Origin of the sequence: Colwellia chukchiensis (assembly GCF_002104455.1) — a bacterium.
Taxonomy (GTDB): domain Bacteria; phylum Pseudomonadota; class Gammaproteobacteria; order Enterobacterales; family Alteromonadaceae; genus Cognaticolwellia; species Cognaticolwellia chukchiensis.
In genome coordinates, this window is record NZ_NBOC01000016.1 from 1 (window position 1) to 57,671 (window position 57,671).

The 57,671-nt window shown below is 45.8% G+C and carries 57 protein-coding genes (1 of these 57 running past the window's edge); 15 read left to right on the plus strand and 42 right to left on the minus strand.

The window, feature by feature from the left end; genetic code table 11:
- Positions 1-531: 531 nt before the first annotated feature.
- From gmhB to B6K83_RS14755, 6 genes are all read right to left on the minus strand, one after another.
- Entirely contained in the window at positions 532-1,080 is a 549-nt protein-coding gene (gene gmhB / locus B6K83_RS14730) for a D-glycero-beta-D-manno-heptose 1,7-bisphosphate 7-phosphatase (RefSeq protein WP_085285692.1), read from the minus strand.
- A gap of 88 nt (positions 1,081-1,168) precedes the next feature.
- Positions 1,169-1,930 (minus strand): SDR family oxidoreductase, encoded by a 762-nt coding sequence (locus B6K83_RS14735; RefSeq protein ID WP_085285693.1) that lies wholly within the window; start codon positions 1,928-1,930, stop codon positions 1,169-1,171.
- On the minus strand, positions 1,927-3,108 hold the full coding sequence (locus B6K83_RS14740) for an enoyl-CoA hydratase/isomerase family protein (RefSeq protein ID WP_085285694.1): 1,182 nt from the start codon (positions 3,106-3,108) through the stop codon (positions 1,927-1,929). The genes B6K83_RS14735 and B6K83_RS14740 overlap by 4 nt, the downstream gene beginning before the upstream one ends.
- A 62-nt stretch (positions 3,109-3,170) precedes the next feature.
- Positions 3,171-4,187: an oxidoreductase gene (locus B6K83_RS14745; RefSeq protein WP_085285695.1), complete on the minus strand. Its 1,017-nt coding sequence runs from the start codon at positions 4,185-4,187 to the stop codon at positions 3,171-3,173.
- Between the two features lie 157 nt (positions 4,188-4,344).
- The gene (locus B6K83_RS14750) at positions 4,345-5,169 is read right to left on the minus strand and encodes an acyl-CoA dehydrogenase C-terminal domain-containing protein (RefSeq protein ID WP_085285696.1); all 825 of its coding nucleotides are present in this window, start codon (positions 5,167-5,169) and stop codon (positions 4,345-4,347) included.
- Positions 5,170-5,425: 256 nt separating this feature from the next.
- A complete protein-coding gene (locus B6K83_RS14755; RefSeq protein ID WP_000854920.1) occupies positions 5,426-6,073 on the minus strand; it encodes a LexA family protein in 648 nt (215 codons plus the stop codon).
- A gap of 117 nt (positions 6,074-6,190) precedes the next feature.
- Between B6K83_RS14755 and B6K83_RS14760 the strand changes: the two genes are divergently transcribed.
- Genes B6K83_RS14760 through eexS form a run of 7 tightly spaced genes read left to right on the plus strand, consistent with a single transcriptional unit; the run spans position 6,191 to position 9,866 of the window.
- Positions 6,191-6,442 carry a helix-turn-helix domain-containing protein gene (locus tag B6K83_RS14760; RefSeq protein WP_024015942.1) on the plus strand — a complete coding sequence of 84 codons (252 nt, stop codon included), beginning with the start codon at positions 6,191-6,193 and terminating at the stop codon, positions 6,440-6,442.
- Positions 6,443-6,497: 55 nt separating this feature from the next.
- Positions 6,498-7,367, plus strand: a complete 870-nt coding sequence (locus B6K83_RS14765; protein WP_024015941.1) for a hypothetical protein — start codon at positions 6,498-6,500, stop codon at positions 7,365-7,367.
- Positions 7,354-8,016 carry a DUF6475 domain-containing protein gene (locus B6K83_RS14770; RefSeq protein WP_024015940.1) on the plus strand — a complete coding sequence of 221 codons (663 nt, stop codon included), beginning with the start codon at positions 7,354-7,356 and terminating at the stop codon, positions 8,014-8,016. The genes B6K83_RS14765 and B6K83_RS14770 overlap by 14 nt, the downstream gene beginning before the upstream one ends.
- The gene (locus tag B6K83_RS14775; protein WP_024015939.1) at positions 8,003-8,551 is read left to right on the plus strand and encodes a lytic transglycosylase domain-containing protein; all 549 of its coding nucleotides are present in this window, start codon (positions 8,003-8,005) and stop codon (positions 8,549-8,551) included. Before B6K83_RS14770 ends, B6K83_RS14775 begins: the two co-directional genes overlap by 14 nt.
- On the plus strand, positions 8,548-8,847 hold the full coding sequence (locus B6K83_RS14780; protein ID WP_000210563.1) for a flagellar transcriptional regulator FlhD: 300 nt from the start codon (positions 8,548-8,550) through the stop codon (positions 8,845-8,847). Before B6K83_RS14775 ends, B6K83_RS14780 begins: the two co-directional genes overlap by 4 nt.
- Positions 8,844-9,377 (plus strand): FlhC family transcriptional regulator, encoded by a 534-nt coding sequence (locus tag B6K83_RS14785; RefSeq protein WP_000566755.1) that lies wholly within the window; start codon positions 8,844-8,846, stop codon positions 9,375-9,377. Before B6K83_RS14780 ends, B6K83_RS14785 begins: the two co-directional genes overlap by 4 nt.
- A gap of 57 nt (positions 9,378-9,434) precedes the next feature.
- Positions 9,435-9,866 (plus strand): entry exclusion protein EexS, encoded by a 432-nt coding sequence (gene eexS / locus B6K83_RS14790; RefSeq protein WP_024015938.1) that lies wholly within the window; start codon positions 9,435-9,437, stop codon positions 9,864-9,866.
- Between the two features lie 32 nt (positions 9,867-9,898).
- On the opposite strand, the gene B6K83_RS14795 is transcribed toward eexS, so the two are convergent.
- The 8 genes from B6K83_RS14795 to B6K83_RS14835 all read right to left on the minus strand — a co-directional run bounded on the left by B6K83_RS14795 (position 9,899) and on the right by B6K83_RS14835 (position 21,491).
- Positions 9,899-13,468 (minus strand): conjugal transfer protein TraG N-terminal domain-containing protein, encoded by a 3,570-nt coding sequence (locus B6K83_RS14795; protein WP_085285697.1) that lies wholly within the window; start codon positions 13,466-13,468, stop codon positions 9,899-9,901.
- Between the two features lie 3 nt (positions 13,469-13,471).
- Positions 13,472-14,860, minus strand: coding sequence for a conjugal transfer protein TraH (locus tag B6K83_RS14800; RefSeq protein WP_085285698.1), 1,389 nt, complete (start codon positions 14,858-14,860; stop codon positions 13,472-13,474).
- Between the two features lie 2 nt (positions 14,861-14,862).
- A complete protein-coding gene (locus tag B6K83_RS14805; RefSeq protein ID WP_021734301.1) occupies positions 14,863-15,807 on the minus strand; it encodes a thioredoxin family protein in 945 nt (314 codons plus the stop codon).
- Positions 15,808-16,594: 787 nt separating this feature from the next.
- Positions 16,595-18,886: an AAA family ATPase gene (locus tag B6K83_RS14815; protein WP_085285700.1), complete on the minus strand. Its 2,292-nt coding sequence runs from the start codon at positions 18,884-18,886 to the stop codon at positions 16,595-16,597.
- Between the two features lie 129 nt (positions 18,887-19,015).
- Positions 19,016-19,831, minus strand: coding sequence for a hypothetical protein (locus B6K83_RS14820; RefSeq protein WP_085285701.1), 816 nt, complete (start codon positions 19,829-19,831; stop codon positions 19,016-19,018).
- A gap of 10 nt (positions 19,832-19,841) precedes the next feature.
- Entirely contained in the window at positions 19,842-20,318 is a 477-nt protein-coding gene (locus B6K83_RS14825; RefSeq protein ID WP_139175595.1) for a hypothetical protein, read from the minus strand.
- A gap of 127 nt (positions 20,319-20,445) precedes the next feature.
- Entirely contained in the window at positions 20,446-20,817 is a 372-nt protein-coding gene (locus tag B6K83_RS14830) for a hypothetical protein (RefSeq protein ID WP_085285703.1), read from the minus strand.
- A 98-nt stretch (positions 20,818-20,915) separates the two neighbouring features.
- A complete protein-coding gene (locus B6K83_RS14835; RefSeq protein WP_085285704.1) occupies positions 20,916-21,491 on the minus strand; it encodes a hypothetical protein in 576 nt (191 codons plus the stop codon).
- A gap of 234 nt (positions 21,492-21,725) precedes the next feature.
- Here B6K83_RS14835 and B6K83_RS14845 point away from each other — a divergent pair, with 234 nt between their 5' ends.
- Positions 21,726-22,613: a tyrosine-type recombinase/integrase gene (locus B6K83_RS14845; RefSeq protein WP_085285706.1), complete on the plus strand. Its 888-nt coding sequence runs from the start codon at positions 21,726-21,728 to the stop codon at positions 22,611-22,613.
- Complete coding sequence (locus tag B6K83_RS14850; RefSeq protein WP_085285707.1) at positions 22,610-23,662, plus strand: IS91 family transposase; 1,053 nt, start codon at positions 22,610-22,612, stop codon at positions 23,660-23,662. The genes B6K83_RS14845 and B6K83_RS14850 overlap by 4 nt, the downstream gene beginning before the upstream one ends.
- A 252-nt stretch (positions 23,663-23,914) precedes the next feature.
- Here the strand turns inward: B6K83_RS14850 and dfrA31 are convergent, their stop codons facing one another.
- The 5 genes from dfrA31 to B6K83_RS14875 form a co-directional block, all read right to left on the minus strand.
- The gene (dfrA31, locus tag B6K83_RS14855; protein WP_085285708.1) at positions 23,915-24,388 is read right to left on the minus strand and encodes a trimethoprim-resistant dihydrofolate reductase DfrA31; all 474 of its coding nucleotides are present in this window, start codon (positions 24,386-24,388) and stop codon (positions 23,915-23,917) included.
- A gap of 23 nt (positions 24,389-24,411) precedes the next feature.
- Positions 24,412-25,290 (minus strand): alpha/beta hydrolase family protein, encoded by an 879-nt coding sequence (locus B6K83_RS14860; protein WP_085285709.1) that lies wholly within the window; start codon positions 25,288-25,290, stop codon positions 24,412-24,414.
- A gap of 99 nt (positions 25,291-25,389) precedes the next feature.
- Positions 25,390-25,749, minus strand: coding sequence for a VOC family protein (locus B6K83_RS14865; protein WP_085285710.1), 360 nt, complete (start codon positions 25,747-25,749; stop codon positions 25,390-25,392).
- A 120-nt stretch (positions 25,750-25,869) separates the two neighbouring features.
- On the minus strand, positions 25,870-26,325 hold the full coding sequence (locus B6K83_RS14870) for a hypothetical protein (protein ID WP_085285711.1): 456 nt from the start codon (positions 26,323-26,325) through the stop codon (positions 25,870-25,872).
- Positions 26,326-26,446: 121 nt separating this feature from the next.
- On the minus strand, positions 26,447-27,022 hold the full coding sequence (locus tag B6K83_RS14875; RefSeq protein WP_085285704.1) for a hypothetical protein: 576 nt from the start codon (positions 27,020-27,022) through the stop codon (positions 26,447-26,449).
- A 369-nt stretch (positions 27,023-27,391) separates the two neighbouring features.
- Between B6K83_RS14875 and B6K83_RS14880 the strand changes: the two genes are divergently transcribed.
- Complete coding sequence (locus tag B6K83_RS14880; RefSeq protein ID WP_071171154.1) at positions 27,392-28,354, plus strand: integron integrase; 963 nt, start codon at positions 27,392-27,394, stop codon at positions 28,352-28,354.
- Positions 28,355-28,560: 206 nt separating this feature from the next.
- Here B6K83_RS14880 and B6K83_RS14885 read toward each other — a convergent pair whose 3' ends face one another.
- From B6K83_RS14885 to B6K83_RS14945, 14 genes are all read right to left on the minus strand, one after another.
- Entirely contained in the window at positions 28,561-29,268 is a 708-nt protein-coding gene (locus B6K83_RS14885; RefSeq protein ID WP_085285712.1) for a hypothetical protein, read from the minus strand.
- An 89-nt stretch (positions 29,269-29,357) separates the two neighbouring features.
- Complete coding sequence (locus tag B6K83_RS14890; protein ID WP_437438163.1) at positions 29,358-30,398, minus strand: DUF7146 domain-containing protein; 1,041 nt, start codon at positions 30,396-30,398, stop codon at positions 29,358-29,360.
- Between the two features lie 118 nt (positions 30,399-30,516).
- A complete protein-coding gene (locus B6K83_RS14895) occupies positions 30,517-30,858 on the minus strand; it encodes a plasmid-related protein (protein ID WP_085285714.1) in 342 nt (113 codons plus the stop codon).
- The gene (gene radC, locus B6K83_RS14900; RefSeq protein ID WP_000791199.1) at positions 30,858-31,355 is read right to left on the minus strand and encodes a RadC family protein; all 498 of its coding nucleotides are present in this window, start codon (positions 31,353-31,355) and stop codon (positions 30,858-30,860) included. Before radC ends, B6K83_RS14895 begins: the two co-directional genes overlap by 1 nt.
- 85 nt (positions 31,356-31,440) lie before the next feature.
- Positions 31,441-33,096, minus strand: a complete 1,656-nt coding sequence (locus B6K83_RS14905; RefSeq protein WP_085285715.1) for a VWA domain-containing protein — start codon at positions 33,094-33,096, stop codon at positions 31,441-31,443.
- 69 nt (positions 33,097-33,165) lie between these two features.
- Positions 33,166-33,606 carry a hypothetical protein gene (locus B6K83_RS14910; RefSeq protein ID WP_024015929.1) on the minus strand — a complete coding sequence of 147 codons (441 nt, stop codon included), beginning with the start codon at positions 33,604-33,606 and terminating at the stop codon, positions 33,166-33,168.
- Positions 33,607-33,667: 61 nt separating this feature from the next.
- A complete protein-coding gene (locus B6K83_RS14915) occupies positions 33,668-34,621 on the minus strand; it encodes a DUF3150 domain-containing protein (protein WP_000027441.1) in 954 nt (317 codons plus the stop codon).
- A gap of 98 nt (positions 34,622-34,719) precedes the next feature.
- The gene (locus B6K83_RS14920; protein WP_437438165.1) at positions 34,720-35,484 is read right to left on the minus strand and encodes a hypothetical protein; all 765 of its coding nucleotides are present in this window, start codon (positions 35,482-35,484) and stop codon (positions 34,720-34,722) included.
- Positions 35,485-35,486: 2 nt separating this feature from the next.
- Entirely contained in the window at positions 35,487-36,446 is a 960-nt protein-coding gene (locus B6K83_RS14925) for an AAA family ATPase (protein WP_024015927.1), read from the minus strand.
- A gap of 209 nt (positions 36,447-36,655) precedes the next feature.
- Positions 36,656-37,672: a YqaJ viral recombinase family nuclease gene (locus tag B6K83_RS14930; RefSeq protein ID WP_085285716.1), complete on the minus strand. Its 1,017-nt coding sequence runs from the start codon at positions 37,670-37,672 to the stop codon at positions 36,656-36,658.
- Between the two features lie 60 nt (positions 37,673-37,732).
- Entirely contained in the window at positions 37,733-37,876 is a 144-nt protein-coding gene (locus tag B6K83_RS18455) for a hypothetical protein (RefSeq protein ID WP_015066581.1), read from the minus strand.
- A gap of 82 nt (positions 37,877-37,958) precedes the next feature.
- A complete protein-coding gene (bet, locus tag B6K83_RS14935; protein WP_000414662.1) occupies positions 37,959-38,777 on the minus strand; it encodes a phage recombination protein Bet in 819 nt (272 codons plus the stop codon).
- A 79-nt stretch (positions 38,778-38,856) separates the two neighbouring features.
- Positions 38,857-39,276, minus strand: a complete 420-nt coding sequence (locus B6K83_RS14940) for a single-stranded DNA-binding protein (protein ID WP_012368368.1) — start codon at positions 39,274-39,276, stop codon at positions 38,857-38,859.
- 15 nt (positions 39,277-39,291) lie between these two features.
- The gene (locus tag B6K83_RS14945) at positions 39,292-39,618 is read right to left on the minus strand and encodes a hypothetical protein (protein ID WP_048608521.1); all 327 of its coding nucleotides are present in this window, start codon (positions 39,616-39,618) and stop codon (positions 39,292-39,294) included.
- A gap of 366 nt (positions 39,619-39,984) precedes the next feature.
- On the opposite strand from B6K83_RS14945, the gene B6K83_RS14950 reads away from it, so the two are divergent.
- On the plus strand, positions 39,985-40,587 hold the full coding sequence (locus B6K83_RS14950; RefSeq protein WP_048608523.1) for a hypothetical protein: 603 nt from the start codon (positions 39,985-39,987) through the stop codon (positions 40,585-40,587).
- Positions 40,588-40,816: 229 nt separating this feature from the next.
- On the opposite strand, the gene cadR is transcribed toward B6K83_RS14950, so the two are convergent.
- Entirely contained in the window at positions 40,817-41,224 is a 408-nt protein-coding gene (gene cadR / locus B6K83_RS14955; RefSeq protein ID WP_048608525.1) for a Cd(II)/Pb(II)-responsive transcriptional regulator, read from the minus strand.
- A 95-nt stretch (positions 41,225-41,319) separates the two neighbouring features.
- Here cadR and B6K83_RS14960 point away from each other — a divergent pair, with 95 nt between their 5' ends.
- From B6K83_RS14960 to B6K83_RS14980, 4 genes are read left to right on the plus strand one after another with little or no spacing between them, the layout of a single operon-like run.
- Complete coding sequence (locus B6K83_RS14960) at positions 41,320-42,216, plus strand: cation transporter (protein WP_048608527.1); 897 nt, start codon at positions 41,320-41,322, stop codon at positions 42,214-42,216.
- A 9-nt stretch (positions 42,217-42,225) separates the two neighbouring features.
- Positions 42,226-42,732, plus strand: a complete 507-nt coding sequence (gene lspA / locus B6K83_RS14965; RefSeq protein WP_007146113.1) for a signal peptidase II — start codon at positions 42,226-42,228, stop codon at positions 42,730-42,732.
- A gap of 21 nt (positions 42,733-42,753) precedes the next feature.
- The gene (locus B6K83_RS14970) at positions 42,754-44,043 is read left to right on the plus strand and encodes an ISL3 family transposase (RefSeq protein ID WP_048608532.1); all 1,290 of its coding nucleotides are present in this window, start codon (positions 42,754-42,756) and stop codon (positions 44,041-44,043) included.
- Positions 44,044-44,045: 2 nt separating this feature from the next.
- Positions 44,046-44,759, plus strand: a complete 714-nt coding sequence (locus B6K83_RS14980; RefSeq protein WP_232015275.1) for an endonuclease — start codon at positions 44,046-44,048, stop codon at positions 44,757-44,759.
- Positions 44,760-45,167: 408 nt separating this feature from the next.
- On the opposite strand, the gene B6K83_RS14985 is transcribed toward B6K83_RS14980, so the two are convergent.
- The 8 genes from B6K83_RS14985 to traC all read right to left on the minus strand — a co-directional run.
- A complete protein-coding gene (locus tag B6K83_RS14985; protein WP_085285717.1) occupies positions 45,168-47,207 on the minus strand; it encodes an ATP-binding protein in 2,040 nt (679 codons plus the stop codon).
- The gene (locus tag B6K83_RS14990; protein WP_004249371.1) at positions 47,204-48,622 is read right to left on the minus strand and encodes an SIR2 family protein; all 1,419 of its coding nucleotides are present in this window, start codon (positions 48,620-48,622) and stop codon (positions 47,204-47,206) included. Before B6K83_RS14990 ends, B6K83_RS14985 begins: the two co-directional genes overlap by 4 nt.
- Positions 48,623-49,080: 458 nt before the next feature.
- Positions 49,081-52,773 carry a conjugal transfer protein TraN gene (gene traN / locus B6K83_RS14995; protein ID WP_004249370.1) on the minus strand — a complete coding sequence of 1,231 codons (3,693 nt, stop codon included), beginning with the start codon at positions 52,771-52,773 and terminating at the stop codon, positions 49,081-49,083.
- A gap of 2 nt (positions 52,774-52,775) precedes the next feature.
- Positions 52,776-53,756, minus strand: a complete 981-nt coding sequence (locus tag B6K83_RS15000; protein ID WP_431311575.1) for a TraU family protein — start codon at positions 53,754-53,756, stop codon at positions 52,776-52,778.
- A 31-nt stretch (positions 53,757-53,787) separates the two neighbouring features.
- Positions 53,788-54,912: a TrbC family F-type conjugative pilus assembly protein gene (locus B6K83_RS15005; protein ID WP_048608537.1), complete on the minus strand. Its 1,125-nt coding sequence runs from the start codon at positions 54,910-54,912 to the stop codon at positions 53,788-53,790.
- 10 nt (positions 54,913-54,922) lie between these two features.
- Entirely contained in the window at positions 54,923-55,435 is a 513-nt protein-coding gene (locus tag B6K83_RS15010; RefSeq protein ID WP_172689549.1) for a S26 family signal peptidase, read from the minus strand.
- Complete coding sequence (locus B6K83_RS15015) at positions 55,419-55,766, minus strand: hypothetical protein (protein ID WP_048608540.1); 348 nt, start codon at positions 55,764-55,766, stop codon at positions 55,419-55,421. The genes B6K83_RS15010 and B6K83_RS15015 overlap by 17 nt, the downstream gene beginning before the upstream one ends.
- On the minus strand, positions 55,759-57,671 hold the 3' portion of the coding sequence (gene traC / locus B6K83_RS15020) for a type IV secretion system protein TraC (protein WP_048608542.1). The gene runs 487 nt beyond the window's last position; only the last 1,913 of its 2,400 coding nucleotides appear in the window; its start codon lies off the right edge, out of view — the gene reads right to left on this strand; its stop codon occupies positions 55,759-55,761. Before traC ends, B6K83_RS15015 begins: the two co-directional genes overlap by 8 nt.

Here is a 57,671-nt window from a genome sequence, read left to right on the forward strand (position 1 = left end):
CATATTTTTGTGTGACATCATATTAAGCTGTTTTTTTGTTATGCACTTTCCGAAGAAAGGATAACTAGGTAAAATCAACATTAATGTGAGTGTCCACACAAATTGCATGATAACTAATTGTTAAAGATGCCTACTGACGTAGGTATGCCGATGCGTTCATGGATGAACGTTTTATTCGGCGCGAGCCAACAATCTCATTCGTTGTTAGACCGCTTGTTGCTTGAAGCTGGCTAATAGCCTTGCCTGAAGCGAGATGCGCATTCTACGCAACTCAGCTTTAATGTCAACGCTTTTTTTTAAACTTTTTAAACATTCTTTTCAGAACATTTAAAACCCTTACTTTAAAACGTTAAGTTAACTAAATCAGCCGAAACCGTGCTAGATAACCTATTAAAACTGCCTCTTCGACTTGTCCCGAAGAAGTGGAGCGCATTTTAGAGATTTATTGCCCCGCGTCAACCGCTAAATGCAATTAAATTGCAAAAATGTGTTTGTTTGCTTTTTATTTATACAACTTGTTGGCTAAACCTACTATTTTAGCAAGCTAATTGCTTGCTTAAGTGTATTGATCTTACAAACCCCTGCAAGTTCTTCATCGGCTGACTCTTCAGTATAGCGACTATTTAATAATATTCTACATTCGACACCAGCATTTTTAGCTGCTTGCATATCGGATATCTTATCACCAATAAAAACGCTATGTTCAAGGTTAATTGAGAACTCTTTTTCTGCTTTTAGTAGCATGCCAGGGGCGGGCTTGCGACACTCACACTTCATGACAAACTCATTCACCCCTTTTGAAGGATGATGTGGACAGTAATAAACTTTAGTGATCATGATATTTTGCTCAGCAAAAACACTAATCATCCACTGTGTTAAGCGCTCAAATGCTGCTTGATCATAATAACCTCTTGCTATTCCTGCTTGATTGGTAATAACAAAAATTTGATAGCCTTTATTTATCGCCAATAAACATAACTCAAAAATGCCGTCAACAAAGTCAAAGTCTTCTTTTTTATGCACATAGCCATGATCAATATTAATTATGCCATCTCTATCTAGAAATAGTGCTTTACTCATTTGCTTCTACTTATTTATAACTATGAAAAAGACGAGCTAGACTCGCCTTTATTATTACGCGTTTGCTGTTTTGAGCAGCGCGATGCAATTACATGCAAAGACCACCGTCAATTTCTACCACACGTCCGGTAAAAAATTCATTTTCAAAGATATAGTTTACGGTATGGGCAATCTCATCTGCCTCACCTAAGCGCCCTATCGGTTTCATCTTCTCGAGGCGTTCACGCATTTCTGGTTTCATGGCATCAGTCATGGCGGTGCGAATTACGCCAGGTGCAATTGCACCAACGCGAATACCATGACGACCAAGCTCCCTGGCCCAAGTTACTGTCATCGCCACCACACCAGCTTTCGACGCCGCATAGTTAGTTTGCCCCATATTACCACCACGAGCAATTGACGACATGTTAATAATAACGCCTTTGCGCTTACCTTCAATCATATGCACCGCAGCTTCCCGGCCACAAAGGAAAACACCGGTTAAGTTAACATCAATCACCGATTGAAATTGATCTAATGACATTTTTTTACTAACAACACCGTCTTTAGCTTTGACAAACATGCCATCGCGCAAGATACCGGCATTGTTAATTAGCCCATCAATGCCTGAAAAATCTTCATTAATGTTAGCAAAAGTAGTTTCTACTTCGCTTTCATTGGTGACATTAGCTAAATAATATTTCGCCTTTGAGCCTGCTTTTTCGATCAAGTCAACCGTAGTTCGTAATTGTTCTTCGTTTAAGTCGATTAAGGCTAAGTTTGCACCTGACTTTGCCAAGTTAACGGCCATTGCACGACCTAACCCTTGGCCACCACCGGTAACGACGATAGTTTTATCGTTTAAATTCATTGTGATTCCTCTATGTTATTTTTCGCTAATTCATTTGAGCTTGGCTTGGCAAGCGATGTAAAAAACCATTGCACTACCTCGGTTGGGACATGGTCAATGGTTTTATAAGCCCAATCTGGCGTTTTATCTTTATCAACTAGCAGGGCACGCACGCCTTCGCTAAATTCGCGAAACTGGCAACAACGCAGACTAAGATTTAATTCAGCAACAAAACACTCAGCTAAGCTAAGGTTTTGACACTTTTTAAGTTGTTGATAGCTGATAGCTGCCGACAGCGCGCTACCGCGCTTCAATTTATCTTGTGCTGCCTGCAACCATCTATGCTCTGTTTCTAATGCTAAAATAGCGTGATAAATATCGCTAATATTATCAAAGGCAGTTAATTGCAAAATAGTATTTGTATGTTGCTCAACTTGCGCAGGTAATGCGTTAAATACTGCTGAGCTTTGTTGCTGAAAACCGTTTAGGAGCTGACTGAGCAAACTAAAATTCTCTTTAGCGCCAAGCCAAGCAACATCCGTTAAATCTGCTAAAAGTAAATCTTTGAGATCACGCTTTATTGCATAATTCGCTAGCCCTAACGTTAAGGCATCACGTGCATTAACCATTGCACCAGTAAGCGCTAAAAATAAGCCAATGTTATTTGGCATTTTATTTAAAAACCAACTGCCGCCAACATCGGGATATAAACCTATGCTTATTTCAGGCATCGCTAATAAGCTGGTTTCAGTTACTACCTTGTGACTTGCACCAGCAAATAAGCCAATACCACCGCCCATTACATACCCATCCCCCCAAACTAACAATGGTTTAGTGTATTGATGAATAAGCTGATCTAATTGATATTCTTTAGAAAAGAATTCATGAGCGAGACTAGCAACAACCGTTTGCTCGTCAATAATATTTTCTGCCCCAAGCACTGCTTGAGCATTTTCATGACTCGGCTTTAAGGCATGATATAAGCTCACCACATCGCCCCCGGCACAAAACGCTTTCTCACCTGCGCCATCAATCAAAACCATGGCAATCTCTTCATCGGCTTGCCAAGCCAATAGCTGCTCAAGTAACAACTCAATCATAGTTAAACTCAAAGCATTGAGTGTTTTAGGACTATTAAGCGTAGCTAGTGCTATTTTTTTGTTACTTGCTTGAAGTTCACTAAATATAACTGGCGACATTGTTATCCTTGCTCGTTAGGGCATTTATGTTTGCTTATGTTTGTGTAACGCTTATCGCACTATTAATCTAAGCTGGCATCAATTTCCACAACCGTTCGCCCCGTTACCCTGCCTTCAACATAGGCATCGAAGGCCTGAGGTAAATCAGCAAACTTAATGGTTGTGGGGGCAATAAGGGCTAATTTACTCGGCTTTAAATCGCTGGCTAATCTTTTCCAGCCTTGAGCTCTAACAGATAAAGGCATTTCCACCGAGTTAATCCCTAGCAAGCTAACGCCGCGCAGTATAAACGGCATGACCGTTGATTCAAGCTTAATACCGCCTGCTAAACCTATGGAAGCAATATTGCCCCAAACGTGCGTGGTGCGCGTTAGCCAAGCTAAAGTTTCGCCACCAACGTTATCAATGGCGCCACCCCATTGTGCATTTTCTAATGGTTTAGTGCCGATTTCAATATCGTGGCGATTAAGCAGTTTACTCGCGCCTAGCGCTTGCAAGTATGGTGCTTGCTCAGTTTTGCCGGTAAACGCTATCACTTCATAACCAATATTAGACAACATATTAATCGCAAAGCTGCCAACTCCGCCAGTTGCACCCGTTACCACTATTGGTCCGCGCTCAGGCACTTGGCCATTATCTTCCATACGTTGAATCGCCAGCGCCGCGGTATAACCGGCGGTACCCAATGCCATAGCATCTCGCAAGCTTATGCCTTGAGGCAAGTTCACGACTGAATCGGCCTTTACCCGAGCAAACTCGCTATAACCGCCATCGTAGAGCTCAGATAATTGCGCGCCACAAACCAGTACTTTATCTCCGCTTTGAAAGCGTGGGTCTTCTGAACGAATAACCACACCCGATAAGTCAATGCCACCGACTAACGGGTAGGTTCTTAATATGCGTCCTTTACCCGTTGCGGCCAACGCGTCTTTGTAGTTGATATCAGAATAAGCAACTTTAATGACCACCTCGCCAGCGGTTAGCTGCTCAAGGCTGAGCTGTTCAAAGCCACTACTGATCTTGTTATTGTCATCTTTATGAATGCGAAATGCGGTAAATTTTTCAGAAACTGTCAACATGTAAATCCCTAATCTCATCAAGTTTTAAAGCCTGAGCGAACACAAATTAATCCGTTAGCTAAGGCGCGTGCTTTATTATCAATGACTTATTTTAGTTGTACCATTAGACATTAGTTTGCTATGGCCAATCTCTTAATATTCACGTTACTCGCTTATCTTAATGATTGTTGCTAAATAGTGCTGCGGGCATGGCCATTAAGCTTTTACTACCGGCTTCAATCGCAGCAATATGACCATCAATTCTAGGCAAGAGACGAGCATTAAAAAATTCGCCTACATATAATTTTGCTTGATAAAAGTCTTGGCTAATATTTGCGCTAGCTTTTTCTGCCATTAGGGCCCACATATAGCTATAACTGACTAAGCCGAAGGCAGCTAAATAGTCTGTTGCCGAAGCGCCGATCATATTTTTATCGCTACCTTGCTCAATAAGAATTAGCTCTGTCACGGCTTTTAATTTTACTAACGCGTTAGCTAAGGGGGTTGTAAATTTATTTAGTGCGTCATTGCCGATATGTTTATCAATAAAGGCGGTGATCTCATCAAAGTACAACTGAGAAAACTGGCCTTTATTAGCCACAACTTTTCGACCGAGTAAATCTAGCGCCTGAATACCGTTGGTGCCTTCATAAATTTGTGCAATGCGAACATCGCGCACCAATTGCTCTTGGCCCCATTCACGAATGTAGCCATGGCCACCAAACACCATTTGCCCTAATCCGCAGCTTTCAAAAGCCATATCTGTCATAAAGGCTTTCGCAACCGGTGTTAATAATGCCACTAATTGCTCAGCGTTTTGTTTTGCTTGGCCATCACCTGAAAATTTAACTATGTCGAGTTGCTTGGCAACATAAGTTGAAAAGCAACGCCCGCCTTCGTTAAGCGCGCGCATGGTTAATAGCATTTTACGCACATCAGGATGGAAGATGATAGCAAAGGTCCTTCGCTTATTGATTTCATTAAGAAAATCTTGGTTTGCCATGTATAAATTCTTTTAGTTTGTACACGGATTTGTACACACTTTTGGAAGTACTCTCTTTTCAGTTCTTCGCTTGTCAAATCCGTCGTGTTAATCGTAATTGGCCGCTATTTTCGCTGATCTTGACTTTATAAACAATCAATGGTTATCTAATCGGTTACCATTTACTCTCAGCGTGCACCAATGCTCAGTTGTAGCTGTTTGCAATCGTTGCTTCTTCAGCTAATGAACAACTGTGGCTAAACCACAAATTCCTTCGCTACCAGAAATCGATGATAGCTTGTCGTACTACACCGATGATGGTGCAGTTGCCGTTGATCGGTATTGCAGGGTATTGCGGGTTCAAAGGTTTTAGATACTTCTGTTCACCATCAATAACCAACTGCTTAAAGGTTGCTTCTTTCGAATCATCCAAACGCGCAACAACCAATGAACCTGAAGAGTAAGGTAACTCAGGATCAACAACGATCACTGCCCCCTCAGGTATGGATTTTTTTCCGCTTGGATTTTCCATACTGTCGCCTTTTACGCGAAGTGCGAAACAACCCTCATGTGCTTTCCCAGTGACTTCACGCCACTCCTCAGCATCTTCATGGGCAAATCCCTCCGCTATTTCAGTCCAATCACCGGCCTGAACCCAGTTAATGAGAGGAATTCTTCCCTTAATATCAGGCCCGACTTCTACATTACCGACCCCCAAGCCAATCTCGCCATCACCTGTGGCGAGCCAATGAGCATTCACGCGAAGCGCCTCCGCGATCTGCATGGTGTAACGAGACCTAGCCGATTTACCAGAGCAAATCTGGCTGATCGACTGCTGTTTGATACCAATGCGACGAGCCAACTCAGACTGAGTTACCCCAGTAAGCTGCAAGGCATGGTTTAGTCGTTCGGATAAAGTTTTCATAAGCCCGCATTCTACAAATAAAACTGTAGTCTTTCAACAATTTTAACTGTTGACTTATCTACAGTTTAAACTGTAACATTCAATCTTGTAACAGTTATTATTGTAATAGGAGACGGTATGGAAGTGTTCAAAACGACACAAAAACATCTCCGCCGTGCCATTGACTTGGTCGGCGGGCAATCAGCATTAGCAAGAGCCATCAACTCAAAACAGCAAAACGTCTGGTTTTGGTTGAATAAATCAGGGCGTGTTCCCGCTGAATTCGTTTTACCCATCGAACAAGCTACGCAAGGACAGGTAACCCGATCTCAGTTAAGACCGGACATCTATCCCGAATGCCCAAGCGAGCTGAAAGCCAGTAACCAGTAGGATTAAGGGCAAGTAATGGTCAGCATTTTACGTAAACACAGAAGCGAGTACCTCCATGCGTGATTATGGCAAGGTCTATACCCGCTTTTGGCTAAAGCAAAACGTTTTGTCCTGGAGTGACTCTGCGAAGTTGCTAGGACTGTATTTGCTTACATGCCCACATTGTAATTTGCTTGGCTGCTTTCGACTGCCGATTGGTTACGTTGCTTCTGACTTGAACTGGGATGAGCAACAGGTTGCCAAGGCGTTAAGTGAGTTAGAACAAGATCAGTTCCTGATTCGTTGCGAGGGATCTGGTTGGACTTTGATTCGAAGCTTTCTGAAGCACAACCCAATCGAAAACCCAAACCAAGGTAAGGCAGCCTTTCGGTTGCTTAAAGATGTACCTGCCGACTTCGTTGGTATGGCATCGCTTTTGAAATCTCTTGCCGCTTTTCAAGCTCGGCTTCCAGAAGAATTTTCATCATTGTTTATGCCTGATGGCAACCCGGTAAGGGACTCTCAACGGTCGGATGACTCTGAGAGAAGCAATAAACCAACAGTTAAAACTGTTGACCAGATACAGTTTGAAGACTTCTGGGATGTACAAATACGCAAAGAAAAAAAAGCGAAAGCCAAAGAAGAATGGCTACGCATGGGCCTCAATGAAGACCATGAACTCGCCTTGGAAGTGCTAACACGCTGGAAAGAGCAACGAGACAACCGATTGCAGTATCAAGATCGGACTAAGACCCCTATGCCACATAACTGGCTTTTAAACCGGCAATGGGAAGACGAGTACGTTCGCATTGATGAAGTACAGCAATCATCGACGAGCCTAAAGGGCAGCAATCACCAATTGAATATTGAAGAAAGCAATCGCCGCATTGCTGAAAGCTGGGCCGGACCAGGTATTCGGGAGGTTCGTTCAAGTGCAGGAGGTTGATAAACGCGAGTTTGCTGAAATTTGGGGAGCAGCTTGGGCCATGTATGGCAAAAGCGTATCACCGCAATTGCTATCCATCGCATTTGAAGCCCTTCGTGCTTATAGCATTGAAGAAGTGCGAATCGGTCTGACTCGGCATATTCAATCACCGGATACTGGGCAATTTTTTCCAAAGCCCGCTGACGTCATCAAGCATATCGACGGCAACTCAGGTTCAAGAGCCATGGTTGCTTGGAACAAAGTTGACAAGGCTGTTCGTCAGGTTGGCGCTTGGACATCCGTGATGTTTGACGATGCGCTTATCCACCGCGTGATTTCAGACATGGGTGGATGGGTTGAACTCTGCAAGGTTGATGACAGGGAATACCCCTTTAAGCAAAAAGAGTTTTTAACACGCTACCAGGCTTACTTGCTGCGGGACGAAGTGGGTGAATACCCAAGGCTATTACAGGGTATTGCAGACCATCAGAACCAGCAAAAAGGATTTGATATGCAAGCGCCGGTTGCCGTAGGCGACTGGTCAAAAGCGGCACAAGTTTATACGAGAGGCATCGCCGACTTTAGCGCAGTGCCATTAAAAAGAATAAGCCCGAAAGCCATTCAGGCGCTTCTCGGAAATCAATTAGAGGACAAAAATGAAAACGATTAAAGCAAAAACCATTGCCCTAGTGATAGCCATGTCCGCAAGCACTTCAGTCTATGCGTTTCCGGGCTATCAGTGGGAAAAAGCAGCACATAGCGTTGGTATTGATCCAGTCATGCTCTACGCCGTTGCCTTGGCTGAGTCGGCCTCACATCGTGGTCTCAACATGACCAGTCCATGGCCATACGCAATTCGCAATGGTTCAAACGCAACCTACGCCAAATCTAAGACAGAAGCAGAGCAACTGTTAAACCAGGCACTGCAAGAGACTGAAAAATATCAGCTCGATATTGGCCTTATGCAAATCAATTTGCATTGGCATGGGCATCGGGTGAGCTCAGCAGCGGAACTGCTAGACCCCATCACCAACCTTACGGTCGGCTCAAGTATTTTGGCCGAAGCAATCAAGTCTTCACCAAATGATTTAGAGCTTGGCATAGGCCGCTATCACAGTTGGAACGAAGAGCGTGCACGCTGGTATGGGCAAAGAGTGCTTTCTATCTATCGCAATATTTTACATGAACTGGAGGTCCGTCAATGACAACCAATCAACAAGACTTCTATCAATTAAATTTGGCGTACCTACACGCAGCACGAGAATTGGCGCGAATTGATCCGCAAGAGGCCGTCTTGCGCTTTGGACTTACACGCGACGTGGTTGATGCTCTGATTAATGCTGGTGTTGACGACCTGCAACGAGTGGCGACCTCATCATTCATGCTGTTTCAACCAAGGGGTAACCAAAGCCAACTGATTGAGATGGTGAAGAGCAAAGGCACAGGTATCCCAAGAATCGCTTATTTATTATCAACCCTAAACAACAAGGGGGATGCATGATTGATAACCTGTCCAAAAGTGAGCTATTTACCCGAGCCTCGCTGCTTATTAAATACGGATTTCGAACAACCATTATCGCGCTCGATACAGGTTTGCCAATCCACATTATCAGAAGGCTCCACAAAGAAGTGACTGGCAAGTCACCTTGTCCTGGTCAATTGCCAGAATCTGATGCCATCGTCAAAAGCAGAAGAGCATTAGTTGAAGGCTCCCTGCTTATGGCGCTTTATGTCAATATTGGTGGTGATAATGTCTACAAGCAATTAAATATCGATGCTTTGATGAAGGCTTACGATGCGTATTTGGTTGCAAGAAAAGAAGCAGATCTTCCAGCTGAGATCCCCTGGAAAAAACTGACCATCAATGAAGGTTGGGTTCTAGCTCGTGATTTAAGATCACAGCTTGCATCCTTACACCGGTGTCGATGCGGCAGTCTGTATTTGACGGTATCACAACAGCGCATTCAGCTTAAATGTCCTGTGTGTGAGATTATGGCCGAGCAAACCACTAGAGCACTTTTTGAGAACTAACATGCAGATGCATGATTTGATTGTGCACCTCCCGTGCACTTTGAGAGTACTAAGAAGATGACAAACTTACTTAAATCTTTACCAGCACGCTGCTGGTTTATATCACTGGGGCTTTTTCTGGCGACTTTGGCTGCGGCTCATTTCTTTCCTTCAGAAATATTAACGGCATCTGCCAAGTTAGCGGCTTTGCCATTTCTGTTCTGCACCGTCGTTTTTTTCAGCTACTTGGGTTTCAAAGCGACCTGTAATCCCATCGGACTTATAGCCATAATCACTATGCTTGTAGCAATCGCATATTGGCAAGCGAGTTGGACAATTGTTGGTTTGGGACTCTCTTTCTTAGCTATTTGTACTGGAATTAGATTCTTGAGTAGCCAAGTTAAAGATTCGGGTAGAACTTTGAGCATTGAAGAAAAATGGTATTGGTATAAGCTCCATTCGTTTTTTGATGGCTTTTATCCAAGGTATCCCAAAAAGCCAAAAAAATAGCCAGCCAACCACAAGCTGGCTACCTTCTATTTTCAGTTCCTTCCTGATGCCTGGTTATAAGCCCTAATATCGATCAAGTTGTTCTGAGCATAATCTCCCGCAAGCGATGCATTTGAGATCACCGCTATCTGCTTATCCACAAATGCTTTATCTTCTTCAGACACACTGTCAGGGATGTAAGCGCCACTCTCATCCTTTTGACGATACTCATTTAGCATTTGCTCCCTTAGGCCAAGCATTTCAGGCGACCAACTCGATGAGTCTTCAGAGTTGAATACGCGCCCCGCCAAACCTTCATTGAAAGCTTGAGCGAACACTTGACTTTGAATCGGGGTCAATCCCATTCTCTGCCCTTCGCTGTATGCTTCCTTTTTAAAATCATCAGCATACTGCTCTAGGAACTCACCATATCGATTGTTAACTGCCGCACCGAATGCCCCCGCCAACATGGCTTCAGACTTAGTGCCCCAGTTTACTTCGGAAGCATACTGCGAACTCGATCCACTGTATGCATCATTAAACGCCGTCAATGGGTTTTCCAAAGAGGTTCCTGCATCAACGGCGGCTTTTAAGCCATCCCAGGTTGATTTGCTGGCCACCGTAGCGTTGTGCAAGAAACCTCGTGAGCCAGGATCTTCAAGCGCTTGTTCTTTGTAACTCTCATAGTCTTCGCCAAAGTGATTCAAGGTATGCAGTGCTGCATCAGTATGCTTGCCACTGAAATCACCAATAGCACTGGCGCTGTTGAAGAACATTTCAGCACCAGAAACTCCGCTATCATCAGCCATAATGCGTGATCGCCACTGAGATCCAGCTTCACTGTTTAGTCCAGATTGATAGGTACTTGTGTCAGTAGCTACGGCCTGCTGAGCTTGCTGCTGATGCGCATTCAACTGTCCATCTATACCAGACAGATTGGTTTGGTAAGCCGATTGAGCTGCGTTGAACTGAGTTTGAACTGTTGCTGCATCCTCGTAGCCGCCCAATACACCCGATTCAACTTGGCTTTGAGTACCACCAAAAGTAGGTGCAGTTGATGACAAGCCTTCATTTGAGCGCGGCTGAATTGATCGTAAATCGGCTCCGGTAGCCATGGCCATAACAGTCATTGCTGCTTGATAATCATTGTCCCGTTCAGCGGGCGTTGAAGAATTGCTATAGGTTAAAGACTCCATAGCTGCGGCCACATACGCCTGATTATCATCAGGTAACAAGCGCTGATACATTGGAAGGTTTTCACGTAATCGGTTACCGGCTTCAACATGCTGGTTCATATAGCGACCTAAATAATCCATGACTTCAGGATTATCCGCCGCTAATCGGGTTAACGTCGCACCATCAGTATTTCTTTGTCCTGATAGACTGTAGCTGGCCTGATCAAGCTCACTAAAGCGGTTTGATGCCGTGACAACGTCTTGTGCTGAACTCTGAAGAGACTGATAGTCTTGGTTAGACAAGGACATCTCAACGCCAGAACGTCTTGAATCTGAAAGGTCCTTAACCATTGCATCGCGATACTCAGCACGTCGTGAATCACTTGATGCCAAGCTTTGCATCTCCCCAGTGAGCGTATTTGCGGTCGTAGATCGAGAACTGCCTTCTGATGACTCAACTTGGCCACTAAAGTTACCACCTAGATCCAACCCAGCTCGTAACCGTGATATTTTTGGCACTCTTGAGGATTCAGGCTTATCGACTCCAGGCAAGCTACCTTGTGGGGAGTCATTCCCCCCTGTACCAAGTAATCTTCCCAAGAACCCTTTGTCTGCTACTTCTTTATCACCGGTATTTGTAATAGTTCCATCGCCACCGACCCTTAGGCCTCCTGATAACACGCCAGATACCAAGCCACGTACAGCGTCTTTTTTATCGTCTCCGAAACCATACCGTGTTTGCAGGTCATCAGTAACCTGATTAACAACGGCGCTAGATGCGGAATTAGAAGAACCGATCTGACGTCCAACCGAAGAAAGGTTGTCGTAACTTAGCTTTTCACCAAAAGTTCGACTCATGGTATTGCCAACCTGACGACTAAAGGCTTGAGTTGCCTGAGTCATGGATTCTTTTGCAGAGCCGACCATTGAACCCACTGCGTTTCCGACAGAGAAACTGCTTAGTAAGTTTGACGCACCGGTCATTGCAGAACCAGTGAGGGCTGAATTTTGGAACATTGACTGTGATTGCATCACCGGGGCATTTTTTGAGACATCTGGACTAGCCAGCTTTTCATCAATGGCATCGCCGTTTTGAAGACGTCCAGCCAAGTGGGTTGCGGTTATTGCTGAGCCATACACGAGCATGAGCGAAATTGCCGGAACACTCGACGCCAACATGCCGCCAGTAGCTATCCAGGTTTGCAGCACTGAATCCATCTGCATCATCCCAGCAAAAGATGGCACTTCTGTACCTGCAAAGGCATCAAGAGCCGACATTTTCCCTGCAACGGTTAAATGAATATACAGGTTAATGATGGCCATGACAGGCATCCAAAGTTGAATCCAAAGCAGGATTAACAAGTACTTCCCGGCCATTCGCATCCCGATTTGGCCAAGGGCTATCACAAAGGCCATCAATGGGGTGATGGCGTAAATGAAACCCTCAAAAAACGTCATCATCGGACGAACAATGCTTTGGAACAGGGTCTGCTCCGCCGCCCATTGCGTATTGCGCTGCTCAATTGCTTGGTTAACCATAACGGCTGCGGTGAAAGCTTGATCATCCATATACTTGCCCGTCACGCTTTGTTCATAAATAGGCAAAAGCACTGACGCGGTCATGTACTCTTGGGTGTTAACCGAAGCCAAACCAAGGTTATTCAGTGCATTTCGGATCACGTCATCAGTATCCGTTGCTGACGAAGTCCCCAATGAGGCTGACAAAACCTGTTTAAGCCTTGGAATGAAGGTTGATTCTGTCATGAGTTTCAGCTGGCTATAGGCATCGGTGCAGTCCAAATCGCTACTGCTACCACTTAGCATGATGCGCGTGCCATAAATGCGCGAATCAAACCTAATCGCAGTCATCGGGTTAGGATCACTTAGCACCTGATCTAGGTTCTTTTGGCCTATGTCGATGCCAATCAAGGTGCATTCTTTGATGTAGTTAAACCACGATTGTTCGATATCTGAGCCACCGACACGATTTGCATCACCCAACCCAGAGCGATCCATTACCTGTTTTCTCACTTTAATCAGTGACTGTAAACTGGATGCAAAGCCGTATTCCGTCATGGCGGGAGTTGAGAACGCCGTTTCAAACAATCGCGTGATTTGAAAGCCAACAGTCGAAATCGTACTGCCTGCGGCAGCAACACCGATGGGCACATTATCAACCACTCGAACTTGTCCCGTGTACGCATCCTCAATGCTCACTCGGGTACTGGGTCCAAACATGGTTGCAAAGACTAGCCATGAGACTAAGACGTGTTGAAAGTTAATCCCACGACCACCTTGCATTAAGGCCTGAACAGAGACCATCAATACCCCAATGAGCAAGCCAATGCGAACCATTGAAGTAAAATCGCCTGTACCAGTGATCATCGCGACAGCGTTCAGGACCTGCTCTAAAAAAGCCGAATCCCCGATGGAATAGATTTCCCACATGACCTATTCCCCCAGCGCCGTAGATTTAACGGTGTAATAACGCTGTTTGCGAATGGTCTGAATCACCTGGTTAAAATGCGCCAGCAATTCTTGCTCTGAGCCGTATCTTCGCTGCAACGCAGCGTACTCCTCATTGATTTGGCGACGTGCACGTTCAAGGTCTTCGGTTAACAACTTCGCATAGGCATGATCTTCCACACCAGATGTGCTTCTAGCTGCGTTGAGCATGTCTTCAACCAATGCCCGGGCCATCTCAACAGCAATAAATGGCGCAGCTCTTGAAGCAAACGACCTAGCAGCCCCTTCATTTAATGCTGAAAGTGTTCGAATCATGCCGCCAATGCTTGCAGGAGCCGAGGTCATAAAAGCCTTTTCGGTGGTGCTAGCTGCCCCAGTATTCCGAGCAAACTTAAATATAATGCCGTTACTAGAACCTGTACCAAGAAGTAAATTTTCGACCTGAGTTGATAACCCGGTTAGGGTCACGTTAGCGATTGTCGGATTTAGACAGCCGTCTTGTGTCACTGTGTCACATCGGTACATAGCGACGTTACCGCCATGAATTAGATGCTCAATAGTCACTTTATTGCCATTCAGTCTGGTCAGTTTTGGGGCTTTACCTTGGCCATCAGCGGCATTAGCAAGATCACCAACAATGATCGAACCAGTCACCGACATAACCGCTTCAAGAAAACGGTCATCCCCCGATGCAAACCAGCTTGATGCCGAGTGACGTTTCAATGCTCGCCAAACCAAATTACCTTTAATCGTTTTGTTCACATCAGATGCCGCGACACTCGAAGCGTTCTCATATGGGTTCTTACCATTGGATTCACTCCAACTGGTAAAAACGTCTCCAGCCCCTTTAAGTGAGCTCAACATGCTGGCTTCTGTTTGCCCCTTTTTACCAAAAGCAGCTAGGGTATCGTTCACGACTCCCTGAGCCATTTGACAGGAATTGCCGAAATACTCGTTCAACTGCTGGATTTTCTTTTGCAGTGTCTCCATGTGCTGAGAGCATTTCTCACACATAGCACTGAGCGCTAATTGGAATGCGTATCCCTTGGCGTTTGCAGCAACAGAACGAAGTAATTGAACAAACTGATCTGCATTAACAAATGACAAACTTCCAGCGAACATATCAATGCCGCCACAACCGGCTTGGAATGACGGAGGCACCATAGAAACGAGGTTCTCATTCATGATTCTGTTATGGACAACAACGCTTCCGCCAGATATAACGCCACGCCGTTGACTCTCAAACACGCCAGGCGCGGTGGTGTTGGTCATTGAACCAAACAACTGATTCATCTCCTGTTGCAAGCTTGCTTGGCTCATAGATGAAAAACCAATCGCACAGGCGATTAGCGATACTTGGAATACTTTTTTCATCGTTATAACCCTCCTTGTGCACGCAGATAGCGAACAAGGAACTCAGGGTCCTGTAATATCTTTTCGTTAAGCTCTTGGGCTGACATCGCGAGTGACACGCCGGGTTGAACAGGTCTGGTGGCATAGTAAGTTTGATCGTCAATCCAACCGGCTTGATGGGCTGCGAGAATAATTCGATTATTGAGCTCATCAAGGCTCATTGCACCTTGGCCAATGGGAGTGATGACATTAGGTGGATCAACTAAGAACACGGCAGGGACAGTCGTAACGGACAATGAATGAGCTTGTCCTGAATCGACTTTGAAATTGGGAAACTCTCCACCCGGTAAAGGCAAGCCATCGACAGCAATAGCAAATACCTCGAAACCGTAGTTTAAAGCCATTGATTCGATGATAGGCGCTTGAGCGTGGCAGTAAGGGCAATCCGAACGATAGAAAAAGAACAGGCCTGCTCGCTTCGCTACTTCACCTAAAGCAACGTCCCTTTGAGCGCCAGCTTCTCGATCCATCCGATTGGCAGCATAGGTTGCCAAGGGTCTACGGCTGATTTCATCCAAAACAGGATCGCCCATGACCACCTGCTGACTAACATCAGCAAATAGTGAGCCCTTATCCATCATGACGCGCTGAAGATAAAGATAGGCTCTGACATTCTCACTCGTTGGCTCATCAATTGCCTTGTCCATGAACGACTGCATGTGCTCACGAAACCAGGCAGCACTGAAGGGCTTTAGCTCGCTCTTACTGGACTCCACGACACCAGCTTCCGGCTCTATCAGCTCATCAGACTGCTCAGGTTCAGGAATGACCTGATACCAAAACCAGCCTTCCTGACCACGCTGATAGAATGGCCCATCACTGGCATGGGCGGGCAAGATGAATAGAAAGAAAATAATGATTGGGATGGTCACCCATAGGATAAACCAAGGTAACAAAGGCGTTCTCATTGTCAGCTCCAGAAATTTCACAGAGCTAACATGCTAAAGATCCCCGTAAGAGCGGTTGGCCAGATAGATGAAGGAATTATGTGTGTTTCTGACTAGCTGTTGTGACCAGTAACAGTAACAACAGCAATTTAAAGAGCCAAATTTATTATTGGACCGCTTTGAGCGATAAGTGGTCGGTCAGATGAACTCGTTTTTGGACAGAAATAATTTAGAGCCGACCAGCGGCTCGGTGCCAATAGCGAATAATAGCTTTTAAATTTTAAAAGTCGGCTACCGGCTCATAAGCAGACATTTACGCGACTCAAGTTTTCCACACTTGACTGTTTGGAAAGTGCTAATCCCCATTCTACTAACGTTTAATATAATACTATTTGATTTACTATGCTCGTTAAACCAACTTGAATTATAGAGCTTATTTTTATTAGCACAGAAATGTCGGCAAACCTTTCCCTTTGTGATATCTTTGTTTTAAAAGCAAAAAATAGAGAAAGGAAACCAAGAAAGTCGATGAATTTGCTTACTTATATAAAGAAAGAAACAGTCATCTCTACTGTTAAAGGCCTGAACCTGAAAATCAATAAGGAGCCTGCTCATCTCACTATTTCGTATCCGACCGGACAAAGAAATAGTGGCGAAAGGAACAGAAACCATTATTGGGATGCAAAGGAGCTAATCGGCCGGTGCATTTTAAACATTTTCAGGAAACGCCCTGTGCGGAGCCGCATGCAGGGTGTTGTGGGGGCTGAGGGCTAGATACCCTCGGCTACCCGATTATACGCCTTTATACTCATGACACGACCTCCATCATTTCTTGATAGTGCTTTTCATCAAGTTCGCTTATCCAGTCAAAAATATCTGAAATGACTGTAACACCTTCACCAATTAAGTTTTCAACGAAGTCTTCATTGGTTTCAATAAGGTCGTTATGTGAATACTCATTAATGAACTTTCGAATCTTTTCTTTTCCTTCATCTTCAGGGTTTTTACTTGCCGAAACTGCAGTGTTAAACAAATTGGCGAAATTTCCTCGGTTCTTAGGGAATTTAAAAGACAAGAAGGATTCGAGTAGTTTTCGGGATAAGTTGGCTGCAAGAAAATGATCATCCGTTTCAAGCGTCTGCTGATTCTTTAACGAATGCAACCGTGAAAAAATATAGTGGTACTCTGAATTATACGAAATTAGTGCTGGCTCGGCGTCTGTATAGGTTGAAGTTCTTGGCACTTCATTATTTGCCTTTACAACATAGAAGTTTGCAACATTTTGATTATCGCGTTTATTCTTCCGAGAAATCCAATCACGAACCAGCTTGAAGAACGTGAAGTTGTGAGTAAGAACAAAAAGTTGCTTTGCTTTTTCACAATTCACTTTCATAAATGAATAAGCATGAAATAGGTGATTTGAATCGAAACTTGAAATAGGGTCATCTACAACAACAATAGTGTCTTCAATTTTGTTGTCATTCTCCTTTAGCTTGGTTATGAAATAGACAAACGCAATAGCCGTCTTTTCGCCTTCACTCAAATTTCCGTCAACCAGTTCCGAATCGTTCCGAAGTATTTCATATCCTTTTTTAACCGGATCGAATCGAAGGGTTAATTCACTGCGACCAAGAAACTTGTGAAGTGCTTCATTGAACTGGTCAGCGCCCACGCCTTCATTTGATAGCGAATCTTCAAGTGTTCGGATTTCAGTGGTTCTTGTATTTATTGCGGCCTTTAACGTTCCATTTGCGGCTGTGCGATCAACAACTTCCTTTTTCTTATCGTGATAACCGAATGACTTAACTTCAGTAGTAGCGTAGTGAAGTTCAAGTTTCTTTTTGGCTTTGTCGGTTTCTTCTTTAAAATTACTCGACTTGTGATTATGTTTGCTAACAGCCGCGCCAATAGCGGTCATGGCATCGTTAAACGCCTTTATGGATGATTCATCGATAACTTCAACCGTTAGTCCAGTTTCAAGTGGATTAGCTATCTTATCTTTCAATACAGTGTGCCAGACCGTTATTTCTCCGTTCAGGTCTGTGATTGCTTTTTCCAACGCTGTACATGCTTCGTTGTACTCATTTTTGAACTCGTCGTAAAAATCACTTACGGCTGGTAGCGTTGGGGGTTGAATATATTGTCCGGCAAGCCAACCGTCAGCACTTTCAAGCCGGTTTTGAAAGGCTTTATAATCATCATTAAAGTGTGCTTCAAGTTGTTTAGTGCGCTCTTCGTTTATGGTGTTGCCACAAAATTCACATTGGTTCGTGTCGTGACGTTTATGAAGATCAAGACCAGCTTCAACCCAAGACTTAATATCACCATGATCAACAAGCCGCTGAATAGTTTGGCTTACCACGCTAGTTTTCAAAAGATCATCAAGTCGTTCTTTGGCTTTAGTGAAAGTTTCTTGATTAATAACATGTTTATTAAAGCTAATTGGCGACTTTTGATCAGGCTTGGCCGCATTGGTTAATTCAACAATTTGTTGATCATCAAGAAGTGAATCGTCCAATTTACTTTCTTCAAGGTGGTCGTCTATGAATTTACCAAATTTACGCTTATCGTAGTTGAGATAATAACTATCTGTAGTATCAATGGACTGAAGACTTGTCTTCATGTGTCGTGCGCTATCGGTTCCAAACTTTGAAATAGCGCCCTCAAGTTTTCTTATTTCTTCAGTTTCTTTGCTGTACGCTTTGCTATCGACTTCCTGTTCTTTTTTCAGATTTTCTAGTTTTTCACGTTCTTCAATTTTTTCTTTATCAACAAGCAATATGCTTTTTACAACACTATTCCATGAAATATTTTCGTCAATAAAGTCATGGTTAAAGGTATATATATTAAGGTCTGAGTCCACTACGTTCGCTTGAGTGATTGCTGTACCACTGCCTACGCTTACCGTGAACTCCGAATAAGGAAATTTACTAGAAGTAGCTTTATTTTCGATACACCGAAACAAACTCGAAAGCGTAGATTTTCCACTTCCATTCCACCCATAGAACAAATTGTATTTTCCGAAATCTTTAGCATTGCTGTCCGTATGATCTTGGAAGATACCGAATTGCTTTAATTTTTGTATATTCTTTATCGACATGGTATCCCTGAACTCAAATTCTCTCCGGGCTGGATTTTCGTATAACGCTGCCAGCAAGCGCGGCTTTGTAGTGAAGGCGAAGCCGCAACGAAAAAGACGTCGCCGTGACTGGCCTTGTTAAATTTCAACCTAAATAAATTCCGACGTCGATACCATATCTTTAAATAACTTCATGAAATTCTCTAGAGCTTTTTCTGCAGCAACGTTAATTTCTGAATCAGCAATTGATTCTGGTTTATCAGGGACAATGATGCTCGGCATTTCCTCCTGAGTGAAGAAGCGCGAGTTCATAGGCTTTAGCGAGGAGTTGTTTTTTACATCGTATATGCGAGCATCAATATAATCTAATGCATAAGCATTGCATGTGCCAAACGAACACTTAGTATATAGCCCATATCCTGAAAGATATGCGGAGGAATTTGGCCAAGCAGGGCCAGGGGTTGGGTAAACTAAAATGACATAATCTAGCGAATTTTCTTGTGCTAGTTTTTGTAGCTCCAGCTTATTTTCTTGCTTAAAGTGGATATTGCTAGATGCATATGAAAATAGATCTTCACGGTTTTCGATTAAAAAGCTGCTCGCGCTTATAGGAACAACAATATGCCCTCCTTCAGCAAGTAGCTCTGAAATTTTTAATTCAAATTTTTTGTGAAAGTTTTCTTTTGAAACGCCATTAGAATTTGAATTTTGAAAAATTGTAGTGCCTACATGTTGATGAGACGGCGTTTGGTCAATTAGCAGAACAATTCCGACTTTTGAACCTTTCAACGGCTTTCCATAATTAGCCGGCACGGAGGCACAACCAGCAACTATCAAAAGAAAAATTATCACTATCAGGTTACGCATATACTTTCCTTGAAATTTAACGCCGCCATATGGGGCGCGAAAAAGCTTGGCTATAATTAGCGACGAAGGAGCGCAGCCAAGCTTTTTGCGTCCCTTCATGATGGCATTGTTATATTGCTTTATGCCAAGCTCTCAAGTTACTTAATTCGGTCAGTGCATGAGACTTATCAATTAAATACCAACCATAAGACTGACCGAGAATCATATTGTATTGAGTTTCGATTTCAACGTCAGTTGACGATTTAAGTTTTGTTGGTTGGTATTTGAAGAAATACTCTTTACCTGAAATAAACTCAAAATCAAATTTTAAGTTTGCAATTTTAATTGGTGAGTTTGGCGCGAATGAAACCTCATGCTTTCCAGTTTGCAACTCTACTTTCGCAAAGCCAGGATAACCAACACAACCTCTATACTTACCATTGATTCCAACAAGTAAACAGGCATTAACACCTGGCATATCAAATTGATAGAAATATGCCGTAGCTCCGCTGTTTACAGGTTTATTAGAATATTGAAATATCGGACCTTGTGGCACAACATCAGGACTTGCGCACCCTTGCAGTAATATTAGAAATAGAACAGTCAAGACCCTCATTTTCTAAAGTTTCCTCTTAGCAATATAACGCCGCAATATGGGGCGTATAAAAGCTTGGCTAAAATTAGGAACGAAGTGACGCAGCCAAGCTTTTTGCGTCCCTTTCATTATTGCTTTGTTAGTTACCGATAATTACCGTTGTTGGTTGATTATCAACGAACTGAATTACGGATGCTACTATTACTAGAACTACAGCCAAACAAGTGCAATATTTGCTCGCATTTTTGTATAAATACTCGTTATCTCGTTTGTCATAATGATCGACAATAGTTAAAAACAAATTGATTGCACCTATTACGGCCGCGATTGAAAATATAATGAGCGCGTTCCCTTCATAAGTTAGACCTGAAGAATTACCTTTTCCAGGAATAGTGATAGGTCCTACAAACCATGCATAGGCAGCCAAAACTATAAGACCTAAACCCCATAAAACGTTAAATATACGGGTACTTTTCGGTATGTGATTAGGGGTAAACTCAATTTGTTTCATTTAGGTAACTAACGCCTCAAACACCGGCATGGTGAAGTTGGCGGCTTTTTTGGAACAAAAAAGGTGACAGCTTTACCATGTCCGAGTGCTTTGACTTGTTACACGGCCACTGCACCGGCCAAGGTTACTGTCTCGGCACACTGCATCACAGGCATCGGGCCGACCTTTTTATTTGAATTTTTCTTTATGAAATTATTTAGCTTACGCGATGCGCTTGAGACAGCTTTCCAATCCCACTCGGATGGCGAACCCATAACATCACTATAATTAGGCTCCCAAGCAGTAGCACGCTTTTCGGTATTATGGTTGGTATGGCTATATTGCAAACCAGCTTTGTTGATGCCTTTTAGCTCAAGAGATATAAGCCCCCAGCCATCTACACGATATCTGTGAGTAGCCCCTCGGCACTTTTTAGGGTTTAGCTCAATTCGATTTACCTTCACATTTAACGATGCTTTAACAGGCCATAGCATGAGAGTTGCAGAGCGATTTTGGCAATTTGAAAACTCATCTAATTGATAGTACTCGACAACTTCTTTTGTGCTTAAAAATTCAACAAGCTCTGTTTCGTATGCGGAGTATGATTCGAAAACTCTGCATCCCATTTCGTCAAAGACGAAATCGAGTATCTCTACAAAATCATTGTCTATTGCATAGAAATTACAATTTGGCATCTGCTCGATATTTCCTTGCCGTGTAACGCCCTGTTAAGGGGTGAGCAACGCAATACCGAAGCTTCCGCATACCACCTTAACCACTAAAACCAACGCATAGTAAAAATGCCACGCGTTGTGAATCCCTCTTAAACAGTTTGTTGAACGAAGCCGCTGCGCGGCAGAGTCAATAGCCTCTTGTCCATACTCTTCAGTAACACTGTCATTCCGACCGTGTCTACCGGAGAAATGATTATGACACCTCATGAACAAGAACACTTCAATTTTCTTTACCAACAACATCTTACCAATCTAAAGTTGCAAGGCAAAAGACCAGCCACTATTGATGCCTACTCTCGTGCTGTTCGTCGTATTAGTGAGTTTTTTAACCGTTCACCTGATACGTTGACCACCGCAGAACTTCGCACTTACTTTGCGAGCCTTATCCAATCTCACTCATGGAGCACCGTCAAACTCGACCGTAACGGCTTGCAGTTTTTCTATCGCTACACCCTCAATCAGCAGTGGGAATGGTTAAATATCGTCAAACCACCGCAAGTGAAGCGTCTGCCGGATATTCTAACTCCTGAGCAAGTGGCATTACTGATAAGCACCACCAGAAAGCGCCACTATCAAGTGTTCTTCCTTACCCTGTATTCCATGGGATTACGCCTTGGCGAAGGACTCAACTTAACCACTCAAGATATCAACAGTAGCGCTATGCAAGTGCATATTCGTGAAGGTAAAGGCGGAAAGGACAGACTCATTCCCTTACCACAGAGAACACTGAATGCGCTTCGATCTCACTGGCTTACCCATCGGCATCCCACTCTTATATTCCCTGGTAATAACGGTCAACAAAACACACCAATGGACAGAGGCGGAATACAAAAAGCCATGAAACAGGTGCTCAAAGAGTGTCATCTCAGCTCTGCCATTAGCCCGCATTCCTTACGCCACTGCTTTGCCACCCACCTGCTTGAACAAGGACTTGACCTACGTTCACTGCAAACCCTGCTCGGTCATGGCAGTTTAAATACCACCGCTCGCTATACCCAATTAACTCAACCCAAACAATACAACATGGCAATAGCGTTGAACCAACTGGCTGACCGCCTCACTTTAAGATGGGAGGACGCATGAGCGTTTTTATCGAACTGCTTCGCCAGTATCGTGATGAACTTGAGCGGCATTATGACTCTCACATCACCGATGATATCCGCCAAGCCATGGCCGCTATGTTGCGTTGCCAAACCGAGCAACAAGGACGCTCTCAATGGTTTTGTTCTCACTGCCATCATGATGACCGATTGCCACTCTCGTGTGGTCACCGACACTGTCCTCAGTGCCAACACCGCACCACATCAGACTGGCTAGAGCGCCAAAAACAAAAACTCTTGCCCGTTCATTACTACATGGCGACCTTCACTTTACCTTATGAGTTAAGGGAGCTAGCTCGTCAGCACCCCAAAGCACTCTATCAGGCAATGTTCACTGTCGCTTCGAGCGTATTAAAAGACTTCGCCCAAACAGAACATAAAGGAGAACTGGGCTTTACCATCGTGTTACACACTCACAGTCGACAACGAAATCTGCATCCGCATCTCCACGTTATCGTCGCTGGCGGCCGGTATGACGCTTCCCGACAACAATGGCACAAGGGCAATAAACGTTACTTGTTTAATGCCTTCGCTCTCGCTAAAGTCTGGCGAGCAAGACTGCTCGATGCCATCGTTCATGATGACGTCATGTCCTTACCTAAAAGCGTACCAAACAAGTGGGTGGTTGACTGCCGATGTGTTGGCTTCGGACTGCCCGCTCTTCAATATCTCTCCCGTTATCTTTATCGGGGCGTATTGCCAGACAAAGACATCATTAAAGTCACTGATACCGAGGTCACCTTCCGCTATCTAGACAGCCAAACCAACACGCATCAAACCCGGACTCTGCCCGTACTGAAGTTCTTATGGCTTATCCTGCAGCATGTCCTGCCCAAAGGAATGCAACGTGTCAGAGACTATGGCTTCTTGCGAGGAAATGCCAAACAGACACGCGTTAGGATCCAGTTGCTGCTACTTGCTTTGTTTTACTGTACTCCGCATAAAGAGCAACCGGTTAGAAGCAAAGCAGTGCGAGCTTGTCCCTGTTGTGACCACGAGATGGCTTGTGTCGGGGTAAGCCGACCGAGCTAGCCGAAAGGTAACCCGAATAAGGATAATGGCCGCGACTTCATTAATAGGAGATACACTGAAAAAAACACCGAAATGTTAGAGGGTTATCGACGTGATGAATAAACATCGTCACGCCGTGGCTTTGCTCGCCTTGAAAATACGGTCTACTCCGTACCTACCATAAACATCGAATCTGCAATTTACTATATAAGTGGCTTGGGCTTGTTCAACACCCAGATAAAGTGTCGGCTGCGCGACACTTATCCTTGTTTGTTAGCCCTTTGCCCAAATTTGGTACGTGTAATCAATATTTGAACTGAAACTTTGCTCAAATGTTTGTTTGAAACACTGTGGAACCGAAGGGAAAAACACGTCGCCAGAGATGTGCTTATGAATCACTGAAAGATGGATAACATCTGCTTGTTCGATTAATGCTTTGTAAATTTCACCACCACCAGAAACAAAGACATGTGTTGTTGTATTGTCTAAATAAGATAATGCCGATTCAATGCTGGTGAAATAAATAACATCTGGATCATTCGAGACCATTTCAGAACGAGTAACCACAGCATATTTCCTATTGGGAAGTTTACCCATTGAGTCGAAAGTTTTACGACCGACTAAAAGCCAATGATTGTAAGTCATAGCTTTGAACAGGAGCTGCTCACCTTGTACATGCCAAGGTATATCCAATCCAGAGCCAATTACTCCATTCTCGGAAACTGCTGCCATAATGGATATTTTCATTTTTCCTCCTGAGGGCTAACGCCTCAATCAGCCGACGCGTTAGCGGTCGACTGCATTGACTTGTTAAGCTTTCCACCTTCGCAGTGCTCATCTAGAAATTGAATCGCGTCATCGAACCACACGGCCACTCCCCGATATGGGAGGCTGTGACCATCATTCTTGCTTGAGCCAAATTTCGGATATATCTGGATTTTAGCCTTCTTTCCAGCCTGCTCCATCACGGAGAATAGCTCCCTGCTAGGGCTCAAGTCATAGTCGTTCTCAGCCTGGAAGAAGAAAACAGGGGCACGAGCTACAGTTGCTGCGCTCCTGAGCAGTTCCCGAAGCTCCTGTGAATCAGCCCAGCTCTGAGCCGCTCCAGAAGCATTTACTCCCGCACAGTAGTCGGCTCTTCCCATTCCTAGCATCACCTGAATACCACCGAACGAATTTCCAACAGTGGCGATACGAGTGTTGTCCACAAATGGCTGTGTTCGCAGCCATTCCAACGCGGCCATTTGATCATTAAGATGATCTTTTTTATGCAGCTCAACAAGCTTTTCCTCGGCACTCTCGAATAAGAACCACTTCGCATCGCTTATTTCTTCCATGATATATGTCCCTTGGTCCTCGCTTAACCCCTGCCCGCGTCGATATGGCATGAAAAAAGCCCACCCCTTTTCGATGAAATTTGGCGCTATTGCGGCGCTAGCCATGCTATTTACCATCTTTGGTGCGCTTCCGTGATTGAATAGGACCACAGGGAATGGGCCTTCACCTTCAGGGAGAAACAGTTCACCACCTAACGTGAGATCTCCGCTTGGGAATCTTACGATTTTTGGTGTCTCCGGGGCGCCAGATGCCCAGCAGCTCGCGGCGAATCCAAGAGCAGAACAGATAGTTAATGTTCGCAGGTATTTCATTCATGTCTTCCTTGCTTGAGGCTAGTTGCTTAACGCCCGCCATAAACGGCGTGAGGAACGAACGTCCGGCGACCGAAGGGAGCGAATTTGATGGCTTGGTTATGCATCGGGCTCGGACCAGACAGCATACTCATTTCCACTTGGGTCAGTGAAGTGAAATCTCCGGCCGCCAGGGAAGTCGAATATATCCTGAACCACCTTGCCGCCTGACGAAGTAACCTTACTGACTGTTTCCTCAAGCTCTGAGCTATAAAGAACGACCAGTACGCTACCGCTATCAGGTGAAGCTATTTTGTCGGACTTGTAAAAGCCGCCATCTAATCCAGCATTCTCAATAGCCACATATTCGGGACCATAGTCGACGAATGACCACCCGAAAGCCGAAGTAAAGAATGCCTTCGTTGCCTCAAGATCCCTTGAGGGGATCTCAACATAGTTGATTTTTCCCGTTTCCTTCATGACGGTCTCCTGTATGCATAACGCCCGCTTAACAGGCGCAAAATACTTGGCTAAAATTAGGAACGAAGTGACGCAAGCCAAGCTTTTTGCGTCCTTTGTTGAAGCGTTTGTTAGCTGTGCTTACTCCGTATACATTTGCCAGCCATTTTCCGTATTTATAAAATAAATTTTATGTATCATCTCACTAATGTCGCCCTTTTCAAACTCGCCGTACTCTTTTACTAAAGCCATACGCATAAAACCTGTACCAGACATCATACCAAACAAGCCCTTGGTAAGTTTTCCAACGGCATCTTTAGGTTTTTCTTCTTTGATTTCACTATTAGCCATTTCGATAAAATCATCTAACCCAACTAAAAAGTGTCTTTCAAACTCGATCTCAGAAACATAGTAACCATCGAGCATATAGCCATTAGTTTTTTTAATGTTTTTTATTTCAAAAAGACCATCTTTAGAATTAATAATCGCATAATCATCAAAAGCTATTTGTAATTCCTCATTGGATGGGCTTTTGGAACATGCCACAAGAATTAAAGTGGCGAGAACAATAGATACATTTTTAAAATAATTTTTCATTTTCATCCTTAAAAAGATAATTAACAAACAGCTAACGCCTCAAACACCGGCATGGTGAAGTTGGCGGCTTTTTTGGAACAAAAAAGGTGACAGCTTTACCATGTCCGAGTGCTTTGACTTGTTACACGGCCACTGCACCGGCCAAGGTTACTGTCTCGGCACACTGCATCACAGGCATCGGGCCGACCTTTTTATTTGAATTTTTCTTTATGAAATTATTTAGCTTACGCGATGCGCTTGAGACAGCTTTCCAATCCCACTCGGATGGCGAACCCATAACATCACTATAATTAGGCTCCCAAGCAGTAGCACGCTTTTCGGTATTATGGTTGGTATGGCTATATTGCAAACCAGCTTTGTTGATGCCTTTTAGCTCAAGAGATATAAGCCCCCAGCCATCTACACGATATCTGTGAGTAGCCCCTCGGCACTTTTTAGGGTTTAGCTCAATTCGATTTACCTTCACATTTAACGATGCTTTAACAGGCCATAGCATGAGAGTTGCAGAGCGATTTTGGCAATTTGAAAACTCATCTAATTGATAGTACTCGACAACTTCTTTTGTGCTTAAAAATTCAACAAGCTCTGTTTCGTATGCGGAGTATGATTCGAAAACTCTGCATCCCATTTCGTCAAAGACGAAATCGAGTATCTCTACAAAATCATTGTCTATTGCATAGAAATTACAATTTGGCATCTGCTCGATATTTCCTTGCCGTGTAACAGCTTAATCATCAGAAGTGTGTATAGAACTTTTCAATATTGAGTCTAACAACATCATTCCAATAAGCTTTAAATTAATCATTTCATGAACTTAAGCCTAGATTAACTAAAATGCAACAATAATTTTAGAGCAGAAACCAAGCCAATCGTCAAAGCGAGCCTAATATAGGGTCGTTATGTAAACTTATTATTATAAAAATCAAATAAAATCAGACTGTTAATTTACATCATCTCCATGAAACCAATACCTTGTTAAAAACAAAGCGAGAAATAATTTGAGTTTTTGGCGTATCGTTATTATAACTGTATAAATAAACAGTAATCAAAGTTGAAGGATTTATTGATGGCTAAATCTCAATTTATCGAGTCAATGAGAACTGAGCTCAGAACCAAGCATTATAGTTATGCAACCGAAAAATCTTATTTGCACTGGGTTCGTACTTTTATTCGTTTTAACGATTATAAACATCCAAAGGATATGGGAAATTCAGAAATTGAGCGCTTTTTAAATCATCTTGCGGTCAATCGGCAAGTCAGTGCTGCGACTCAAAATCAAGCGCTTTGTGCAATCATATTTATGTACAGAAATGTGATTAAAAGAGAAATTAACGAGCTTGCATATTCGTTTACCAAAAGACAAAAAACTATCCCAACAGTATTAAGTACCCAAGAAGCAATGTTAATTATTTCCAATTTGTCGGGTAAGTATCGAATCATAGCCAGTTTGTTATTTGGTGCTGGTTTAAGAATAAATGAGGCTCTAAAATTAAGAATTAAAGACATTGATTTTCACAATAAAAGTATTTTTATCTTCCGCGGTAAAGGGAATAAAGATCGCTGTACATTGTTGCCCGAAAATTTAATTGTCTTTTTACAGGCTCAAATTGAAAAAGCTAAACAGTTACATCAACAAGACATAAGAGATGGTTTTGGCCTTACCTCAATGCCTATCAGTTTGATCAAAAAATACAAGTCTGCGGCCAAAGATACTGCTTGGCAATATATCTTCCCATCAAGTGTTCGCTGCGCACATCCACAAGACGGCTATATTTGTCGTCATCATATTCACGAAACTGCATTTCGAAAACAACTCAGACTCGCAGTCAAGAATTCGGGAATACATAAACGGGTAACGGCTCATACTTTTAGACATTCATTTGCAACTGAGCTACTGCGTTCTGGCGCTGACATTAGGACGGTTCAAGAACTACTTGGTCACAATGATGTAAAAACAACTGAGATTTACACGCATGTCATTGGCTCTAAATTTGGCTATGCTCGCAGTCCGCTTGATCTGGCGTACTGAAGTCTTAAATCTTCTAATAGTAAATCCGTTGTCTGTTTTTAGTCTGAGAGCCAACGTTCAATAAAAAGCGAACTAAGATCTGTTATTCGCTCAATGCAGTCCTTTAGAGTAATTACGTTAACTCACAATGGGGCAGAAACGAGTTACGCTGAAGGCCAGCTTTTGGCACATAAGTAATATTCATGAAGTGCGAATACTGCATTAGCTCACTTTACTGCAATAACTGTAACCAACGTTTTCATTCGGTCACCCGGAATCATAACAAAGTGCATTTTGCTACCAAGATGCTGCCAGAACTCGGCCTCTTGTGCATATTTTTTTGCTTTTTGGATAGCGACGTTTTCTGGCAACTGAGTTTTAGTTAGCCCCGAACATAGCAGCTTTGAGCACAAAGCCTTCCAAGGATGCTTAGGTACACCGTCTGAAAGCCGTTCCACAAACCGTTCCAGTGCATGACGAGTCACCACGACAGGTCCAATGTTCGGAACGTTGATGACCTCATCGATTTCTCTCACTGTAGCATTATCGACGCTGTATTCTTCGAAGGAATGTGAGAGCCAATCGTCCCGCTTCTCTACCGAGATCTGTGCTTCCTGGTATCGAGTGAGCAAAAACCTGGTCAGGCTGTAAAGTGAATGCTGAGTTGAGCGTTGTTTCTGTAACTTTTTGATAGCTCCTTTACTGACTCGGATTTGAAGCCCATTACCGCTTCGGTTACTCCCCATCACCTCTTTCACTGACAGTAGGTGATGAATAGCATAAACCTCAGCTGCAATTGGCTTTTGCTGCTCAGGTAGCTTGTCGTATTGCTCACCTAAATCGACCTTTAGCTCACCACCTCTTCGAAGTCCGGTCTTCCAGTAAACCGTATACTTGCCATCAGTCTGCTTTGTTAAAAGGGTTAATACCATCATGTTTTTTTCTCCTATTGGTTATCTATTTTTCATTCTCCATGTTTTTTCAAATATGCAAGGCGCAAAAAAAGGGGCCGAAGCCCCTTGGATCAGGTATGAACTTTAGGAAAGCCCATGGCACCGTAAACATTCAGCACATCATTCCAATCCCAACTTTTCACGCCAAGTGACGTTGGTATCGGAGGGATCAGGACTTGTGTCAGAATGCCTTTCTGCCAGGCTTTTTTCTTGAGTTCATTCGCTGCATTCAGGCCGGTCTCAGAGAGATCGTGATCTGCCCAGATGTACAGCATTTTCACATTACTTGGTGGTTCAAACCTAGCCAGTAGCGTTGCATTCACAACCGACCAACATGTTTGTCCCGTAGCTCTGGTAACCGCTAGAGCTGTTTCGATGCCTTCAGAAACACCTAATACCTCACCAGGCTCACCTATCGGAATAGCACCACCAGTGATTGTTCTGTCACTTGGTATCGGCATCATCTTTTTAGGCTTTTCAACCGGCGCTTTGAATCCATCTTCACTTAGGTAGATCCGATGAAACGTGGCCGAACGCCCTTGCTGAGTAACGATTTTACCTAGCAGCGCTGGGTAGCCATCGATAAACAGACCATCTTCATCATGGTAAGGCAAGTTTGGATGAAACCTCAGCACCGAATCCCATTCAGGACGAAGCCGGGTAACAATGCCACGACGATGCAAGTAGTTCCAAACTGGTTGCGCACGAGTATCTGCAAGAGATAACGTTTCTCCCCACGTTTGATTCAAACGTTGGATAATCGCTTTGTCCTCTACCTGCTTTTTAGTCTTCCAGTCAACAGTGTTACTCGGTATTGCCCGAGTTGGTACTTGTCCGGGTTGAATACCTAGAACTTGACCGATTGCTTCAATAGACTGAGCAAAGTTCCATCCATTAATCCAAGACAACAGTTCAAAGCCATCATGAAAGATACCGCAGGTGTTACAAACGCCACCTCCGGTATATTCAGCATCTTTGAACAGCCTAAAGCCATCACGACCGCCATGAACAGGGCAAGCCACATGACGGCCTTTTCGAGCAATAGCGGCATCAAGTTCTGGCACCAATGCCGCCAATACCTGAAGCCATTGACCATTAAGATATGGCCTCACTGTTTCAATCTGTAAAGGTATCGCCATATAACCTCCTTAAGTAAAAAGCCGACTCCTACCACAGGTGGTAAAAGTCAGCTTGGGTCCTGCATTGAGCCGTTTGGTTAATGCAGGAACGTTAGTCAAGCTGGATACCATGTCGTCTTAATAGCCACATGATGGAATCACGAAGCACATCAGGATCAACAACCGCAGCTATTGCGCAAACACGAAAGCAAAATGGCGCTATTTCGTCATTCTGAATCCACGACAACACATCCTTTCGCAACCGAGTACTGACACGACCGTCCAGTAATACACGGATCGCATCCAATAGAATGCCTTCGCGTAACTGCCAGATTTCCGTGTCAGACCAAGTGACTGGGGCATCATCAAACTCAAATAGAAATTCGAGCTGTGATGATGTGTGTTGATGGAACTGCTTTTGTGATGTAGGAGAATGGGCAATGCGCCCATTCATCAAAGATAACCGCGTTCGGCAAGCGAAACGCAGCCCTCGGATGCGACCACGACATGGTCAAGCGTTCGAATATCAACAAGTGACAAGGCGTCACGGAGTCGATGAGTGATGCGTTTATCAGCTTCACTGGGTTCAGGATCACCCGATGGATGGTTATGAACCAGTATCACTGCTGCCGCATTAAGTTCTAGTGCTCGTTTTGTTACTTCCCTTGGATACACGCTCGCTGCATCTAAAGTGCCTTTGAACAGCTCTTCAAATCGAATGACGCGATGCTTTGTATCAAGAAACAGCACACCAAAAACCTCGTGCTCATACTCGTGCATCAGTGTTTGCAGGTATGAGAACGCCGATGATGGCTGTTCAATTTTGCGACCTTTACTCAATCGACCACGGGCAAGCTTGAGCGCCATATCTAAGATATCTGCTTCAGTCACTTGCTCAGGAACGATGTAAGTACCGGCTTCTTCGCCAGCTAAGAACTTTTTGTTTTTCATAGGAGTCTCCACAAAAAAAAGCGGAGACGAACCCATGCCCTGACGGGGACGGAATCGTCCCCGCAGGGTGGTAAAATTGATGTGGTTACTGAATTAACAGTTGTTGTGTTACTTCAAATAACTCACGCTTTAGATCTTTGACGTCATTAATCACAATGCTTTGAGGAAAGAATTTCTCAACACTGCGTGTTTGAATCCCGATCCCCAGCAGCTCAAAGCCACTGCGTCTGCACCGGTCAACAATGTCATGCGTGGCAGCCCAATCATCTGGGTCACCATCCGTTAGCACTATCATTAGCTTTCGCTTCTGTTTTTGTGCTAACAAACTGTTTGCAGCAAACCACATCGCTTGTGCCATAGGCGTACAACCTCGTGGTTTTTGGTCAAAACAGGCGGCCCGATGTCGAACCGATTGCTTGGGCAATAACGCGATAGAAACTTCCTGATGAATACCAGGAAAATAACTGACCGCAGGTACAACACCCGGTATGCCTTCCAGTGCCATGGCCAAAGCCAAAGCGGCTTCATTAGCAACATGAAAGTACTTTCGATTACCTTCGCCAATGGGCTTACCCATTGAGCCCGATATATCGACAAGCAAGTGCACAGCAGCATTGGGCGCAATGCGAGGTTGCCTTTGAATAAACAATCTCGACTCACCTGCTTGTGAAGCGGCAAGACGATGGGTTGCAACTCGAAGACCGTGCCTTTTGACATGATTCCGATTGTCCTGACTGGACTGAACCATGCCCCTAAGTCGGGCTCGAATTTGAGCAGACTCCGACGCCGATAAGGTCAAGATAGCCTCATCACCCAACATAGCCTGCTCTGCTTGGGGCAAACTGAGTGGAGTGACGCCCTGATGTCCTTCAGCTTGTTCCGACAACACTTCTGCCACTTGTGCAAAGGTATCGGGTTCAAACTGAGCGGCACTGGCCTCTAAGGCTTGTCGCAAATTGTCAGCTTGATCAGAGTTATCTGAATCACCCGTTTCAGCAAAATCCCCCGTTGCAGACGAATCTGTTTCTGGGGTTTGACTATCACTACTGTTATTGCTGTCATTACTCGCATCTTGTCCAATGTCATTACCGCTATCAGCATCCGACTCATCCTGTGGTGGACGAGATTCTTCTTCCAACATGGCAACGATGGCATCGACAAGTTTCAGCACTTCACCTGTAGACCCTAAGCTAGGCACTGCTGTCAGCATGGCGCTTAACCGGCTCATCGCTGCGGCAGGAAAGAGTTGTCTCACTCTTTCATCAACCGCTTGATACAAAGGCGTCAGCGCTTTCTGACCCAGAAAGTGGCATCTCAAGCGAAACAACAACCATGCTTGCAAGTTAGATGCAGGCTCAGGCTGTTCAGGTACACTCATTTGCTGTGTGTCCACCATGTACTCAATCACTTGCGAAATACTGCGCCGGGTTCCGGGGTAATCCTTTGCCAATTCGTTTTCAATGCGAACGTCCTCAATGATATTGAGAAGTGCCTTACGGATCGGCTTGGACGACGCCTTCTGCACCATGTCAAAATTGGTATGCCGAATATGCGCCGCTTCATGAGCCAGATAACCCCAAGCTATCTGTTGATAGTGTGGGTCGTCTGGGTTTGCTGTTGGGATCACAATCCGCTCACCATCGGTAAACGCATCTTGTCCTTGAATAAGCACCTTCACACCAAACTTTTCGCCATAAGCGGCGGCAACGATTGGCAGTGCGTTTTTTAATGGATGATTCATGGGAGTCTCCTAATCATTAGGGGGAATACTCCCTCAGCGGGAGCGTTTCCCCGCTGGGAATGTGAGTGTTTAAACCTGTGCTTTTAGCTTATCCAGATCGTATTTTTGACCTAACCAAGCCACCAATTGAGCTGGACTCTCGTGCTGCTCAAATGACGTTTTAAGCTGGTCTAAACTCAGGATGTCATCCAATGTCAGACCGTACTGGTCTTGTAACTGAGTAGACACCTCGTGTTGATATTGCAGCCAGGCCCGCTCAAAAGCGGTTTGCTGCAATGCCATGTTTGGAACAAATACCATGGCCGTTACCCAAGCTCCTTGTGCGTCCGCATCTGCGATCAAAACAGGGTTCTTGGGGATCACGACACTATGTGTTGAGTACGACCGTTGTACTAACGTTCGACAACACGCCACTTCTGGTATCGATTCACTTTCAACCGCATCAGTCACACCACGAAAATGTGCTTCAAACTGGTTCAGTTGGCTGGGGTTATGGATGGTTGATTGCATAATTTCCTCTTACATAGTTCAGAGGACATGCGCCCTTAAGGGCAACATGCCCTCAAGGACGTTAGAAATAAAATGAGTTTGGTACAGTCGAACCAAGGTTTGGTCTGACGGTTGGTTGTGGTATTGCACGTAAGTTATCTGCCTGAGCAGATACTGGCTGTGCGGGTTTAGGTTCAGGTTTGGGCATCAGTTGTCTGATATCCAATTGACCTTCACCGTGCATTCTCATCTTGTCTGGATCAGACAAAATTAAAATGGTCGCCATCAGTTCGTGATAGAGATTGTCTGTCACAGGGCCGGTCTTCGGCAGACGAACAAATAAATTGTCCATCGCTTCGACCATCGGCTGAACTCGATGATCCAGGAATGACAAACCATCCAACTTGTCTCTTAACCGTTTGAGAGGGTTAAGGGCTCGCTGACTGATTTGATTCTTACCTGCAACAGAACGCTCAAACAGTTCATTGGCATCACGAGCCACTTCCCTAAAGAGGGTGTGTCCCATACCATTGACCTTGTCATCTAAGCCACCAGCTTGTTCAGCTGGTTGCATTCGATAGATGGCATAATCGAACTGAAGCCGTTGTTCCACGTCTTCGATGGGTGATAATGCACGCCGGATTGCATCTGCAAATTCCGGGTGTTTTGCAACCCAGTCAAACGTCACCTGATCATAGTTGTCCAAGAACAACTGCTTGCACTGCGCAAACTCCTGACCGATCCGGTCAAGCTCTGGAACAATCTGATCAATTCGGTCTTCAGGGACGGCATAGCCACCTAAAAACCGCACACCGACTTGCTCACACAAGCGCTGCGCTTCTTTCTTAAGCCTTTCAAAGTTCGCCAATGCCTCTGGGTCGCAAATTTTTTTACTCCCTAAGCTGGCAACATCCTTCGGTGGAAGTTGGCTGCCATTGGCTAATCTGAAATCTTCAGGCCTTAGTTTTTTTCTACCGCTCCAGATGGAACAGTCGATGTGACAAATCAAAAGTTTGTCGAGGGTTTGAATACTCATAGTGCATCCTCATGCGAGATGGGGACGCACCACTCCCAGCAGGAGCAATGGCCCCCGTTTGGGTGGTAGTAGTTGACGCGCTAATGGCAATACCACTATCAGAAATAGTAATTTTGCGAATCAGGCGACGATCGGTTGAGATCGATTTTCACAGGCATTAAGTCCAGTGCTTCAGCTATCGGGCGAACCCGCTCTAAATCACTGCCTAGCAACCGCAATACATCTTTTTCCAACTTCAGTTGGTCGGATACTTCTATCCCTTCAGGACTCGCTACTGTGAGTGAACACAGTGGTGGTAATTGACGCTTAAAAGCCAGTAACAGCAACAATGGCCACGGGCCATCATCAGTGTTAACAATGCCAGCGCCTTCACCTGACACCATGCTGATTTGATTGGTACTAGGTAATCCGCTTTTGCAAAACCCTAATGACCATTCTCCAATCCTGACCTGGTTATCATCAATAACAGCCAAGCCATAGGCTTCAAGCAGCTTTGCCATATCGAACAACGCTTTTTTCGCCAGCGATATTTGGCCATTGACGTCCTTGCGAGTACGAAACTCCCAACTGACGTTATTGACGCACGCGACACTATCTAGCGCATTTGAGAGTTCAAATGGCCGCCCTTGATGATCAATGCCGACTTGTCCAACCAATCGATAACCCTTGTTGATTTTCTCATTGATTCGTCGGTCTGCTTCAGCGTTAGGATCAGTCGAATCAATCAATCGCTGCTGCGACAATTGACCGGCTTTTCCAAACCGAACTTCAATCTCCTGGGTATCCGATCCAACGTAAATGGCCCATTCTTTGGCTGTCCCATCAGAATGACGGTAACGGTAAAGAGCAAAGCACTTATCCATCATCAATCCTCCCAATGGTCACCGAAGACATCAGCGGCAATACGGTGAATGGCTTCTCGTTGCTCCAACTCAGCACGAGCCGTCAAAGACCGAACCAGTGCATACTCCACTGCGTTAGGAGCGCCTTTAAAAGCAAGTGTTAACTTTGCCCAGCGCACCAAGGTCCGAGTGGACATAGTGATACTAAGCTCAGCACCACCATCCGCGCCCCCAATAAAGAGACGACGAATGTCACCAGCCACTTTCACCATTTTTTGGCGAAAGACTTCTGGCAAGCCCGGCGCAACGTTCTCCAGAATGGCTTCCTCTACAGAAGGCTCTGCATAGGTCGCTTCGATGATTCTAAAGCGATCAAGAAAAGCCAAATTCTGTTGGAGCACACCTTGATACAAGCCCGTTTGGTCACCGCTGCCCGCACTGTTGCCGGTAGCGATAAAACGAAACTTGGTATGTGGCATGATGATCTCACCGCCATTTTGTGCGATGACCAACGGGGCACCTTCCAAAATGTCATTGAGCCCAGCCAGTTCAGCAGGCTCAGCAAGATCCATTTCATTAATGATCAGCAAATGGCCATGCTTGACAGCCAGTGCCAGCGGCCCATACACAAAGGTCATGTTGCCATTAACCAGTGTGTGGTGACCGATAAGATCGGACAACTCCAATCGACCGTGCGCAGTAATTTGCTGAACAGGCCAATTCAATCGAGAAGCAACTTGGCAAATTAGCGAGGTCTTACCGCATCCAGTGGGGCCTGTAATATACAAACCGTCACCGTCTGGGTGAGACAAGAACGCCAATACGTCACGTAAGTCTTCTTTTCTAAAAACATACTCGTCCTTGCGAACGGGAATGTTTGGATGGGTAGTGTCGGCACTAAATCCTTCCAGAACGAAAGCATCAGGAGCCGGGACATTAAACGCTTGATTCACTTGAACCAAAAATGGGGATTGTTCTGTCATGGTAAACCTCATTAGTTTTAACGAGGCCCCATGCCCCAACAGGGAATGAAGTCCCCGTCGGGTGGTGTGTTGATTGTGGTATGGCTGTGTATGTAAGAGTTCAGCTCGCTCTATCATTCGTACCCAGCATTGGCTACGAGTGAAACTGCTTTCTGATGCACTCGATGTAAGCGCATGAGAAAGGAGCCGAAATCGGCTCCAAGTGAACGTTAAAAGTAAAATGAGCTCGGCGAGTCACCTGGCAGAACCAAGTTATCTTGCTCAAGACTGATTTTGATTGGTGTTTCAACGGGCTGCTCTGGCTTATTGGTGCTAATGCGCAACCGCTCTTGTGGCGCTTTTCGGTAAGCGGCTAAAACCTGTTCATCCAGCTCGCCTAACTTATCGGTGGCCAATTGCTTATAGTCCACCGTGCCCGCCATCATGTAGCGGCTGAGTTTGACCCCAGCATAGTCGGCATGAGCGTAGTTACCCATCATGGCGACCAATTTTGACTGGGCGTCTCGCATTTCCTCTTTCAAAGATTTAATGTGATTTTCCAGTCGGACCACTTCGGCATGTGCTGAGCAATACTGTCGAGACAGCGATGTCCAACGGTATTGGGCTTCACCCTTGGGAACAAAACAATCTTGCTCAGGGCATTTTGACGGCTCTTTTTTGGTCTGTACTAACTCCCAAAACTGAAGCGCTGTTTCTTGCAACTCAGTTAAGAACGCCGCGTCTCGCTGTATTTCAAACTCAATCAGTTGATCCTCAAAATAGAAAACCAACCAACCTCGCGTGCTATTGGCGACCAGTATTTGATGCTGTACTTGCACCCAATACAACTGGTACGCCTCGCTTTGTTCTCGGTGAGCTTGCACATCCTCAAAAACTGACTGGCAAGGACTTTTCAGTTCAACGGGTTCGCCCGCATCGTTGATGCCATCAAAGCTGGCTCGAAAGATTGCGTTATGATCGGCTTCTGCACATGACGGCAGAAGAAAGTCATTATGCGCATTCTCAAATGCTCGCCTTGCTTGAGGCTCCAACCTTATACCACGAAGCACATTTGGATTATTCGACAGGTCTTCCGGTAATACGAATCCGGTTTTTTCTGCCCATAATCGCCAAGGTGTTTTGTAGGGTGAACGCCCCATAATAATTGGGGCTTCAGATGCCGTAACCCCTGCAATGCGCCACTGGTGCCATGCAGGAGTACGTTGTGATAGGTCGATAACCTTCATATTGCCTCCTTTGAAGGGAGACTCCCCTGAAGGAGAGAACTCCCCTTCAGGGTTAAGTGGTTACTTTGCAGCTTGTGCTAACGCTGTTTGGTGCTGAACAACACTTGCTTGAACCGAATCAATTGCCGCTTTACCGGCTTGAATCGAACCTAAGACAAGGGCAACAACCAATACCAAGCGAAAAAGTGAGGCTGATTTAGTCATGGAAGATCTCCAAAAAAAAGACGAGACCTTCCCCCTGACGGGAGAATAATCCCGCCAGGGTTAGTAAAATGAATGCGTGGCGCTAAGAAGCTAAAGGCTGTGTGAGCGCTTTGGCTGCTTGTTGCTGAGCATTAAAGATTTCTTGCTTCGCAAACGTCAGCTCAACACCTTGAAAATGTTCATTGGCATATTCCAATGCACTATTCCAAGCGTTTGAAGCTTCCGCCCGCTCGATAAGCTTGTAAACAAGCCCTCGGGTTCGATCATCAACTTGCTCGGGTGGAATCACAGATGGCTCAACAACGTGTGTTGCTTGGCCTTCGATAATTCGCTCCGCTTCGTCTTGATCGAAAATTCCCACAAAGCCAAACGCAATGCGGGAACACTGGATCATGGATTTATGTCTTAGCATTCGCTTAGTGTGCGTCTGCCATGGACCATCTACACGGTAAGGGCCATTTTTGCCATTACCTTCAAAAGGCGGTCGATAGACTTCATCCAGATACTCAGTGATTTTGACTGGGTGCGAACGGTCGCGCCGATAGATGATGCATTCCATCCATTCAGGGCATTCTTTCGCGCCATCCAGTGAGACTTTGTTTTCTGAAGTCTTGAACTCCATGCCATCAAACTGGTCGTGTTGATTGATGATGCGAGACCATCCATCGACACCTACCACTGGGATAATCCCAGCTTGTTTATCAGGGAACGCAAAAATCTCTTTGGTGAAAGGGTTCAAACCGTACTGATCTGCAACCACCAAGAGCGCCATCATCTGCTCATTGGTCGGTGCACTACCGTCACGTTGCTTGAATGCTGTTGCTTTTAGGGTATCGAACAACTTGTTTGGATCGACACTAAAGCGCTCAGCAAAGCGTTGGATTAGCTTTGGTTTTTCCATTATGGACTCCGACAATCAAAGTGGGAGTCTGCCCCTGACGGGAAAGTACTCCCGGCTGGGTTAAAGCGTTATCGCTCGGTTAAAAATCTGGTTCAGGATAAGTTTGTGCCCAATTAGCTTGGGAGCTCGCATCATCCGCCGGTGATGGCTCAGATGCTTTGTTCACACTATCAAGAAGCAGAAACTCATCCGCGTCCACTTCGGTCAATCGATGCTTAATGCCATCTTTCTCCCATGAGCGCGTGCGCTGAGGCCCTTGAACAAAAAGCTTCGCTCCTTTTTGGATCAAATCTTTTGCTCTTAGCCCTAACTTAAATCCACCACGATCTCGAAAAACGACCCGATGCCATTCCGTATGCTCTTTGAGCTCATTGGATTGACGGTCGCGCCATTTCTCAGAAGTGGCCAGTGAAATGCTGGTCACTAAATCACCTGATGGATAGGCTCGCGTCTCTGGCTCAGAGCCAACGTAGCCTATGAGTGTTACTTGGTTTTTCATGATGTTCTCCTCGTCTTAGTTGAACTCTGTGCACACAGTTGCTTCTACCCGACTGGGCAAAGAAGACTGACGACGCAGATAGGTTGGTATTTCGAGTAAAGCCATGTCGTACTGATGTGGCTCTTTGTAAAACGCAGATGTCAAACGGGGCATACCAGGAGCTTTAGGCACTGCCATTGGACGACGTTTTGATGTTGGTGTGAGCAATCGCTTGATTTGAGTAAGTACAAATCGAAACGGGCGCACGGTTTGACGAGCAAGTAATCGCAAAAGCGACCAGCTCAGTTTTGCAAGCAACATAATGCCTGCGATTTGGATAATAAATCCGAAGATATATTCCATTGGTGACTCCTTAATTTGGTTGTGAAGGAGTCACCCCAACTGGGGAAAACTCCCCCAGTTGGGTGGTGAAAAGGCGAACCGTAAGGAACGCATGGTTGCGCATGTAAAAACATGCAGGCTATTTGTTTAAGGAGGCTAGCTACCTCTTAGTACCACTGAGAAAACTCAGCGGCGGGCTTCCTTTGAGCTCATGCTCTCAGGCGCAGATATCACTGAAACAGATCAGCAATATTTGATAGTCAGTGTAACCGTCTTATCCAGACAGGATAGTTAGAAAGATGCTCAATTCTTCCACCTAGCTGAAAGGCCATTACCGCACAGAGGATTAGGCTAGGGACTGATTATTGTCATATCAGGAGCAAACTTATGGCCCAAGCAAGACCCAATTACTCAAAACCCATCTTTGAACAATCATTCACAATTAATAGCTTACAGGCGCAACGTGTCGTTGACCGTGTTTTTAGACGGACGGTCAGTGCGCTTTACGGAATCGATGTCATCCTGCGCATCATCGGCGATGAGAACGAAATTGATGAAGTGGAACAGATCATTAGCCAGTTGATCGAGGATTGCGCTAAGGCGGTAGACAACGAACAAGCTCGTTTAGACAAATTGATGGAGTCCAACGGTATCGATGAAGTACCTGACTACACCGACCCGATTACCTTCAACGCCAAAATAAGCTCGCCTCAGGTTGGCCAGTTTGTCGGCTTAGTGCGCAAACTCGATGCGTTAATGATCTCAATGGACACTCTCTGGTTGTCTAGCGTGCTTAGCAACAAGCAACGCGTTGATGGCAACTACGCATGGCAACAGCGCATTATCAAACTTGCACGACGCATTATTGATATCGAAATTCGAGCACGAAAATCAGCCCAAGCTAAGGGTAAAGAAGCAGAAGTTGAGCAAGCGGTGCCTTCAACCGATGACGATATCACTGAAGAGGAAACAGATAACCCCGCCAACTAGCCAACTAGGCTCCCATCAACCAGCCCCTCTCGAAGGGGCTCTTCATCTTGCTGTATTTTCTATCAAAATCATTAAAATGAATTTAACTGTCATTTTTGGCCAAGCTACATGAATAGAACTAATTTTTTCGTTACTTTCTTTAGGGTAAGCGGATTAAATGGTTGATCTTACCTTTGCATGAGAGTGAGACAGACCGGCATCTCATCGGATTATCTGGTTGATGCTTCACCTACTGCTGGTGCATGTTTCCTTCGCTAATTCCAGCAAGAACCCCACACGCCTCAACTTCCCGGTCATCGTTGCAACTCGCTCTCAGTGAAACGAGTTGTTTCTCAAGCGCTTGCAGAGCGGTTATCTGCGACCGCACATGAGAGATGTGATCATCGAGCAAGGCGTTGACGGCGGTACAAGGCTGATGAGGGTCGTCCTGATAGCTCTGTAGTTCGTGAATCTCAGCCAGTGACAGGCCCAGGATTCTGCAGCGACGGATGAAGGCCAGCCCCTCACCATGCTTCTCGGTATAGACACGGTAACCGTTGTCCTGCCGATCAGGCGGCGGCAACAAGCCCTGCTGTTCATAGAAGCGGATCGTCTGTGTGTCGACCCCTACCAACTGCGCCAACTGACCAATGCGCATCAGCCTCCTCCCCAACGGATTCTTTACTCTATTGACCTTATAGTAGCTTTATAGTTTAAAATGGTACCACAACATTGTTCAAGTGGAGTCGTATTATGAGCAAATCCTGTGGTGGCGCCTGTGGCGCTGATGCAACGTCCGCAGCGGATACCGATATACAGGCCTCCTCCGAGGCGCCAGGGAGATGGGTCAGTGTTTATGCCGTGCCGAAGATGGACTGTCCATCAGAAGAACGAATGATTCGCCTAGCCCTGAACGGCTTTGAGGAGATTCGGGCGCTGTCTTTCGACCTGTCGAACCGCCGGTTGAAGGTCGTGCATGATGGAGAGGCTGATCCTTTCACTGCGAAACTGAAGACCTTGGGGCTAGGCGCCTCGCTTCAGGAAACCGTCGCTGCAAATCCGGAGACCATCAAGGCCGCCGAGTTTTCGGCAGCTTCTGCTAAGCAAGAATCCGGGACCCTGCGCTGGTTGCTCGGCATCAATGCACTTCTGTTCGTGGTGGAAATGACTGCCGGTCTGATCGCCCGGTCCACCGGCCTGATTGGAGAATCCCTGGACAATTTTGCCGATGCGGCGGTGTACGGGCTTGCCCTTTATGCGGTTGGACATAGCGTGAAAATGCAGGTACGTGCCGCGCATCTTGCTGGTGTACTGCAACTGATCTTGGCTGTTGGCGTGCTCGCAGAGGTGGTGAGACGCTTCGTCTTCGGTAGCGAGCCGGAATCGATGGTGATGATGCTTATCGCATTCGTCGCACTGATTGCCAATACCACTTGTTTGCTGCTGATATCCAAACATCGAGAGGGCGGGGCGCACATGAAGGCAAGCTGGATATTCTCGGCCAATGACGTGGTGATCAACCTGGGCGTCATCACCGCCGGCGCCCTGGTCGCGTGGACCGGATCCAATTATCCGGATCTGATTATCGGTACCATCGCGGGGGTTGTCGTGCTTAACGGAGCCAGACGCATTCTGGCCCTCAAGGGTTAGGCAACATCCATGATTGGCAAATACCTCTCGCCGTATGCCCTGTTGTCCATCTCCGGCCTGATAGCCGCGTCTGACCAGATTGTAAAATGGCTGGTCCAGCAATCAATGGCATATGGCGAGTCGGTTTCGGTGACGCCATTCTTTAGCTGGGTGCACGTATGGAACACCGGTGCCGCATTCAGTCTTTTTGCCAATGGTGGAGGCTGGCAGCGCTACTTTTTGATCGGAATCGCGGTGGTGGTCTCAATTTTGCTGATCAAGCTGGTCCTTGAGAACCGTCACAAAGGAGAGGCCATCGCCTACAGTCTTATCCTTGGTGGCGCGATGGGTAACCTGATTGATCGGATATTTCGTGGCTATGTTGTGGATTCCTTTGATGTCTATTGGCGAGCCTGGCACTGGCCGGCTTTCAATGTCGCAGATATTGCAATTGTCCTCGGTGTCTTACTTTTCGTTTCCTCAAGCTTGTTGCGTGAAAGAACAAACACCAATGTCGAAACAGATTGGTCTGACTGAGGTCTGCATCTATAAACTGCCATGACGGAAATGCCTAACAACATCTTGCACCTGCCTGAGTACCAGGTCCTGGGCTGCAAATCCACCGACGACGATATGCACTTCCAGGTGGACGCGCCCGATCCCATCGCCTGCGAGGAATGCGGCGTCCAGGGTGAGTTCGTGCGGTTCGGCAAGCGTGATGTTCCCTATCGTGATCTGCCCATCCACGGTAAGCGGGTCACCCTCTGGGTGGTCCGCCGCCGGTACAACTGCCGGGCCTGCAAGATCACCTTCAGGCCCCAGCTACCGGAGATGGTGGACGGCTTCCGCATGACGCTGCGGTTGCATGAATACGTGGAGAAGGAATCCTTCAACCACCCCTACACCTTCGTGGCGTCACAGACCGGCCTGGACGAGAAGACGGTACGCGACATCTTCAACGCCCGTGCCGAGTTCCTGGGGCGTTGGCACCGCTTCGAGACGCCCCGCATTCTGGGCATCGACGAGCTGTACCTGAACAAGCGCTACCGCTGCATCCTGACCAACATCGAGGAGCGACCCCTGCTTGACCTGCTGGCCACCCGCCGTCAGGACGTGGTGACCAACTACCTGATGAAGCTGAAAGACCGGCAGAAGGTCGAGATCGTCAGCATGGACATGTGGAACCCCTACCGGGCAGCTGTCAAGGCGGTGCTGCCACAGGCCCGTATCGTCGTCGATAAGTTCCATGTGGTGCGTATGGCCAACGATGCGCTGGAGAAGGTACGCAAGGGCCTCAGGAAGGAGCTGAAACCTTCCCAGAGCCGAACCCTCAAGGGAGACCGGAAAATCCTGCTGAAACGCGCTCACGAAGTCTCAGACCGGGAACGCTTCATCATGGAGACCTGGACAGGCGCATTCCCGCAACTGCTGGCCGCCTACGAGCACAAGGAACGCTTTTACGGCATCTGGGACGCCACCACACGACCCCAGGCAGAAACCGCCCTGGACGACTGGATAGCCACCATTCCGAAGGGCCAGAAGGAAGTCTGGAGCGATCTGGTCAGGGCTGTGGGTAACTGGCGCGAAGAGATCATGACCTACTTCGAGACGGACATGCCCGTCACCAATGCTTACACGGAGTCCATCAACCGACTGGCCAAGGACAAGAACCGTGAAGGGCGAGGTTACTCCTTCGAGGTGATGCGGGCACGAATGCTCTACACTACGAAGCACAAGAAGAAGGCTCCGACTGCGAAGGTCTCTCCGTTCTACAAGAAAACCATCGGTTACGGACTGCCGGACTTCGCAGAGGAACTCAACTACGGGGTCGATCTATCAACCATCTGAGGGTGGTATCAGGTTGGTGGGGTGAAGGTGCCCCATCAACCATTAAATCCGTATACCCTTTCTTTATAGCGTTATTCGCTATACCTGCAATTGCAGAACACCCCACATCGTTCAGTCAGGCAAAACGATTTGCCCGAGAAATTTACCAAGACAACCAGAGTACGTTTTACTGTGGATGTAGCTATAGCAATGATGGTGCGATTGATGCTGCATCTTGCGGATATGAACCAAGAAAGCAACCGAAACGAGGTGAACGCTTAGAGTGGGAACATGTAGTCTCAGCTTGGGAAATTGGCCATCAACGCCAATGCTGGCAAAATGGTGGTCGTCGGAACTGCGAAAAGAATGATCCTGAGTTTTCTAAAATGGTTTCGGATCTCCATAACCTCGTACCATCTGTAGGAGAGCTCAATGGGGATAGGTCAAATTTTCGATTTGGCATGATTCCGAATGAACCAAGATCCTATGGTCAATGTGATTTCGAAGTTGATTTCAAAGACCGTCGAGCAGAACCACCAGCTAACCGTCAGGGTGATATTGCTAGAATTTATTTCTACATGCGAGATCAATACGGCCTAAGACTCAGTAGGCAACAAACTCAGCTATTTGAAGCTTGGTCAAGAATGGACCCTGTTGACGAATGGGAAAAAGTGCGTGATTTTAAGATTAAAACTATTCAAGGTAACTCTAACTGCCATGTGTCAAATAGCTGTTAATTGAAACTAGCTGAGACAAACTTGTTGGACAAGGTTCTTTTAGCGAAAATCAGATTAACATTACTAAAATTAATCTGATAGTCGGCAACTGCCAAAGTGGACGTTCGGATCTGACTCGCTTTTGAACCATCATCAGCTTTGTCGAATTAAGTCGAATTTTCAATCAATCGTAATTCCCCCAAATTTCTCTCGTATAGCGTCGTTAATATCTATGCATTTAATAAATTGTCAGAAAGGAACCCTAAGTCACTTTGGAAAGTACCCGTTTATCGAAATTAGCGTAATAGCCTATTGATTCGCACACCACTAATAGTTCACGCCACTCATCGCTTTGGAACAAATGCGCCATAGAAAGTTAATCTTATTCGTATTGTTAAGCATCTATTTGGCGCTAATTTGGCTGGTAAATTAATCTCTGTTTTGCCATTCTTCAACGATTGGCTGCCAGTTTACTTCACGAGGCTCACCTGTGGAGTTAGACCATACGTCCCAAAAGTCAGGATCATCAGACTGAGGCCTTTGCTCTTCACTAAGTTCTTTCATTCGAACTAACACCGGTAGTTCTGAAGCCCATCCGAGTAAAATTGCATGTCGAGATGGTAGCGATGGTAGCTCTCTTAATAGCCCCCTCATGTTATCGGGAACAAGCCTATGAACTTGTTCTTGGTCTATATCATTGCTAATTCTGTGCAGTAAAAAAGTATTACATTGAGAAAGAACAGTAGGAGATAACTCAGAAGGTCGTTGGGATGATACTACTAGTCCCAAACCAAATTTACGCCCTTCGCGAGCGATTTTTTCAAATACTTTGCAGCACACATCAGAAACTGATTGACTCTCACTTTCTTCTTTGTATCGTTTGATAAATGTATGAGCTTCCTCTGCAACCATTACTGTTGGTAATGGTTTTCCATTCATCTTCCGATATCGTTGAAGAGCTTCAAAAGTCACTCTAGAGATTACTGCTGTTACAAGATGGATAATTTCATTGGGAACTAGTGATAGGTCGATAACAGTGATAGCACCATGAGTATCCTTCCCAAGAAAAGTATCTAGCCAATCAGTTAAACTTATTGGTTCCTCAGAATCTTTAGTAACTGCACTAATTCGGGTGTCACCTAGCATTGTGCGAATTCGAGTCAAAAGAAATTCCATGAACTGCTCAGTTCCCGTTTCTTGTGCTAAAGCTTCGAGATAGGCGACGAAGTCATCACCTTCAAAGCGAATAGGCGTATCTTCACTTTTCGGGAGAAGTTCTTGTTCATCACCACCAAGTGCAACATGAGCTTCTTTTAACTCAGAAATCAACTTATCAGTATCACTGACTTCAGGCTTAGCAGGCCACTGTGCTCCTCTTCTGGAAGATAGGTAAGTATTTATCGTGCTTATTACACTATTGAAAGGTTGGTTGTGGATTTTTTCGTTTAATGTTATGAGGCTAGTTTCCCATGACGTTAAACTTTCAACTAAGCCTTTGGCATGACCACCATTCACATATATCTGCCCTTGACTTGCTAGTTGCCTTATTGAAACTAAAAGTATTCCGCAAAAATGTTTTGCTTGAATTGTCACATCATCTTCTGACAACACATCATTTCTCATCGCCCTCAAAGCTCGTCGTAGTAATGGGAGTTGAACTTTTGAACTTGCCTGAGTGAACGCCCCCCATTCTGAACTGTTCCATAGCCATGATGGTACTTTAAGTTCTAACTCACCATAATCAGAGTTAGCCTCTACGCGCAATAAATTCCCCTTATATTTTGACTTTGGACCAAATGCTCGGCTGTACTCCCCGTTAGGATCAAGTATTATAAATCGAGCGTTCGGAGTTTGGCCCTGTTGTAAAACTGCGTCCAGTGACCATTGAATTAGTCCCGCCACAGAGCAAGATTTACCACTACCTGTGTTGCCTAAAACAGCTATATGTCGCCCAAAAAGCTTATCGGGGTCGATTTTTATTTCTGCATTGTTAGCTAGAGGACTATCTCCTATTTTAACCCTTCTGTTTTCACCTGATTCGATTATTGAGTTTAATTGTTGGTCAGTAGGTAAAAGCACTGAATCACCAACTGAAGGAAATGCATCTGTTCCTCTGGTGAATTTGAAACCATCGTTTTTTCTATCGCTTCTCAATGTACCAACGGGGTTGATACTGAGCTTTTTTAGAGGAAAAGGTAAGTCTATCAAGCCAAAATCTTGCAAGCCTCTTCTTTTGGGGTATGGCGAGTGTTCTACTGCGATCCACTCAACTTGACCAACTAGAAATCCATCATCACTGTTTATAAGCACATAACTGTTGATTCGAGGAAAGTTGCGAGGTGAGCCTCCTTGAAGAGAGACTGAGTCTGGGGAATCAATTTCTAAGGAAACTCTAATTTCACTAGGCGATACAAAACCAACGGTTCCGATTCGTAACTGTTCCAGTCTTTCTATAGGCAAGTAACTCATGATGTTACCTCGGTGGTAGTTGCATTACCTGAGTGTTCTGACTGGATAAAGCCTCGCTGTTTTAGTAATTCGGCCATCTTTATTGATGCTTTATCTATGGCTGGTTTAGGTAGATAGTTATCAACCAAAGTTTTTAGATCCCCCAAATGGTCACCCATTAGTAAAGTGATTTGAGCTTTTCTTCCACTTTTACCAATGAAGTTCATAATTCTTTCTAGCGGATCTCCGAAAGCAATGATGACTAGATGGGTAGATGGAACGGTAAGCATATCTTCAATTACTCTGTTTATATGCTCATCACCAAAGCTATAGCCATACGTGACTAATGTACTGTTTGGACGGCTAGTCGCTGCTGCTAAGTCTCTAAATAACTCTACATAGGGGTACTCAGCGGTTTCTCTATCTTTGACTGAATTAGGGTAAATCATAAGTTGTTCATAACTATCGCTTTCGTGCCCCTCTGCTTCTAGAAACGGTTCAACAGAGCGAGCTCCAAAAGGTAGGCCAAAGCGCCTAATCGCACCATCTTGTTCGTGCCAATCTAGAGAACCGTGAAGTTTGGTAAAACGTGCCACTCCTTCCAAATATCTTGGTTCACCACGTATTCCCGGAGGGTTATAGTGATAATCAACTTCTAATCTTGAGGATCTAAAAACGGGAGCAATACTTCCAACAAAACGGTCTATGAGTCTTAAACCAGCAAGTTCAGCACCAACCTCGATAATTCGGTCATAGTTCGTTGTAAAAATATGCAATCTGTCGCGTGTAGCGGTTCTACTTGCAAAGCTCATTAAGAAACTCACAAGATAATTGAAAGTTTCCTCTTTTCGTTTTTTTTCAGCACTTTTAATTAAGTGTTCTCCTGTACTGACAGATTTTGAAAACTCACCTAGACATCGAGACAATTCCCCCTTAATTGCAGCTAAATCAGCTTTTAGGTCTCTATAGGCTGCATATGGAGCCGGGGGGTTTTCAGGTTGCGGGCTATCCAACACTGTTAAAATTTCAAGACCTTTGATAAGTTCATTAATAGCTCTAATTTGATCTTCTATATTTCCTTGTGCGCGACCAGCCGATTTGGCAGCTTTTGTAGCGAATTCATTTATTTCGCTTTGACAGACCGCTAGATCACTGATCCACCCCATTCCAACGGGTGGCACGCCTGTAGCCGACATTTGAATAGACGTACTTAAACCCGCACCGATCAATAGATTTAAATGTTCGGATTGAAAAAGTGCTGTTAACCAAGGCTCAATATTTTGGCGTAATTTCTCTATTGATATTTTAGAACCCTGTTCTCCCCATGAAGTATTCGTTGATAGGATAAAAGGATAAGAATCACTTTGCTCATTGGAGTTTGGTGTTAGCTCAATAATATCAGGAACACTGCCAACTTTAATTTGCTGAATAGTCATAAATACACTTCTCATATTTGTGTGAAAGATATAGCGTTGGGGACACAAACGTCTGCCATGAATATTTACAACTTAAGCCGTTGGCATTGAATCATCCGTCACAACTATCTGAAATCCTTAGTACATCTTCAATCTCGACACCAAGGTGTTCAATCGTGCTTTCGAGCTTAGCATGACATTTTACAATACAGAACGTTTGCATACATATTTGAGGTATCCAAGCCCAAATATGTATGAATTAAAAATGAAGATATTGAGAAAAGTGGCTTAGCTGGGTTGGTCGATTTTGGTTGGCCACGTCAGTTCCTCGCTCATAGCTATCTGTCCGATGTCCAACTCTATTTATCGAAACTACTACAAACACATTTTTGCAAATTTGTCGCAGTTACATAAATGCATATTGATTATTTTTTCTGCTCCATTAGTCCTGCAAAACGGGGCTAACGGAGCAATTTATTCTAATTGTTCCCCGAGACTTCTTCCGTTGCCTCCTGGCGAAGTTTCTGGGCATCCATTCCGTTTAGCCGTTCAATGGCTCTATCTGCGGCACTCTGACGATTTCCATCAACGTTTAGCGTACTTCCTGAGCCTGTGAGTCGTTCCAGATCCAGTGACGGTACTTCGGGTAGGTTGCCTGTTATCGACAAGATACCTATCCATTCATCGAGATTGACTTGGCTCCAATCTACCTGGTTTAACTGACTCGCGGTCAAACCTTCACAGTTTGGTGACTTGGCACTGCCCCAACCAAGGCCCAATTGAGGGCGTACTTGTTCTTGAATGATCCGTGAAAGTGGCGAAGTAAAACAGCAATATGACTGCCGTTTTTCAACACAGGCACCTAAGAACTTAGACTTGCAGTAAGAGCCTACATAGTGGCAACTCTTCAATACCCGCTTGGCGTTCATTTCAAACTCGCTCTGCTCACATTTCCAGATAAGCTGAATGAGGATCATAGTGACTGAATAAATCATGTAGGCCGTCATAACCGTACTCAGAACCGCGCCCGCAGCGCCCCCCAGGGCAAAGTTACCACCCGAAACGACACCATCGGCTCCAACCGCACCACCAACGTTACTAAACAGTGCCGATTGCGCCCCCGAACCAAACGTAGAGCCTACCCACTCAGCCGTTTTGTTGGTCAACACCTGCATAAAGCCAGTCGCAGCTTGCTCCGCTCCCGCGCCAGCAGCCGTTGATGGCCCAGCCCCCATGAGAGAGTCCCATGCAGACACAAAAGGCTCTTTAACCGCACTCCAGGTACTGGTGATTGGTTCCCTGAGCGTATTCCACGAACCATAGATTGCCGAAGACGGATTCATGGCCATGACTGCCGTATCAAGCTTGTTGACCGCAACTATCATCGTGATGTAATCCGATAGCGACACGCCACTTGGCTTTTCACAGCAATCCACTATGCCGCCAACGGCTTTTTTGCACTGGCCAGCATTACCTTTAAAGACCGTACACTCGACGTTATCTTGGCCATCAGCTCCTGTGCATGACATATCATTGGTCATAAACTGCGCCGCATTAAGCATCGCAGCGGCCTCTGCAAAGTTAGCCTGCTTGATTGACTCTGGCTCTAAACAATCTGTGCCCATACAGCGAACTGGCCCCTCACAGTTGTATTGAGTTTCCATTCGAGCGTTTTGCACTTCAACGCTTTGTCCGCAGTCATACACCAAACTTTGGATATAACAGAAGCCTTCATGACCAGCCCCGCCCTCAGTACATTCGGTTCTGACGTACTGGCAGGCCGGATTTTGCTCTAGCGCGGCACACGTATTGGTGGTCGTGTTTTGTCCGTTATTGACGATGGTTTGTGTATTACCATTGGCATCTACCCAGCTATCTGAGCTGCCCATGTTGAACTCTGGGTGAGCAGTCGAGGCATTATAGGTCGCTTTTGCCCTCCAGCATGAGAGCCCCAGTCCATCAGAGCTGCCACGACTGGTTAAATGAGCAGGAGACGAAACAACAGCCGGATAAAGACTTCCAAGCTTCGCCAACTCGCTACTACCAACCGTTAACCCGTCGATTCGTTTTGTGCCCGTATCCAAACACTGCCACTGCACCGCAGTAAACTGATCCGTTTGCATCAAGCATTGGTCTATGCCCGGATCACTTGATTGATGAACAACGTCTTGCTCTAAGTACTTGCCGGAGAAGGTCAAGGAAGCACTCAGTTTCGCAGGAGCCAAACACTTCTGAACTTCTCGGCTGCAAGTGTCGAAATCGACTTTGTTCCAGCCGGAATCGCATCTGGAACGAGTGACCTCCTGGGGTTCATGCCACGAAATAATCGAACCATTGACGACTTTACACAATGAGCCAACCAAGGTTCCTTTTGGACAGGTCATTTCAGGGTATTTAATGGACGGTTTCGTCTCAGTCACCGTCTCCTTATTGCCCGTCAATGAGAGTGTCGTTTTCCAGCCATTTGCCTTGGATGGCGACTCGGTGATTTTTATCTCAGTATTTTGATTATCAAAAATCCTCAGCGTAGCGTTTCCAGTTTGCATAGTACTGCTGTGCTGTGGAACAAAACTGAGCGTTTCGGAGCTAAAGCAACCACGCTCAATGGACCAGCTTTGTTGATGGGTTTCAGCGGATACACGTCGCTCTAACTGACACTGAGTAAGCGTGCTGATCTTCTCGCACACCTGGTAATCGGGTACATGCTTGGTTTCAGTAAATGGCGTGATCGTCTGAGTAGGCTCACAGGCTTCAAAACTACTCGGCATAAGATTGGATACCACACACTTTGGATCGCTGGTTTGCAATCCACAGTCATAGGTATCGGTAAAACGAGTGCATTCACCTTTATCATTGGTCTCGGCACATTCTGACGACATGAATCCACAGGAAGGATTCGCTTCAAGCACTTGGCAGGCCTGATTTTCAATCCCTTTATAGCTTTCATCATCCACACTCACTTGCACACGACGACACAAAGGCGATATGCCAGCCACTGGGCTTGGGGCAAAATAGGACTCACAAACTGAAACACCATTGACCACCGTACATCCGTTGGTTGAAGAAGGCTGATCCGTGCATTGAATGCTGTAGTCTGAAAACTTCGTCGGGATATCCGCTGCTTGTTCGATACAGGATTGTGGCGACCAACTATCATTCATCACCACCTTGGTTGGATCAAAGCGCACCTTGATGCGTGCATACCCCTCACCACTACCCGTAACCGATACGCGAATTTTTACCGGCACTTCTAAACCGGGTTCTACCGCTTTTAGCCTGGCAGTGAGATCGGTATTTGGATTGCGCTCCCAACTGGTACTGAGCTCGCAGCGACCTGACGTTTCTGGTGGAAAGTTATTGTTCGGCCCAGACCAGACTTTCTGATCGCCAAGCCAAACTTGCATGTAGTCATCCCATTTAGCGTACTCAAGAACGGCTGAGGTAATCGCATCGGGGTTCACGACTTTGAGTGTGATGGCCTGTTCAAACACTTTACAACGGCCACTCCAGTAGTTGTCGCCAATTCGTCCAATCCAAACTTCAAGACACCCCTCACCACAAGAGCGAAGGTTCATCGGTCCAGAAACATGCTCAATAATGCCTGCCGTGTAATCGTGAGTAATAGTGCAGCTGTTAACCGCTGTATTGAGCCTGTCACATTGCTGGTAATTTGGGCTGCCTTCACCTTGAGACTCACAGCCGGGGAAGCTTTGGGTTAATAGATTGGGGTCAGTTTGAACCGCATCAGTTAATGCCCAAAGCGGATCATTGACCATATCTGGCCGAGACCTGTCTTTGATTTGCTGTAGCGAACGAAATGCTTCACCCGTAGCGCCACTTTCGGATGCCATGCTCTCTTGGCGCTGTGTCCCCAATTGATTCATGCTGGCATCAGAGCCATAAACGCCCGTTAAGACATCCAATGAGCCCTGATCCATACCAGGGAAAAGCTCTTGCAAGTTAATGGACTCATTACCACTGCCATTCGGCACCGACAATGTATTGCCATTGAGTGCGGGCATCGTCCAGTTTTGCAGCAATTGCTTACCTTCTTGTTGTCCGCTTAGGCCGGATTGGCGCTGCACATCAGCGGCCACACCATGTAAGGGCAGGCACGCCATAGTGATTGATAAAATACCCGCTAAAACTCGGGTAAAAAGTGTTGGTTTCATGGTTAACCTCCCGAGTTACAGCAGTCTTGCCAGCGCCACAAAATGTAGAGCGCATCTTCACCGGCACCGGGGATCGTTCGCCACTCTCCCCATTTCATGGTGCTTTCACCGATGACATGCGCACTTTCAGTTTCCGGTACAGGGAAGAACATACTCATCTTGTATTGGGATTTCGGCAGCATGGGTTCGATAACAGGTCGGCATAGCGCACTGTTCCCCATTGTTCGCCTAGCAAGACCACGCCTGTGTTGAGCCGCGATTGCACGCGCCGCTAAATGGCTGGTGTTTTCTGCTAATGAGCCAAAGGCTAAGGTGTGGCCAGATAACGGGTAGAGATGGCCCCAACTGCCAGCACACCAAAACAACTGATCGATGGGTTTACCAAGCGTTGATGAAGCAGCGTCAGCGGTACAAGCCGAAATAGCCAATGGATTAGCAACAGCAGCCGCTTCAGGCTGAGTAAAAAAGGCCAGTTCATCGTTAAGCCATGTTGGGTCCAATTCCGACAAATACATCAAGTCAAAGTCCATGTAACCATCGGCATTGCAATTGCCATCCATGAACAAATCAAGCATGACCAAAAGCGGAAAGGCGTAATAATGGTAATGGTAGAACGCAAGATCGCCGGTATCGTATTCACCTTCACCATGACCACCTTGCAGTCGTCTATCACCTAACGGTAAACGGATCCCTCCCATGGAAGGCGAACAACCCGGCGTTCTGACCAATTCAATCAGACGCGCTGGCTCCCACATGCTGGTAACAATACCTGGCCTTGGCACGCCTAAGTTGTCTTCACACAAGCAAAATGACTTGTTTGATGCGCCGCTTGGGACATTGCCAGAGCCAAGAGGAAGCCCTGCAACCCGGATAGGAAAAATGCATGACCAGCAAACATCCGTCAGCAACTTGCCAGACAATAAACCCGCGTCTGGGCAGGTCAGTTCGGCTTTTGCAGGAATAGATGCGCCCAGGACAAGCATGACAACGAGAGTCCGCATCAGACGATACGTATTATTGAGCTTTTGCATGAACAAGCTCCTTTGCTGGAATTTCTTCTATTTCAAACGCGAGCCCCTTTGCTTGAACAAACGACGGGGTGACTTGCAAATCAAAGCGCTGCTTTAGCGAGGCATTGAGAAGGTAAACCGGACTGTCCAATGTCTTTTCGAGCGCATTGAGGCTATTCCAACCTTGAGCACGGTCGAGCTGCGTGGTGATAAGCGTAATGCGGCGCAGTGTCCTATCTTGGCCCTCAAGCCAATGCGAAACTGCGTCCACTTCTTCAGCGTCCGACGCATTAAACACCACAAGCTGCTGAGTAAATGGCAAGGCTTTGAGCGGGTTAATACGCGTTCCTGCTGGGATCAATGTTCGGCCATTGGCATCCAATAGTGGCCGCTTCATGACGATGGTTGGATCAACCATTCTTATCCGATACTGCGTGGCTTTGGGTAAGTCAGTGAAAGTTTGGCGAGACCAGAAACGCTCAATGGCTTTTTTCTTTAACGCGCCCAGGTCAAGCGACTGTAAACGCTGCATCGCCACTTGCATCAAATCCGGTTCTAAAATGGAATGAATCGGACCGCGTTGACCCAAAGATCCGGTATTGCCTGTTTCAATTTGACGTTGCAACCAGTCCTTGCTGTAAACCCCTAGTGCACTTGCAGTCACCTTGTCATCTTCTATGCGGAAAATGGCAGGCACGCTAGTCACCCGCCAGTGCACAAAGGCTTTCGGATCGATTCGAACCTGAGGAACAGGATCAAGTCCCGCCATCAGGGTATGCCAATCACGGATAGCCGCCCCCAAGGTCTTTCCTTCAGGAATTCCCCGAAACAACACAATAGCGCCGGTAGCACTGGCCTCTTTAAATAGCTGCATCAGTGAGGAATCCCCCAGTGAGGACGACGCAAATATCAACCATTCATCGTTGTGTTTGAGCGACTTAGGTTGTTCAATCGGTGAAAAAGGCTCGATAAATTCAGATGAACCATCCACAGCACTTTGTAAAATGCTGCGGCTCATTTCGACGATCTTTTTGTCCTCGTCAGACAACGGATAAGGCTCTTGTGCCCAGGACACTTGACTAAAAGCCAATGGCGCAACCAACAAAAATAAGAGGCATAGTCTTCTCATCTTCCACCTCCTACCAAAGCGGCCAAGCGCGACCAACAATCTGCTCGCGCTTAACGGCATTCCAATAGCGGGAGTCGAAACTCGTAGCAGCCTCGCCGGAAAACCAATATTCGTTTTCTTGCAGCGTCAATGAGCGGCTAAATTCTGTTTCAGCCACACCAAGACGCTGGGCTAATGCCATGCCGGTTGAGACTTCAGCACCGTTCACCAGCACATGCTCAGGCGTCACATTGACTTCATCCCCAGGCATCCCTGTTAGGCGTTTCAACATACGAGTACCGTCGTTATATAACGGAGCGAGTCCTTTTGAGTGGAAGGCATACAAACCATCCTTAACGGGCTCTTTATTCCATAGGTCAATCAGATACACCGTGGTATCAGGCAGGCAGCGCTCTTGCTGGGTATCAATCCCTATTCGGTAGCGCATCATGGCGTAGGTGCCTACCAAGGCCATGATTAACGCAAGAATGGTCAAACGGATGAGATATGGCCGCCAAGGCATTCTTTTACGGAGTATCTGCATGAGACACCTCCTTTGATCCTACTGGCACGAATACAGAATCATCTGCACCCACCACCGCTTGGGCATCCAGCACGATAAAACCGGCTGCTTTTAGCTTTTCAATTTGCTGATTGGTCTGAAGCAACCTGGATTCGATGTCTTGTTCGCTGGCATTGGGGCCAAGTGACAACACCGCCTCCCCAAAATCCACGACAGCAATGGGCGTACTTAACGCCAACTGGCTGTGGATGGGGTCGAGTGTTTTCATTAAGAGCCAGCTGGTCATTAAACCGCTACCAGCAATAGACAAAGTAATAGAAGCCATAAATGGCCAAAGCGTGGTCTTATTCATAGCCTCGCTCCTTTAACAACTGGGAGATGGCATCAGCAACAGAAAGGCCTTTGCGCGTTAACTGCTTAATCGCGTTTACATCTTCTGCACGGGAAGAGTACAACAGCTTGTGAAACGGATCGACGATGAGGCGGCCAATCCCGGTGCCCATCTCGGTAATAAAGAAAATTTCGGAATAGACACCCGTGACGGTATGAACGGTTTTCAGGTACTCATAACCGCCTTCACCGAGTGGCAAGCGGCCTTCTTTTTTGAGCGCGTTGATGGTTTCAGCTTTTTGGCCAAGCAGGTACATATTGGCCGAGTTTTCAGCGATGGCTTTACCTGTAGGGCTGTCATACAAATCGTTGACCGACTGCGTTACCGTTACAGCACTGCCGCCATATTTTCGAAATCGACGGTAACCGGTCTCGATGAACTTACCGACATCACCTTGAGTCAGCAGATCCCAGGCTTCGTCGATGAACACAATCTTGCGACGATCCCGCTCACCTAAATACATCTCTTGTTGGATTTGGTAGATAAGCTGAAGCAACACCACTTGTTGTAGATGCTTACGCCCCTTTAGCTCTTCTAACTCCAGAACGGTGAAACGGTTTTTGAAGCGAATATTGTTGTGGCCATTAAAGAAGCGGCCATATTCGCCTTGTGTCGTAAACGGATAGAGCTGTTCACCCACGTCTTGCACACGACGGTCATCGTGATTTTTCAAAGCCTCTGCCACATCATCAACCAACATGGCACGACCTTTTTTCTCCCACAGTTCACGGGTCTGACGCTTTAGGTTGGCCATCTGAAAATCGGTTAATGACTGCGTAGGTGCGGCCATTGCGGCCAATAACCCAACTAGTACATCCGCTTCTTCGTCATAGTCCTCAACGATTTCAAACGGATTTAAGCAAATGCCACTGTCCCGCCCGAACTGTAAGAACTCACCGTCATAGACTTCACACAGCTTTTCATAGGAGCGGCCAACATCAATCACCCAGCATTGCCCACCTTCAGATAAGTAGGAGGAGATGATTTCGTTCACCAGGAATGACTTGCCCGACCCAGATTGCGCCGCGATGCAACAGTTGTAATTACTGCCCGAGTCATAAAGAGACACACTCATGATCTGGCCATTACGGGAAACAAAGTTAATCACTGGCGTGCCTGTACCTTTCCAATCCGCAAACAAAGGCAACAGAGGGATCACATGCCGTGTCGCCATGGTCTTGAATCGAAACAAGTCGTTCATCGCCTGGCGGTCAGCACCAAATGGCAAGGCATTCAGAAAAATGGGCAAACAGAAGTACTTGTCTTCCATCAGCTCAAATCCGAGTTCTTTGAAATAAGTTCGAGCATTTGAAACAGAGCTGATGGACGCTTCTTCAGTTGGTGAAAACAGCGTTAAGGTCATGTTTGCCCGAATAGGACGATCACCTTCTTGCAAGGCTTCAAAAAGAACATCAAATCCCTTTTTCTTGGCTGCAAGCACCGGCACAAACTTGAGCATCGGGCCATAGGCCTGATTGACCGCCCATTGACGCTTCGTCTCTAAACGAGATCGCATCGCCTCAGCTGAAGGAAAGTGAATGGTGACATTCAGCAAAAAGCTTCCGCGTAAACCGCGACTGCCCGTCATCATATCGCCCGCAAAACTTGCGGCATGACCAAACCAGATCCGCTCAGGCAAGCGCTTAAACGATAAGGTTTTAACTCGGTAATCACCCAGCATCAGACCTTGGCTATCCACCTTGATAGCCCGGTCATAATCCAACACTTGCTCTCGAAGTGGTTTATCTGCCTCACTTCGAATTGGAGATGGATTACGCCAAGAAGCATCTTTCCCCCAGTTAAGCTGCGCACTTAATGCCGCGAGCCAGTTCCGGTCAGTCATCTCAGTAACGCGAAAACCAACCG

What these genes read in the sequence shown, in the direction of transcription:
- gmhB (WP_085285692.1), bottom strand. Translation starts at nt 1,080, where the DNA reads ATGAGTAAAGCACTATTTCTAGATAGAGATGGCATAATTAATATTGAT.
- B6K83_RS14735 (WP_085285693.1), bottom strand. Translation starts at nt 1,930, where the DNA reads ATGAATTTAAACGATAAAACTATCGTCGTTACCGGTGGTGGCCAAGGG.
- B6K83_RS14740 (WP_085285694.1), bottom strand. Translation starts at nt 3,108, where the DNA reads ATGTCGCCAGTTATATTTAGTGAACTTCAAGCAAGTAACAAAAAAATA.
- B6K83_RS14745 (WP_085285695.1), bottom strand. Translation starts at nt 4,187, where the DNA reads ATGTTGACAGTTTCTGAAAAATTTACCGCATTTCGCATTCATAAAGAT.
- B6K83_RS14750 (WP_085285696.1), bottom strand. Translation starts at nt 5,169, where the DNA reads ATGGCAAACCAAGATTTTCTTAATGAAATCAATAAGCGAAGGACCTTT.
- B6K83_RS14755 (WP_000854920.1), bottom strand. Translation starts at nt 6,073, where the DNA reads ATGAAAACTTTATCCGAACGACTAAACCATGCCTTGCAGCTTACTGGG.
- B6K83_RS14760 (WP_024015942.1), top strand. Translation starts at nt 6,191, where the DNA reads ATGGAAGTGTTCAAAACGACACAAAAACATCTCCGCCGTGCCATTGAC.
- B6K83_RS14765 (WP_024015941.1), top strand. Translation starts at nt 6,498, where the DNA reads ATGCGTGATTATGGCAAGGTCTATACCCGCTTTTGGCTAAAGCAAAAC.
- B6K83_RS14775 (WP_024015939.1), top strand. Translation starts at nt 8,003, where the DNA reads ATGAAAACGATTAAAGCAAAAACCATTGCCCTAGTGATAGCCATGTCC.
- B6K83_RS14780 (WP_000210563.1), top strand. Translation starts at nt 8,548, where the DNA reads ATGACAACCAATCAACAAGACTTCTATCAATTAAATTTGGCGTACCTA.
- B6K83_RS14785 (WP_000566755.1), top strand. Translation starts at nt 8,844, where the DNA reads ATGATTGATAACCTGTCCAAAAGTGAGCTATTTACCCGAGCCTCGCTG.
- eexS (WP_024015938.1), top strand. Translation starts at nt 9,435, where the DNA reads ATGACAAACTTACTTAAATCTTTACCAGCACGCTGCTGGTTTATATCA.
- B6K83_RS14795 (WP_085285697.1), bottom strand. Translation starts at nt 13,468, where the DNA reads ATGTGGGAAATCTATTCCATCGGGGATTCGGCTTTTTTAGAGCAGGTC.
- B6K83_RS14800 (WP_085285698.1), bottom strand. Translation starts at nt 14,860, where the DNA reads ATGAAAAAAGTATTCCAAGTATCGCTAATCGCCTGTGCGATTGGTTTT.
- B6K83_RS14805 (WP_021734301.1), bottom strand. Translation starts at nt 15,807, where the DNA reads ATGAGAACGCCTTTGTTACCTTGGTTTATCCTATGGGTGACCATCCCA.
- B6K83_RS14815 (WP_085285700.1), bottom strand. Translation starts at nt 18,886, where the DNA reads ATGTCGATAAAGAATATACAAAAATTAAAGCAATTCGGTATCTTCCAA.
- B6K83_RS14820 (WP_085285701.1), bottom strand. Translation starts at nt 19,831, where the DNA reads ATGAAGGGACGCAAAAAGCTTGGCTGCGCTCCTTCGTCGCTAATTATA.
- B6K83_RS14830 (WP_085285703.1), bottom strand. Translation starts at nt 20,817, where the DNA reads ATGAAACAAATTGAGTTTACCCCTAATCACATACCGAAAAGTACCCGT.
- B6K83_RS14835 (WP_085285704.1), bottom strand. Translation starts at nt 21,491, where the DNA reads ATGCCAAATTGTAATTTCTATGCAATAGACAATGATTTTGTAGAGATA.
- B6K83_RS14845 (WP_085285706.1), top strand. Translation starts at nt 21,726, where the DNA reads ATGACACCTCATGAACAAGAACACTTCAATTTTCTTTACCAACAACAT.
- B6K83_RS14850 (WP_085285707.1), top strand. Translation starts at nt 22,610, where the DNA reads ATGAGCGTTTTTATCGAACTGCTTCGCCAGTATCGTGATGAACTTGAG.
- dfrA31 (WP_085285708.1), bottom strand. Translation starts at nt 24,388, where the DNA reads ATGAAAATATCCATTATGGCAGCAGTTTCCGAGAATGGAGTAATTGGC.
- B6K83_RS14860 (WP_085285709.1), bottom strand. Translation starts at nt 25,290, where the DNA reads ATGAAATACCTGCGAACATTAACTATCTGTTCTGCTCTTGGATTCGCC.
- B6K83_RS14865 (WP_085285710.1), bottom strand. Translation starts at nt 25,749, where the DNA reads ATGAAGGAAACGGGAAAAATCAACTATGTTGAGATCCCCTCAAGGGAT.
- B6K83_RS14870 (WP_085285711.1), bottom strand. Translation starts at nt 26,325, where the DNA reads ATGAAAAATTATTTTAAAAATGTATCTATTGTTCTCGCCACTTTAATT.
- B6K83_RS14875 (WP_085285704.1), bottom strand. Translation starts at nt 27,022, where the DNA reads ATGCCAAATTGTAATTTCTATGCAATAGACAATGATTTTGTAGAGATA.
- B6K83_RS14880 (WP_071171154.1), top strand. Translation starts at nt 27,392, where the DNA reads ATGGCTAAATCTCAATTTATCGAGTCAATGAGAACTGAGCTCAGAACC.
- B6K83_RS14885 (WP_085285712.1), bottom strand. Translation starts at nt 29,268, where the DNA reads ATGATGGTATTAACCCTTTTAACAAAGCAGACTGATGGCAAGTATACG.
- B6K83_RS14895 (WP_085285714.1), bottom strand. Translation starts at nt 30,858, where the DNA reads ATGAATGGGCGCATTGCCCATTCTCCTACATCACAAAAGCAGTTCCAT.
- radC (WP_000791199.1), bottom strand. Translation starts at nt 31,355, where the DNA reads ATGAAAAACAAAAAGTTCTTAGCTGGCGAAGAAGCCGGTACTTACATC.
- B6K83_RS14905 (WP_085285715.1), bottom strand. Translation starts at nt 33,096, where the DNA reads ATGAATCATCCATTAAAAAACGCACTGCCAATCGTTGCCGCCGCTTAT.
- B6K83_RS14910 (WP_024015929.1), bottom strand. Translation starts at nt 33,606, where the DNA reads ATGCAATCAACCATCCATAACCCCAGCCAACTGAACCAGTTTGAAGCA.
- B6K83_RS14915 (WP_000027441.1), bottom strand. Translation starts at nt 34,621, where the DNA reads ATGAGTATTCAAACCCTCGACAAACTTTTGATTTGTCACATCGACTGT.
- B6K83_RS14920 (WP_437438165.1), bottom strand. Translation starts at nt 35,484, where the DNA reads ATGGATAAGTGCTTTGCTCTTTACCGTTACCGTCATTCTGATGGGACA.
- B6K83_RS14925 (WP_024015927.1), bottom strand. Translation starts at nt 36,446, where the DNA reads ATGACAGAACAATCCCCATTTTTGGTTCAAGTGAATCAAGCGTTTAAT.
- B6K83_RS14930 (WP_085285716.1), bottom strand. Translation starts at nt 37,672, where the DNA reads ATGAAGGTTATCGACCTATCACAACGTACTCCTGCATGGCACCAGTGG.
- B6K83_RS18455 (WP_015066581.1), bottom strand. Translation starts at nt 37,876, where the DNA reads ATGACTAAATCAGCCTCACTTTTTCGCTTGGTATTGGTTGTTGCCCTT.
- bet (WP_000414662.1), bottom strand. Translation starts at nt 38,777, where the DNA reads ATGGAAAAACCAAAGCTAATCCAACGCTTTGCTGAGCGCTTTAGTGTC.
- B6K83_RS14940 (WP_012368368.1), bottom strand. Translation starts at nt 39,276, where the DNA reads ATGAAAAACCAAGTAACACTCATAGGCTACGTTGGCTCTGAGCCAGAG.
- B6K83_RS14945 (WP_048608521.1), bottom strand. Translation starts at nt 39,618, where the DNA reads ATGGAATATATCTTCGGATTTATTATCCAAATCGCAGGCATTATGTTG.
- B6K83_RS14950 (WP_048608523.1), top strand. Translation starts at nt 39,985, where the DNA reads ATGGCCCAAGCAAGACCCAATTACTCAAAACCCATCTTTGAACAATCA.
- cadR (WP_048608525.1), bottom strand. Translation starts at nt 41,224, where the DNA reads ATGCGCATTGGTCAGTTGGCGCAGTTGGTAGGGGTCGACACACAGACG.
- B6K83_RS14960 (WP_048608527.1), top strand. Translation starts at nt 41,320, where the DNA reads ATGAGCAAATCCTGTGGTGGCGCCTGTGGCGCTGATGCAACGTCCGCA.
- lspA (WP_007146113.1), top strand. Translation starts at nt 42,226, where the DNA reads ATGATTGGCAAATACCTCTCGCCGTATGCCCTGTTGTCCATCTCCGGC.
- B6K83_RS14970 (WP_048608532.1), top strand. Translation starts at nt 42,754, where the DNA reads ATGACGGAAATGCCTAACAACATCTTGCACCTGCCTGAGTACCAGGTC.
- B6K83_RS14985 (WP_085285717.1), bottom strand. Translation starts at nt 47,207, where the DNA reads ATGAGTTACTTGCCTATAGAAAGACTGGAACAGTTACGAATCGGAACC.
- B6K83_RS14990 (WP_004249371.1), bottom strand. Translation starts at nt 48,622, where the DNA reads ATGACTATTCAGCAAATTAAAGTTGGCAGTGTTCCTGATATTATTGAG.
- traN (WP_004249370.1), bottom strand. Translation starts at nt 52,773, where the DNA reads ATGAAACCAACACTTTTTACCCGAGTTTTAGCGGGTATTTTATCAATC.
- B6K83_RS15000 (WP_431311575.1), bottom strand. Translation starts at nt 53,756, where the DNA reads ATGCTTGTCCTGGGCGCATCTATTCCTGCAAAAGCCGAACTGACCTGC.
- B6K83_RS15005 (WP_048608537.1), bottom strand. Translation starts at nt 54,912, where the DNA reads ATGAGAAGACTATGCCTCTTATTTTTGTTGGTTGCGCCATTGGCTTTT.
- B6K83_RS15010 (WP_172689549.1), bottom strand. Translation starts at nt 55,435, where the DNA reads ATGCAGATACTCCGTAAAAGAATGCCTTGGCGGCCATATCTCATCCGT.
- B6K83_RS15015 (WP_048608540.1), bottom strand. Translation starts at nt 55,766, where the DNA reads ATGAATAAGACCACGCTTTGGCCATTTATGGCTTCTATTACTTTGTCT.